66 protein-coding genes (2 of these 66 cut by a window edge) are annotated in these 57,671 nt (G+C 32.0%); 65 read left to right on the top strand and 1 reads right to left on the bottom strand.

The window, feature by feature from the left end:
- The 56 genes from rplL to iadA all read left to right on the top strand — a co-directional run.
- Positions 1 to 50, top strand: partial view of a 50S ribosomal protein L7/L12 gene (rplL, locus tag ACJDTP_RS07245; RefSeq protein WP_011967505.1) — the 3' end only. It extends 316 nt beyond the left edge of the window; only the last 50 of its 366 coding nucleotides appear in the window; the start codon falls outside the window, past its left edge; its stop codon occupies positions 48 to 50.
- Between the two features lie 330 nt (positions 51 to 380).
- The gene (rpoB, locus tag ACJDTP_RS07240; RefSeq protein ID WP_077837290.1) at positions 381 to 4,091 is read left to right on the top strand and encodes a DNA-directed RNA polymerase subunit beta; all 3,711 of its coding nucleotides are present in this window, start codon (positions 381 to 383) and stop codon (positions 4,089 to 4,091) included.
- Between the two features lie 21 nt (positions 4,092 to 4,112).
- Complete coding sequence (gene rpoC, locus ACJDTP_RS07235) at positions 4,113 to 7,649, top strand: DNA-directed RNA polymerase subunit beta' (RefSeq protein ID WP_077837289.1); 3,537 nt, start codon at positions 4,113 to 4,115, stop codon at positions 7,647 to 7,649.
- Positions 7,650 to 7,905: 256 nt separating this feature from the next.
- Positions 7,906 to 8,283 (top strand): 30S ribosomal protein S12, encoded by a 378-nt coding sequence (gene rpsL, locus ACJDTP_RS07230; RefSeq protein ID WP_011967508.1) that lies wholly within the window; start codon positions 7,906 to 7,908, stop codon positions 8,281 to 8,283.
- A gap of 149 nt (positions 8,284 to 8,432) precedes the next feature.
- The gene (gene rpsG, locus ACJDTP_RS07225; protein WP_017210137.1) at positions 8,433 to 8,903 is read left to right on the top strand and encodes a 30S ribosomal protein S7; all 471 of its coding nucleotides are present in this window, start codon (positions 8,433 to 8,435) and stop codon (positions 8,901 to 8,903) included.
- Between the two features lie 83 nt (positions 8,904 to 8,986).
- Positions 8,987 to 11,053, top strand: a complete 2,067-nt coding sequence (gene fusA / locus ACJDTP_RS07220) for an elongation factor G (protein WP_077837288.1) — start codon at positions 8,987 to 8,989, stop codon at positions 11,051 to 11,053.
- Positions 11,054 to 11,240: 187 nt separating this feature from the next.
- Positions 11,241 to 12,434, top strand: coding sequence for an elongation factor Tu (gene tuf / locus ACJDTP_RS07215; RefSeq protein WP_011967499.1), 1,194 nt, complete (start codon positions 11,241 to 11,243; stop codon positions 12,432 to 12,434).
- A 456-nt stretch (positions 12,435 to 12,890) separates the two neighbouring features.
- Positions 12,891 to 13,199, top strand: coding sequence for a 30S ribosomal protein S10 (rpsJ, locus tag ACJDTP_RS07210; RefSeq protein WP_002582605.1), 309 nt, complete (start codon positions 12,891 to 12,893; stop codon positions 13,197 to 13,199).
- Between the two features lie 72 nt (positions 13,200 to 13,271).
- The gene (gene rplC, locus ACJDTP_RS07205) at positions 13,272 to 13,901 is read left to right on the top strand and encodes a 50S ribosomal protein L3 (RefSeq protein WP_077842562.1); all 630 of its coding nucleotides are present in this window, start codon (positions 13,272 to 13,274) and stop codon (positions 13,899 to 13,901) included.
- Between the two features lie 26 nt (positions 13,902 to 13,927).
- A complete protein-coding gene (gene rplD / locus ACJDTP_RS07200; protein WP_011967512.1) occupies positions 13,928 to 14,548 on the top strand; it encodes a 50S ribosomal protein L4 in 621 nt (206 codons plus the stop codon).
- On the top strand, positions 14,548 to 14,844 hold the full coding sequence (gene rplW / locus ACJDTP_RS07195; RefSeq protein ID WP_011967513.1) for a 50S ribosomal protein L23: 297 nt from the start codon (positions 14,548 to 14,550) through the stop codon (positions 14,842 to 14,844). The genes rplD and rplW overlap by 1 nt, the downstream gene beginning before the upstream one ends.
- A gap of 64 nt (positions 14,845 to 14,908) precedes the next feature.
- Positions 14,909 to 15,742 (top strand): 50S ribosomal protein L2, encoded by an 834-nt coding sequence (gene rplB / locus ACJDTP_RS07190; protein ID WP_017209698.1) that lies wholly within the window; start codon positions 14,909 to 14,911, stop codon positions 15,740 to 15,742.
- A 65-nt stretch (positions 15,743 to 15,807) separates the two neighbouring features.
- The gene (gene rpsS / locus ACJDTP_RS07185) at positions 15,808 to 16,080 is read left to right on the top strand and encodes a 30S ribosomal protein S19 (protein ID WP_023974821.1); all 273 of its coding nucleotides are present in this window, start codon (positions 15,808 to 15,810) and stop codon (positions 16,078 to 16,080) included.
- A 20-nt stretch (positions 16,081 to 16,100) separates the two neighbouring features.
- Positions 16,101 to 16,436, top strand: a complete 336-nt coding sequence (rplV, locus tag ACJDTP_RS07180; protein ID WP_009167817.1) for a 50S ribosomal protein L22 — start codon at positions 16,101 to 16,103, stop codon at positions 16,434 to 16,436.
- Between the two features lie 24 nt (positions 16,437 to 16,460).
- Positions 16,461 to 17,126, top strand: a complete 666-nt coding sequence (gene rpsC / locus ACJDTP_RS07175; protein WP_011967516.1) for a 30S ribosomal protein S3 — start codon at positions 16,461 to 16,463, stop codon at positions 17,124 to 17,126.
- A gap of 17 nt (positions 17,127 to 17,143) precedes the next feature.
- On the top strand, positions 17,144 to 17,578 hold the full coding sequence (rplP, locus tag ACJDTP_RS07170; RefSeq protein WP_008426579.1) for a 50S ribosomal protein L16: 435 nt from the start codon (positions 17,144 to 17,146) through the stop codon (positions 17,576 to 17,578).
- Entirely contained in the window at positions 17,578 to 17,790 is a 213-nt protein-coding gene (gene rpmC, locus ACJDTP_RS07165; protein ID WP_009167820.1) for a 50S ribosomal protein L29, read from the top strand. The genes rplP and rpmC overlap by 1 nt, the downstream gene beginning before the upstream one ends.
- A gap of 23 nt (positions 17,791 to 17,813) precedes the next feature.
- Positions 17,814 to 18,068, top strand: a complete 255-nt coding sequence (gene rpsQ, locus ACJDTP_RS07160; protein ID WP_011967517.1) for a 30S ribosomal protein S17 — start codon at positions 17,814 to 17,816, stop codon at positions 18,066 to 18,068.
- Positions 18,069 to 18,096: 28 nt separating this feature from the next.
- Positions 18,097 to 18,465: a 50S ribosomal protein L14 gene (rplN, locus tag ACJDTP_RS07155; RefSeq protein ID WP_011967518.1), complete on the top strand. Its 369-nt coding sequence runs from the start codon at positions 18,097 to 18,099 to the stop codon at positions 18,463 to 18,465.
- A 15-nt stretch (positions 18,466 to 18,480) separates the two neighbouring features.
- Positions 18,481 to 18,795, top strand: a complete 315-nt coding sequence (gene rplX, locus ACJDTP_RS07150; RefSeq protein ID WP_011967519.1) for a 50S ribosomal protein L24 — start codon at positions 18,481 to 18,483, stop codon at positions 18,793 to 18,795.
- A gap of 22 nt (positions 18,796 to 18,817) precedes the next feature.
- Positions 18,818 to 19,357 (top strand): 50S ribosomal protein L5, encoded by a 540-nt coding sequence (gene rplE / locus ACJDTP_RS07145; protein ID WP_011967520.1) that lies wholly within the window; start codon positions 18,818 to 18,820, stop codon positions 19,355 to 19,357.
- Between the two features lie 16 nt (positions 19,358 to 19,373).
- A complete protein-coding gene (locus ACJDTP_RS07140) occupies positions 19,374 to 19,559 on the top strand; it encodes a type Z 30S ribosomal protein S14 (RefSeq protein WP_009167825.1) in 186 nt (61 codons plus the stop codon).
- 32 nt (positions 19,560 to 19,591) lie between these two features.
- Positions 19,592 to 19,990 (top strand): 30S ribosomal protein S8, encoded by a 399-nt coding sequence (rpsH, locus tag ACJDTP_RS07135; protein ID WP_008426597.1) that lies wholly within the window; start codon positions 19,592 to 19,594, stop codon positions 19,988 to 19,990.
- Positions 19,991 to 20,058: 68 nt separating this feature from the next.
- Positions 20,059 to 20,601 (top strand): 50S ribosomal protein L6, encoded by a 543-nt coding sequence (gene rplF, locus ACJDTP_RS07130; RefSeq protein WP_011967521.1) that lies wholly within the window; start codon positions 20,059 to 20,061, stop codon positions 20,599 to 20,601.
- Between the two features lie 18 nt (positions 20,602 to 20,619).
- Positions 20,620 to 20,979: a 50S ribosomal protein L18 gene (rplR, locus tag ACJDTP_RS07125; RefSeq protein ID WP_011967522.1), complete on the top strand. Its 360-nt coding sequence runs from the start codon at positions 20,620 to 20,622 to the stop codon at positions 20,977 to 20,979.
- Between the two features lie 20 nt (positions 20,980 to 20,999).
- Positions 21,000 to 21,497, top strand: a complete 498-nt coding sequence (rpsE, locus tag ACJDTP_RS07120) for a 30S ribosomal protein S5 (protein WP_011967523.1) — start codon at positions 21,000 to 21,002, stop codon at positions 21,495 to 21,497.
- Between the two features lie 12 nt (positions 21,498 to 21,509).
- Entirely contained in the window at positions 21,510 to 21,689 is a 180-nt protein-coding gene (gene rpmD / locus ACJDTP_RS07115; RefSeq protein WP_011967524.1) for a 50S ribosomal protein L30, read from the top strand.
- 21 nt (positions 21,690 to 21,710) lie between these two features.
- Positions 21,711 to 22,151 (top strand): 50S ribosomal protein L15, encoded by a 441-nt coding sequence (gene rplO / locus ACJDTP_RS07110; protein ID WP_011967525.1) that lies wholly within the window; start codon positions 21,711 to 21,713, stop codon positions 22,149 to 22,151.
- Position 22,152: 1 nt separating this feature from the next.
- Positions 22,153 to 23,451 (top strand): preprotein translocase subunit SecY, encoded by a 1,299-nt coding sequence (gene secY / locus ACJDTP_RS07105; protein ID WP_077842560.1) that lies wholly within the window; start codon positions 22,153 to 22,155, stop codon positions 23,449 to 23,451.
- 25 nt (positions 23,452 to 23,476) lie between these two features.
- Positions 23,477 to 24,127, top strand: a complete 651-nt coding sequence (locus ACJDTP_RS07100; protein WP_011967527.1) for an adenylate kinase — start codon at positions 23,477 to 23,479, stop codon at positions 24,125 to 24,127.
- Positions 24,127 to 24,876 (top strand): type I methionyl aminopeptidase, encoded by a 750-nt coding sequence (map, locus tag ACJDTP_RS07095; RefSeq protein WP_023974816.1) that lies wholly within the window; start codon positions 24,127 to 24,129, stop codon positions 24,874 to 24,876. The genes ACJDTP_RS07100 and map overlap by 1 nt, the downstream gene beginning before the upstream one ends.
- Before the next feature lie 87 nt (positions 24,877 to 24,963).
- On the top strand, positions 24,964 to 25,245 hold the full coding sequence (locus ACJDTP_RS07090) for a KOW domain-containing RNA-binding protein (protein WP_011967529.1): 282 nt from the start codon (positions 24,964 to 24,966) through the stop codon (positions 25,243 to 25,245).
- A gap of 7 nt (positions 25,246 to 25,252) precedes the next feature.
- Positions 25,253 to 25,471, top strand: a complete 219-nt coding sequence (gene infA / locus ACJDTP_RS07085) for a translation initiation factor IF-1 (RefSeq protein WP_002582630.1) — start codon at positions 25,253 to 25,255, stop codon at positions 25,469 to 25,471.
- A gap of 54 nt (positions 25,472 to 25,525) precedes the next feature.
- Positions 25,526 to 25,639, top strand: coding sequence for a 50S ribosomal protein L36 (rpmJ, locus tag ACJDTP_RS07080; protein ID WP_003156543.1), 114 nt, complete (start codon positions 25,526 to 25,528; stop codon positions 25,637 to 25,639).
- 223 nt (positions 25,640 to 25,862) lie between these two features.
- Complete coding sequence (gene rpsM / locus ACJDTP_RS07075) at positions 25,863 to 26,231, top strand: 30S ribosomal protein S13 (RefSeq protein WP_011967530.1); 369 nt, start codon at positions 25,863 to 25,865, stop codon at positions 26,229 to 26,231.
- A gap of 15 nt (positions 26,232 to 26,246) precedes the next feature.
- Positions 26,247 to 26,642, top strand: coding sequence for a 30S ribosomal protein S11 (rpsK, locus tag ACJDTP_RS07070; RefSeq protein WP_011967531.1), 396 nt, complete (start codon positions 26,247 to 26,249; stop codon positions 26,640 to 26,642).
- A 30-nt stretch (positions 26,643 to 26,672) separates the two neighbouring features.
- Entirely contained in the window at positions 26,673 to 27,293 is a 621-nt protein-coding gene (rpsD, locus tag ACJDTP_RS07065) for a 30S ribosomal protein S4 (RefSeq protein WP_011967532.1), read from the top strand.
- A 102-nt stretch (positions 27,294 to 27,395) separates the two neighbouring features.
- A complete protein-coding gene (locus ACJDTP_RS07060; RefSeq protein ID WP_041893472.1) occupies positions 27,396 to 28,343 on the top strand; it encodes a DNA-directed RNA polymerase subunit alpha in 948 nt (315 codons plus the stop codon).
- A 12-nt stretch (positions 28,344 to 28,355) separates the two neighbouring features.
- Entirely contained in the window at positions 28,356 to 28,697 is a 342-nt protein-coding gene (gene rplQ / locus ACJDTP_RS07055) for a 50S ribosomal protein L17 (protein WP_041893475.1), read from the top strand.
- A gap of 233 nt (positions 28,698 to 28,930) precedes the next feature.
- A complete protein-coding gene (locus ACJDTP_RS07050; RefSeq protein WP_077842559.1) occupies positions 28,931 to 29,782 on the top strand; it encodes an energy-coupling factor transporter ATPase in 852 nt (283 codons plus the stop codon).
- Entirely contained in the window at positions 29,767 to 30,636 is an 870-nt protein-coding gene (locus ACJDTP_RS07045) for an energy-coupling factor transporter ATPase (RefSeq protein ID WP_078116890.1), read from the top strand. The genes ACJDTP_RS07050 and ACJDTP_RS07045 overlap by 16 nt, the downstream gene beginning before the upstream one ends.
- An 8-nt stretch (positions 30,637 to 30,644) precedes the next feature.
- Entirely contained in the window at positions 30,645 to 31,451 is an 807-nt protein-coding gene (locus ACJDTP_RS07040) for an energy-coupling factor transporter transmembrane component T family protein (RefSeq protein ID WP_017209692.1), read from the top strand.
- A 16-nt stretch (positions 31,452 to 31,467) separates the two neighbouring features.
- Positions 31,468 to 32,202 carry a tRNA pseudouridine(38-40) synthase TruA gene (truA, locus tag ACJDTP_RS07035; protein ID WP_077842557.1) on the top strand — a complete coding sequence of 245 codons (735 nt, stop codon included), beginning with the start codon at positions 31,468 to 31,470 and terminating at the stop codon, positions 32,200 to 32,202.
- Between the two features lie 160 nt (positions 32,203 to 32,362).
- Complete coding sequence (gene rplM / locus ACJDTP_RS07030) at positions 32,363 to 32,797, top strand: 50S ribosomal protein L13 (protein ID WP_011967539.1); 435 nt, start codon at positions 32,363 to 32,365, stop codon at positions 32,795 to 32,797.
- A 26-nt stretch (positions 32,798 to 32,823) separates the two neighbouring features.
- Positions 32,824 to 33,216, top strand: a complete 393-nt coding sequence (rpsI, locus tag ACJDTP_RS07025; protein ID WP_008426638.1) for a 30S ribosomal protein S9 — start codon at positions 32,824 to 32,826, stop codon at positions 33,214 to 33,216.
- A 520-nt stretch (positions 33,217 to 33,736) separates the two neighbouring features.
- Positions 33,737 to 34,399, top strand: coding sequence for an N-acetylmuramoyl-L-alanine amidase CwlD (cwlD, locus tag ACJDTP_RS07020; protein ID WP_077842556.1), 663 nt, complete (start codon positions 33,737 to 33,739; stop codon positions 34,397 to 34,399).
- 578 nt (positions 34,400 to 34,977) lie between these two features.
- Positions 34,978 to 35,820 (top strand): fumarate hydratase, encoded by an 843-nt coding sequence (locus ACJDTP_RS07015; RefSeq protein WP_023974811.1) that lies wholly within the window; start codon positions 34,978 to 34,980, stop codon positions 35,818 to 35,820.
- A 308-nt stretch (positions 35,821 to 36,128) separates the two neighbouring features.
- Positions 36,129 to 36,686, top strand: coding sequence for a Fe-S-containing hydro-lyase (locus ACJDTP_RS07010; protein ID WP_077842554.1), 558 nt, complete (start codon positions 36,129 to 36,131; stop codon positions 36,684 to 36,686).
- A gap of 40 nt (positions 36,687 to 36,726) precedes the next feature.
- Positions 36,727 to 37,488, top strand: a complete 762-nt coding sequence (locus ACJDTP_RS07005; protein ID WP_270566979.1) for a tetratricopeptide repeat protein — start codon at positions 36,727 to 36,729, stop codon at positions 37,486 to 37,488.
- 69 nt (positions 37,489 to 37,557) lie between these two features.
- Complete coding sequence (locus tag ACJDTP_RS07000) at positions 37,558 to 38,250, top strand: response regulator transcription factor (RefSeq protein WP_023974808.1); 693 nt, start codon at positions 37,558 to 37,560, stop codon at positions 38,248 to 38,250.
- Positions 38,222 to 39,577 (top strand): sensor histidine kinase, encoded by a 1,356-nt coding sequence (locus ACJDTP_RS06995; protein ID WP_078116894.1) that lies wholly within the window; start codon positions 38,222 to 38,224, stop codon positions 39,575 to 39,577. Before ACJDTP_RS07000 ends, ACJDTP_RS06995 begins: the two co-directional genes overlap by 29 nt.
- A gap of 196 nt (positions 39,578 to 39,773) precedes the next feature.
- A complete protein-coding gene (locus ACJDTP_RS06990; RefSeq protein ID WP_406760846.1) occupies positions 39,774 to 42,005 on the top strand; it encodes a ribonucleoside-diphosphate reductase subunit alpha in 2,232 nt (743 codons plus the stop codon).
- Between the two features lie 253 nt (positions 42,006 to 42,258).
- Positions 42,259 to 43,293: a ribonucleotide-diphosphate reductase subunit beta gene (locus tag ACJDTP_RS06985; protein WP_077842550.1), complete on the top strand. Its 1,035-nt coding sequence runs from the start codon at positions 42,259 to 42,261 to the stop codon at positions 43,291 to 43,293.
- A 231-nt stretch (positions 43,294 to 43,524) separates the two neighbouring features.
- Positions 43,525 to 45,144, top strand: a complete 1,620-nt coding sequence (ptsP, locus tag ACJDTP_RS06980; RefSeq protein ID WP_017209683.1) for a phosphoenolpyruvate--protein phosphotransferase — start codon at positions 43,525 to 43,527, stop codon at positions 45,142 to 45,144.
- A 151-nt stretch (positions 45,145 to 45,295) separates the two neighbouring features.
- A complete protein-coding gene (locus ACJDTP_RS06975) occupies positions 45,296 to 46,561 on the top strand; it encodes a tetratricopeptide repeat protein (protein WP_406760845.1) in 1,266 nt (421 codons plus the stop codon).
- Positions 46,562 to 46,722: 161 nt separating this feature from the next.
- On the top strand, positions 46,723 to 47,898 hold the full coding sequence (gene iadA, locus ACJDTP_RS06970; protein ID WP_406760844.1) for a beta-aspartyl-peptidase: 1,176 nt from the start codon (positions 46,723 to 46,725) through the stop codon (positions 47,896 to 47,898).
- Between the two features lie 70 nt (positions 47,899 to 47,968).
- Here iadA and ACJDTP_RS06965 read toward each other — a convergent pair whose 3' ends face one another.
- Positions 47,969 to 48,574 (bottom strand): cell wall hydrolase, encoded by a 606-nt coding sequence (locus ACJDTP_RS06965; protein ID WP_077842547.1) that lies wholly within the window; start codon positions 48,572 to 48,574, stop codon positions 47,969 to 47,971.
- Positions 48,575 to 48,833: 259 nt separating this feature from the next.
- Between ACJDTP_RS06965 and cdaA the strand changes: the two genes are divergently transcribed.
- The 9 genes from cdaA to ACJDTP_RS06920 all read left to right on the top strand — a co-directional run.
- Positions 48,834 to 49,664, top strand: a complete 831-nt coding sequence (cdaA, locus tag ACJDTP_RS06960; protein ID WP_406760850.1) for a diadenylate cyclase CdaA — start codon at positions 48,834 to 48,836, stop codon at positions 49,662 to 49,664.
- Positions 49,637 to 50,857, top strand: coding sequence for a CdaR family protein (locus ACJDTP_RS06955; RefSeq protein ID WP_406760843.1), 1,221 nt, complete (start codon positions 49,637 to 49,639; stop codon positions 50,855 to 50,857). The genes cdaA and ACJDTP_RS06955 overlap by 28 nt, the downstream gene beginning before the upstream one ends.
- Positions 50,858 to 51,028: 171 nt before the next feature.
- Entirely contained in the window at positions 51,029 to 52,630 is a 1,602-nt protein-coding gene (locus ACJDTP_RS06950) for an NAD(P)/FAD-dependent oxidoreductase (RefSeq protein ID WP_077842545.1), read from the top strand.
- A gap of 263 nt (positions 52,631 to 52,893) precedes the next feature.
- Positions 52,894 to 53,811: a phosphate butyryltransferase gene (gene ptb, locus ACJDTP_RS06945; RefSeq protein ID WP_270562869.1), complete on the top strand. Its 918-nt coding sequence runs from the start codon at positions 52,894 to 52,896 to the stop codon at positions 53,809 to 53,811.
- A gap of 144 nt (positions 53,812 to 53,955) precedes the next feature.
- Positions 53,956 to 55,023 (top strand): butyrate kinase, encoded by a 1,068-nt coding sequence (gene buk, locus ACJDTP_RS06940; protein WP_406760842.1) that lies wholly within the window; start codon positions 53,956 to 53,958, stop codon positions 55,021 to 55,023.
- A 144-nt stretch (positions 55,024 to 55,167) separates the two neighbouring features.
- Entirely contained in the window at positions 55,168 to 55,641 is a 474-nt protein-coding gene (locus tag ACJDTP_RS06935) for an HD domain-containing protein (protein WP_078116899.1), read from the top strand.
- Positions 55,642 to 55,657: 16 nt separating this feature from the next.
- Positions 55,658 to 56,467, top strand: coding sequence for a dihydropteroate synthase (gene folP / locus ACJDTP_RS06930; RefSeq protein WP_077842563.1), 810 nt, complete (start codon positions 55,658 to 55,660; stop codon positions 56,465 to 56,467).
- 12 nt (positions 56,468 to 56,479) lie between these two features.
- Positions 56,480 to 57,304, top strand: coding sequence for a 2-amino-4-hydroxy-6-hydroxymethyldihydropteridine diphosphokinase (gene folK / locus ACJDTP_RS06925; RefSeq protein ID WP_406760841.1), 825 nt, complete (start codon positions 56,480 to 56,482; stop codon positions 57,302 to 57,304).
- 38 nt (positions 57,305 to 57,342) lie between these two features.
- On the top strand, positions 57,343 to 57,671 hold the beginning of the coding sequence (locus ACJDTP_RS06920) for an AIM24 family protein (RefSeq protein ID WP_406760840.1). It continues 508 nt past the right edge of the window; the window shows 329 of its 837 coding nt (coding positions 1-329); its start codon is at positions 57,343 to 57,345; its stop codon lies off the right edge, out of view.

The raw sequence follows: 57,671 nt of genomic DNA, 5'->3' as shown, positions 1-57,671 counted from the left end.
ATATGAAAGCTAAATTAGCTGAAGTAGGAGCTACTGCAGAAGTTAAGTAGTTTGTTTTAAAGAAAAAGGTGCTTTATAGCACCTTTTTTAAACTAAATTTATAAAGCTATATAAAATGCTTGTTAGGTAAATAGGTATTTTATATAGCTTTATAACTGAAAAGGATTCTTTAATAATATTTATTGACAAGAAAAATATCCTATGATATTATAATGTAATGTATTATTCTCTATGGAATACTATATATTTATAGTGGAAATAAGGAGTATAATCTGGTGAATAATGGTTATACTATAGAAAGACGCTGTCCGAAAGCAAAGTCCTTAGGGAAAGTATGCTTTTGGCTATTTTAGTTTATTTTATACAAGGGGTGAAAATTCATGGTACATCCTGTCCAAGTTGGAAAAAGAACAAGAATGAGTTTCGGTAAGGTTAATGATGTTACTGAAATGCCGAATTTAATTGAAGTTCAATTAGATTCATATGAATGGTTTTTAAGAGAAGGGCTGCATGAAGTTTTTGATGATATTAATCCTATCACAAACTTCACGGGGAATTTAGTACTTGAGTTCGTAGACTATAAACTTGATATGGAAAATATCAAGTATTCTGTCGAAGAATGTAAGGAAAGAGACGCGACTTATGCTGCACCATTAAAAGTTTCAATCAGATTGCAAAATAATGAAACTGGTGAAATTAAAGAACAAGAAGTATTTATGGGTGACTTCCCATTAATGACAGAGCAAGGTACCTTTGTAATTAATGGTGCTGAAAGAGTTATAGTTAGTCAATTAGTAAGATCACCGGGTGTATATTATAACTACTCTATAGATAAGAGTGGTAAAAAGTTATATTCATCAACTGTTATCCCTAATAGAGGAGCATGGTTGGAATACGAAACAGATTCTAATGATGTAATTTATGTAAGAATTGATAAAACTAGAAAATTATCAATTAGTATATTAGCAAGAGCTATGGGGTTAGGCAGTGATCAGGAGTTGTTAGATTTCTTCGGCGAAGAAGAAAGATTTAGAGCTTCAATAGAAAAAGACAATACTAAAACTAAAGAGGAAGCACTACTTGAAATATATAAAAGATTGAGACCTGGTGAACCACCAACAGTAGATAGTGCTATATCTTTAATAGATACATTATTCTTTGACGCAAAAAGATATGATTTATCTAGAGTAGGAAGATACAAATTTAATAAAAAACTTGCATTAAATCTAAGAATAGCTAACCAAGTAGCAGCCGCTGATATTGTTAATCCACAAACTGGAGAAATAATGGTGGAGAAGGGTCAAAAAATAAGTAGATTAGTAGCTGAAGAAATTCAGAATGCAGGTGTTAAATCTGTTGATGTATTAATAGAAGATAAAGTTATTAGAGTAATTAGTAATAACTTTGTAGATTTGAAGAAACAAGTTTCTTTTGATATTTCAGACCTAGGGATAAAAGAATTAGTTCATTATCCTACTTTGAAAGAAATATTAGATAATTTTTCTGATGAAGCAAGTATTAAAGAGGAAATCAAGAAGAATATTAGTAAACTTATTCCTAAACATATTATAAGAGATGATATATTTGCAACTATAAGCTATGAGCTAGGATTAACTTATGGAATAGGTTATGTTGATGATATAGATCATTTAGGTAATAGAAGATTGAGATCTGTAGGGGAATTATTGCAGAACCAATTTAGAATTGGTCTATCTAGAATGGAAAGAGTAGTAAAGGAAAGAATGACTATTCAAGATCAAGAAGCTATAACTCCTCAAATGTTAATTAATATAAGACCAGTAGCAGCAGCTATTAAAGAATTCTTTGGTAGTTCGCAATTATCGCAATTCATGGATCAAACAAATCCATTATCAGAACTTACACATAAAAGAAGATTGTCAGCATTGGGACCAGGTGGTCTTTCGAGAGAAAGAGCCGGTTTCGAAGTAAGAGATGTTCACCATTCACATTATGGTAGGATGTGTCCTATTGAAACACCAGAAGGTCCAAATATAGGGCTTATAAATTCTTTGGCAACTTTCGCAAAAGTTAATGAGTATGGCTTTATTGAAACTCCGTATAGAATTGTAGACAAAGAGAACGCAAGAGCTACAGATGAAATAAGATACTTTACGGCTGATGAAGAAGATCAATGTTTAATTGCGGAAGCAAAAGAGCCTATGGATGAAGATGGAAACTTTACAAATAAAAAAGTTAGAGTAAGGCATTTAGAAGATATATTAGTTGTTCCAGCAACTGAAGTTGATTTGATAGATGTATCTGCAAGACAAATTGTTTCTGTAGCTACAGCAATGATACCGTTCCTTGAAAATGATGATGCTTCGAGAGCACTTATGGGATCTAACATGCAACGTCAAGCAGTTCCGTTATTAAGTCCACAAGCACCAATAGTTGGAACAGGAATAGAATATAAAGCTGCTGTTGATTCGGGAGTATTGCCTAAAGCAAAAAATGCTGGAGTAGTTTCATATGTATCAGGTAGTGAAATTAGAATTAAGAGAGATTCAGATGGCGGTACAGATATATATAAATTATTGAAGTTTAAGAGAAGTAACTCTGGAACTTGTATAAATCAAAGGCCTATAGTAGATACGGGAGAAATAGTATACAAGAATCAAGTTATTGCAGATGGTCCATCTACAGATTTAGGAGAAATAGCGTTAGGTAAGAACATCAGAATGGGATTTATAACTTGGGAAGGTTATAATTACGAAGATGCTATGCTAATTTCAGAAGAATTAGTAAGAGAAGATATATTTACATCTATGCATATAGAAGAATATGAATGTGAAGCTAGGGACACTAAGTTAGGGCCAGAAGAAATTACAAGAGACATACCAAATGTAAGTGATGATGCACTTAAAGATGTAGATGATAGAGGAATTATAAGAATTGGTGCAGAAGTAAGATCAGGAGACATATTGGTTGGAAAAGTAACTCCTAAAGGTGAAACTGAGCTTACAGCAGAAGAAAGATTGCTAAGAGCAATATTTGGTGAAAAGGCAAGAGAAGTAAGAGATACTTCATTAAGAGTGCCTCACGGAGAAGCTGGAATAATAGTTGATATAAAAGTATTTACAAGAGAAAATGGAGATGAATTGAATCCTGGAGTAAATGAACTTGTAAGATGCTATATTGCACAAAAAAGAAAAATTTCAGTTGGAGATAAAATGGCAGGACGTCATGGTAATAAGGGGGTTATCTCTAGAATATTACCAGAAGAAGATATGCCATTCTTGCCAGACGGTAGACCTCTTCAAATATGCTTAAACCCATTAGGAGTACCTTCGCGTATGAACATAGGGCAAGTACTTGAAGTTCACTTAGGATGGGCAGCTAGTCATTTAGGATGGCATATAGCTACACCTGTATTTGATGGCGCAACTCAGCCTGAAATCACAGAGTGCATGGTAAAGGCAGGATTTAGAGAAGATGCTAAAACCATATTATATGATGGTAGAACTGGAGAGCCATTTGATAATCCGGTTACTGTTGGAATAATGTATATTTTGAAACTTCACCATTTAGTAGATGATAAGATTCATGCTAGATCTACAGGACCATATTCATTGGTTACTCAACAACCATTGGGAGGTAAAGCTCAATTTGGTGGTCAAAGATTTGGTGAAATGGAAGTTTGGGCATTAGAAGCATATGGAGCAGCACATACACTTCAGGAAATATTAACTGTTAAGTCAGATGATGTTGTAGGTAGAGTTAAAACATATGAAGCTATAGTAAAAGGCGAAAATATACCTGAACCAGGGGTTCCAGAATCATTCAAAGTTCTTATTAAGGAACTACAAGCATTATGCTTAGATATTAAGGTATTAAATGATGCACATGAAGAAGTAACTTTAAAGGAATTTGTTGATGAAGATATGGCAAATCTAGAAGTTAATATAGAAGGCACTGAAGAGATTATGGTGCCAGAACCAGATGTATTAGATGATGACAGTTATGATCAAAATAATGATGAAGACATGGATGAAATTGATTATGATGAAAGTGTCGATATAGCTGATCTTGAGACTGAATTAGAACTAGATGATTTTAATGATGAACACTAATTTTGAAGGGAGGATTTACCCTTGTTTGAATTAAATAATTTTGATGCAATACAAATTGGTTTAGCATCTCCAGAGCAAATAAGACAGTGGTCAAGAGGAGAAGTTAAAAAACCAGAAACTATTAACTATAGGACTTTAAAACCAGAGAGAGATGGTTTATTCTGTGAAAGAATTTTTGGACCAATGAAAGATTGGGAATGTCACTGTGGAAAGTATAAGAGAGTTAGATATAAAGGGATAGTTTGTGATAGATGTGGAGTTGAAGTCACAAAAGCTAAAGTAAGAAGAGAAAGAATGGGGCATATAGAATTAGCTGCCCCAGTATCTCATATTTGGTATTTTAAGGGGATTCCATCAAGAATGGGATTGATTTTAGATATGTCGCCAAGAGCTTTGGAAAAAGTTCTGTATTTTGCATCTTATATAGTGATAGATCCTAAGGAAACACCATTATTAAAGAAACAACTTCTTAATGAAAAGGAATATAGAGAAGCTGTAGATAAATATGGTGATGAAAGCTTTGTAGCAGGTATGGGAGCAGAGGCAATTCAAGATTTGCTAAATGAAATTGACTTAGAAACTTCTTCAAAAGAACTTAAAGAAGAATTAAAACAAAGTTCAGGACAAAAGAAAGTTAGAATAATTAGAAGACTAGAAGTTGTAGAGTCATTTAGAAAATCAGGTAATGATCCACAGTGGATGGTTATAAATGTTATACCAGTAATTCCACCGGATTTAAGACCTATGGTTCAATTAGATGGAGGAAGATTTGCAACATCTGATTTAAATGATTTATATAGAAGAGTAATAAACAGAAATAACAGATTAAAGAAGTTATTAGATTTAGGTGCTCCAGATATAATTGTAAGAAATGAAAAAAGAATGCTTCAAGAAGCAGTAGATGCTCTTATTGACAATGGTAGAAGAGGCAGACCGGTAACTGGACCAGGAAATAGACCTTTAAAATCTCTTTCGGATATGTTAAAAGGTAAACAAGGTAGATTTAGACAAAACTTACTTGGTAAGAGAGTTGACTACTCAGGTAGATCAGTTATTGTTGTTGGTCCAGAACTTAAAATGTATCAATGCGGACTTCCTAAGGAAATGGCAATAGAATTATTTAAACCATTTGTTATGAAAAAGCTTGTACAAGATGGAATAGCTCATAATATAAAGAGTGCCAAGAGAATGGTTGAGAGAGTATTACCACAAGTATGGGATGTATTGGAAGAAGTCATTGCGGATCATCCAGTATTACTTAACCGTGCACCTACTCTGCATAGACTTGGTATTCAAGCGTTCCAACCTGTATTAGTAGAAGGTAGAGCAATAAAACTTCATCCATTAGCATGTACAGCTTATAATGCTGACTTCGATGGAGACCAAATGGCTGTCCATCTTCCATTATCAGTAGAGGCTCAAGCTGAAGCTAGATTTTTAATGTTAGCTGCAACAAATATTTTAAAACCATCAGATGGTAAGCCGGTTTGTGTACCTACACAAGATATGATTCTTGGATCATACTATTTAACAATGGATAAAAATGGAGCTAAAGGCGATGGAATGACATTCTCAAGCAAAGATGAAGCTATAATGGCATATGAAGTTAAAGAAATTGACATACATGCTCAAATAAATGTTAGAATGTTTAGAGAAGTCGATGGGGAAATAAAATCTAGGATTATTAAAACTACTGTTGGAAAAATTATATTTAATGAATCAATTCCACAAAATCTTGGATTAGTAAATAGAGAAAATGAAGAAGAATCATTTAATCTTGAAGTTGATTTCTTAATTACTAAGAAATCGCTAGGAAAGATTATCGATCAATGTTATATGAAACATGGTCCAGTAAAGACATCAATAATGCTTGATAATATTAAGGCGTTAGGATACCATTATTCATCAATTGGAGCTGTAACAGTTGCTTCTTCAGATATAATAGTTCCTAAAGTAAAATATGATTTACTTAAGGAAGCAGATGAAACAGTAGAAAAAATTGAAAAGATGTATAAGAGAGGCTTCATATCCGATGAGGAAAGATATGAAAGAGTTATAGAAAAATGGACTCAGACGACTGAAGATGTAGCTAATGCATTAATGGATAGTCTTGATAAATTTAATCCGATATACATGATGGCTGATTCAGGAGCCAGAGGATCGAAATCTCAGATCAAGCAGCTAGCTGGTATGAGAGGTCTTATGGCTAGTCCATCAGGTAAGATTATAGAGTTACCTATAAGGGCATCATTTAAAGAAGGATTAGATGTAATAGAATATTTCTTGTCAACACATGGAGCTAGAAAGGGTAATGCAGATACAGCCTTAAAGACTGCGGATTCTGGATATTTAACTAGAAGACTTGTTGATGTTTCACAAGATGTTATCGTAAGAGAAGAAGATTGTGGTACAGATGAAGGAATATTTGTAAGTGAAATTAAAGAAGGTAACGAAGTTATCGAGGAATTAAGAGAAAGATTAATTGGTAGATATACAGCAGAAGATATTGTTGATCCAGAAACTGGGGATGTATTACATCCAAAGAATGAATATATGGATCCATATGCCGCTGACAAGATAGTTTCTGCAGGAATTAAGAAAGTGAAGATTAGATCCGTATTCACTTGTAAGTGTAAAGTTGGTGTATGTGCTAGGTGTTATGGTATGAATATGGCGACAGCTAAAAAGATTGATATTGGAGAAGCTGTTGGAATAATAGCGGCTCAGTCAATTGGAGAACCAGGAACACAGCTTACAATGAGAACATTCCATACTGGTGGAGTTGCAGGAGCAGATATTACTCAAGGTTTACCTAGAGTTGAGGAGCTATTTGAGGCTAGAAAACCGAAGGGGCTTGCAATAGTAAGTGAAATTGCTGGTACTGCGAGAATAGAAGAAACTAAAAAGAAAAGAACAGTAATAGTTATGGGTGCCGATGGAGAAGAACGTAGCTACGATATACCTTTTGGATCAAGATTGAGAGTTAATGAAAGTGATTATGTTGAAGCTGGAGATGAAATCACAGAAGGTTCAGTAAATCCTCATGATATAATGAGCATAAAAGGAATAGATGGAGCGAGAAGATACTTACTTTCAGAGGTTCAAAAAGTTTATAGACTACAAGGTGTTGATATTAATGATAAACACTTAGAAGTTGTTGTTAGACAAATGACTAGAAAGATAAAAATTGTTGATTCAGGTGACACGGATCTATTACCAGGAACTATGATTGATATGTTTGATTTCTATGAAGAAAATGCTAGAGTAAGAGAATTTGGTGGAGAAGAAGCAAAAGGAGAACAAACTCTACTAGGTATAACTAAAGCAGCATTAGCAACTGATAGTTTCCTATCAGCAGCTTCGTTCCAAGAAACGACAAGAGTTCTAACAGAAGCAGCAATTAAAGGAAAAGTTGATCCTTTAGTTGGATTAAAAGAAAATGTAATAATTGGTAAGCTTATTCCAGCTGGTACTGGAATGATGAGATATAGATCTTTAAAGGTGGAAACAGATAGTGAATTAGTTGAAGAAACTATTGGAGAAACTGTTGAAGAATAAGCATGTATTATATTGACATGTGCAAAATTAAATGATAAAATACAATTTGTGTGATTTTAAATGTGAAATCACACAAATTAATGTCAATATATCATTTTATAAAAGTAAATTTATAGCTTAATACATAGGATATTGATTTATTGTGTAAAATTTAGGTATATTTGATAAGTTGTATGATATACTAACTCATATAACTTGATAAATTAGTGTTTATCTTAATTTTAAAATAGATAAATAAATTTCAGGAGGTGAAAAAATGCCAACTATTAGCCAATTAGTAAGAAAAGGCAGAAAAACAGCAGTAGTTAAATCAACTGCACCAGCACTTAAAGAGTGTCCTCAAAAAAGAGGTGTATGTACAGTAGTTAAAACAACAACTCCTAAAAAACCTAACTCAGCGTTAAGAAAAATTGCCAGAGTTAGATTAACAAATGGATTTGAAGTAACTGCATATATTGGTGGAGTAGGTCACAACTTACAAGAACATAGTGTTGTTCTTATAAGAGGTGGAAGAGTTAAAGACCTTCCTGGTGTTAGATACCATATCGTAAGAGGTGCACTAGACTGCGCTGGAGTAGCTAACAGATTACAAGGAAGATCAAAGTACGGTGCTAAGAGACCTAAGAAAAAATAGGAATTTTAACAAAGAATAGTGCTTATCTTCAACAGAAATTATAGATTTTATTTTGAGTTTATATAGATGTAAAAGATGTAGCACTTTACGGTATGAAAAATACCGAGTACCGATGAACTTAAATTTAAAATGTTAAGGAGGGAAGAAAAGTGCCAAGAAAAGGACATATCGCAAAAAGAGACGTATTACCAGATCCAGTATACAATTCAAAGGTTGTTACTAAATTTATAAATAGTATAATGGAAGATGGTAAGAAGGGTGTAGCCCAAAAGATATGCTATGAAGCATTTGAATTAATAGCAAAAAGAAGTGGAAAAGAAGCTTTAGAAGTATTTGAAGAAGCTATGAACAATGTAATGCCATTACTAGAAGTTAAAGCTAGAAGAATAGGTGGTGCTACTTATCAAGTTCCAATCGAAGTTAGACCAGAAAGAAGACAGACATTAGGAATAAGATGGATGTTAATAGCAGCTAGAAAAAGAGGCGAAAAGCTAATGAGTGAAAGAGTTGCTGGTGAATTATTAGATGCATCTAATAATACAGGAGCAGCTGTTAAGAAGAGAGAAGATACTCATAAAATGGCAGAAGCTAATAAGGCATTTGCTCATTACAGATACTAATATCTATAAAACTGTTTTGGCTTATGCTAAGGCAGTTTTGTCAAATTAAATTATATTTTACTCATTGAGAGGAGGACAAATAAATGGCTAGAAAATATCCTTTAGATAAATTCCGTAACTTCGGTATAATGGCTCATATAGATGCTGGTAAGACAACAACTACTGAACGTATATTGTTCTATACAGGCGTGAGTCACAAAATAGGGGAAGTTCATGATGGTGAAGCTACAATGGACTGGATGGTTCAAGAACAAGAAAGAGGTATAACAATTACTTCTGCAGCAACTTCATGTTTCTGGAAAGAACATGAACTTAATATTATAGATACTCCTGGTCACGTAGACTTCACAGTTGAAGTTGAAAGATCATTAAGAGTACTTGATGGAGCTGTTACAGTTCTTGATGCAAAGAGCGGTGTTGAACCACAAACTGAAACTGTTTGGAGACAGGCAGATAAGTATGGCGTGCCAAGAATGATTTATGTAAATAAAATGGATGCAACAGGTGCTGATTTCTTTAGATGTATTCAAACAGTTAAAGATAGATTAAAAGCAAATGCAGTTCCGATTCAAATTCCAATAGGTAGCGAACAAGACTTTAAAGGAATGGTTGATCTTATAAAGAATGTTGCTTTTATATTCTATGATGATCTTGGAAAAGATATGAGAGAAGAAGCTATACCAGCTGAATATGCTGATCAAGCTGAAGAATACAGAGCAGCAATGATAGAAGCTATTGCTGAAACAGATGAAGAATTAATGGAAAAATATTTAGAAGGCGAAGAGCTTACAGTTGAAGAATTAAAGACTGCCTTAAGAAAAGCTACAATTGCTAATGAAATATATCCTTGTATTTGTGGTTCTTCATACAAAAACAAAGGTGTTCAAGAAATGATTGATGGAGTTGTAGATTATTTACCATCACCATTAGATGTTCCAGCAATTAAAGGAACAACATTAGATGGAGAAGATGATCATAGAAATTCTTCAGACTCTGAACCATTATCAGCTTTAGCATTTAAAATAGCAACTGATCCATTTGTTGGTAAGTTAGCATTTACAAGAATATATTCTGGTGTAATGCAAAGTGGTTCTTATGTTCTTAACTCAACAAAAGGTAAGAAGGAAAGAATTGGTAGACTTGTTAAGATGCATTCAAATTCAAGATCAGAAGTTGAATCGTTAGAAGCAGGAGAAATTGGTGCTGTAATTGGTTTAAAGAACACTACAACAGGTGATACTTTATGTGCAGAAAATAGTCCAATAATTCTTGAAGCAATGGAATTCCCAGAACCAGTTATAAGAGTAGCTATTGAGCCAAAGACAAAAGATGCTCAAGAAAAGATGGGATTGGCATTAGCTAAACTAGCAGAAGAAGATCCTACTTTCAAGACTTGGACTGATACAGAAACAGGCCAAACAATTATTGCAGGTATGGGAGAACTTCACTTAGAAATAATTGTTGATAGACTTCAAAGAGAATTTAAAGTTGAATGTAATGTTGGAGCACCTCAGGTTGCTTATAAGGAAACAATTAGATCAGCTGTTAAAGCAGAAGCTAAATATGCTAAACAATCAGGTGGTAAAGGACAATACGGTCATGCTGTAATTGAAATGGAACCAACCGAAGGTGAATATGTATTTGAAAATGCTATCGTGGGAGGAGCTATTCCTAAGGAATATATTCCAGCAATCGATGCAGGTATTCAAGAGGCATCTAAAAATGGTATAATTGCAGGTTATAATGTTATTAACTTTAAAGTTAAGTTAGTACACGGTTCATACCATGAAGTTGACTCATCTGAAATGGCATTTAAAATAGCAGGTTCTATGGCATTCAAGAATGCAATGTCTAAAGCAAGCCCTGTACTTCTTGAACCAATGATGAAAGTTGAAGTAACAGTTCCAGAAGAATACATGGGAGATGTTATCGGAGATATCAATTCAAGAAGAGGTATAATGGAAGGTATGGAAGCTCTTAATGGAGCGCAAGTTATCAGAGCGTTTGTTCCATTATCAGAAATGTTTGGATATGCTACTACTTTAAGATCTAGAACTCAAGGTAGAGGAGTTTACTCAATGGTATTTGATCACTATGATGAAGTTCCAAAGAATATTCAAGAACAAATTGCAGGTAGCAGAGCTAAATAAAGAGTAATATAAAGTTTTTATCATATTGTATATTAAATTATTTTATGGAACATATAATGTGTTTTAATAATTTTTATATAATATGGTAAAAAACTTGAATAATAAATATAGATATTAAAATATCTATAAGTTATAATATTTACGAAAAGATTCTTTAAATTATGTCTATCAAGGGAGGAAAATTATAATGGCAAAAGCAAAGTATGAAAGAAGTAAGCCACACGTTAATATTGGAACAATAGGTCACGTAGACCATGGTAAGACAACATTAACAGCAGCAATCACAACAGTATTAGCAAATAAAGGATTTGCAGAAGCATTTAACTATGCAGATATTGATAAGGCTCCAGAAGAAAAAGAAAGAGGAATCACAATCAATACAGCACACGTTGAGTACCAAACAGAAAACAGACATTATGCGCACGTTGACTGTCCAGGGCATGCTGACTATGTTAAGAACATGATCACAGGAGCAGCACAAATGGATGGAGCTATCTTAGTTGTATCAGCAGCAGATGGTCCAATGCCACAAACAAGAGAACATATACTACTAGGATCAAGAGTTGGTATCCAATATATCGTAGTATTCTTAAATAAAGCAGATATGGTAGACGATCCAGAATTATTAGAATTAGTAGAAATGGAAGTTAGAGAATTATTAAGCGAATATGACTTCCCAGGAGATGATATTCCAGTAATAACAGGATCAGCATTAAAAGCATTAGAAAATCCAACAGATGAAGAAGCAATTAAGCCAATCATGGATTTAATGGAAGCAGTAGATAGCTATATCCCAACTCCAGAAAGAGCAACAGATAAGCCATTCTTAATGCCAATCGAAGATGTATTCACAATTACAGGAAGAGGAACAGTTGCAACAGGAAGAGTTGAAGCTGGAGTACTTCATGTAGGAGATGAAGTAGAAATCGTTGGATTAACAGAAGAAAAGAAGAAAGTTGTAGTAACTGGAATCGAAATGTTCAGAAAGTTATTGGATGAAGCGCAAGCAGGAGATAACATTGGAGCATTATTAAGAGGAGTTCAAAGAACTGATATTGAAAGAGGTCAAGTTTTATCAAAACCAAATTCAGTACATCCTCATACTAAATTTGTAGGTCAAGTATACGTACTTAAGAAAGAAGAAGGCGGAAGACATACTCCATTCTTCGATGGATACAGACCACAATTCTACTTCAGAACAACAGACGTTACAGGATCAATCAAATTACCAGACGGAATGGAAATGGTAATGCCTGGAGATCACATTGATATGAATGTTGAATTAATCACTCCAATCGCAATGGATGAAGGATTAAGATTCGCTATCAGAGAAGGCGGAAGAACTGTAGGTTCTGGAGTTGTTACTAAAATAGTAGAATAAGATACATTTATATTTGACAGTAAAAGCAAGGTATAATTTCCTTGCTTTTATTTTATGAATTGTATAATTTAGTTAGTATTTCATAATGAAATCAGATTGTTATCACAAATATTTATTTATTATCCGAAAATAAATTATGACAAAATGATATAAAAGTTTTAGTAAAGATAATTAAAAAATCACCAAATATCAGGAATTAAAAAAAAATAGGAAAATGTAAAAAAAAGCTTGAAAAGACAATATAACAATAGTATAATTAAGAAGTTGCATAGCATACAGCGAGGATTCAAGAGGTTGCCGGACTTCCGGGTAATTCTTGATGAGTAAGTTTGGATCTAGAATCCGACGACAGGGATTCTGTATTAAGTTTGGATATCACGAAACACCTGGAACAGTTTACAGAATAGCCGCTGTTGTGCGTTAGAAGTAAAACGTACATAAAAGGAGGGAAATGAAATGTCAAAGCAAAAAATAAGAATTAGATTAAAGGCTTTTGATCATACAATTTTAGATCAATCAGCTGAAAAAATTGTTGAAACTGCAAAAACATCAGGAGCTAAGGTTGTAGGGCCAGTTCCACTACCAACTGAAAAAGATGTTGTTACAATATTAAGAGCGGTTCACAAGTACAAAGATTCAAGAGAACAATTTGAGATAAGAACTCATAAGAGATTAATCGATATTGTTAATCCATCACCTAAAACTGTTGATGCATTAATGAGATTAAATCTTCCAGCGGGTGTTGATATAGAAATCAAGCTTTAGTACTGGAAATAATATAAAACGGCTAGTTATGATTGTTAACAGTCCGCTAATTAGTTTGGGAGGTGTAAATACATGAAAAAAGCTATAATTGGAAGAAAAGTTGGAATGACACAAGTTTTTGATGAAAAAGGAAAAGTGATTCCTGTAACTGTAGTAGAAGCTGGCCCATGTGTTGTTGTTCAAAAGAAAACATTAGAAAATGATGGTTATGAAGCAATACAAGTTGGTTTCGATGAAATAAGAGAAAAATTAGCTAACAAGCCAAGAAAAGGTCACTTTGCTAAGGCTGGAGCTACTTTAAGAAGAACTCTTAAAGAATTTAGACTTGACGATATAAGTCAATACGAAGTTGGAAATGAAATAAAAGCTGATGTATTTGGAGCAGGAGATAAAGTTGATGTATCTGCAGTATCTAAGGGAAAGGGTTTTCAAGGATCAATTAAAAGATGGAATCAACAAAGAGGACCTATGACTCATGGTTCTAAGTTCCATAGAGCACCAGGTTCAATGGGAGCTTCATCAGATCCGTCTAGAACATTCAAAAACAAGAGAATGCCAGGACATATGGGATCTGTAAATACAACAGTACTTAATTTAGAAGTTGTTAAAGTAATAGCTGAAAAGAATTTAATACTAATTAAGGGTGGAATCCCAGGACCTAATAAAGGTACAGTAGTAATTAAAGATACAGTTAGAGCTTAATTTCTTTGAAGAAAGGAGGAAATAAAATGCCTACAGTAGGAGTATTTAATAAAGAAGGAAATAAAGTTGCAGATATGGAATTAAATGAAAATGTATTTGCAGCAGAAATTAATGAATATGCATTGCACCAAGTAGTAGTTGCATTATTAGCTAACAAAAGACAAGGAACTCAATCAACTAAAACTAGATCTGAAGTTAGAGGAGGCGGAATCAAGCCTTGGAGACAAAAGGGTACTGGAAGAGCAAGACAAGGTTCTATCAGATCACCACAATGGATCAAAGGTGGAATTGTATTCGCACCAAAGCCAAGAGACTACAGAGTTTCAGTTCCAAAGAGTATGAGAAAGGTTGCTATGAAATCTGCTTTAACTAGCAAGGTTCAAGATAATCAAATGATAGTTCTTGATTCGTTAAATTTTGAAGCACCAAAAACTAAGAGCATGATAGAAATGCTAAAGGCTTTAGAAGCTAATAAAGCATTAATTATAACAGCTGAATCAAATGAAGTTGTTTATAAGTCAGCAAGAAACATTCAAGGAATAAGTGTTATTCCTGCAAACAACATCAATGTATATGATTTATTAAAATATGAAAAATTAATCATAACTAAAGATGCTGTATCAAAAATTGAGGAGGTGTACGCATAATGAAATTAACAAGCCATGATATAATAAGAAAGCCAATCATAACTGAAAAAAGTATGGCGTCTATGGCCGAAAAAAGGTACACTTTCATAGTTCATGTTGATGCTAATAAATCTCAAATAAAGAGAGCTGTGGAAGAAGTTTTCAATGTTAAAGTTGAATCTGTTAACACTATAAACGGCTTAGGTAAAACTAAGAGAATGGGCGTACATGTAGGTAAGAGATCAGATTACAAGAAAGCTATAGTTACATTAACTGAAGAAAGCAATGGAATTGAATTCTTCGAGGGAATGCAATAATAGTAGAATAAAGCCATTATTGGTGATCAACACCAGAGAAGCTTGAAGAAGGAGGGAATTTTAAATGGCAGTTAAAAAGTTTAACCCTATTACACCAGCAAGAAGACAAATGACTATGCCAACTTTTGAAGAAATAACTTCACAAGAACCAGAAAAGTCACTTCTTGTTGCATTAAAGAGTAAAGCGGGTAGAAATGCTCAAGGTAAAATTACTGTTAGACATCGTGGCGGCGGTGTTAAGAGAAAATATAGAATAATAGACTTTAAAAGAAATAAAGATGAAATCCCAGCAAAGGTTGCAACTATAGAATATGATCCAAACAGATCAGCATATATTGCTCTTGTTATATATAGCGATGGAGAAAAGAGATATATTCTTGCGCCTGCAGGATTAAAAGTTGGAGATGTAATAGAGTCTGGAGTTAATGCTGATATCAAACCTGGTAATGCACTTCCATTAAAGAACATACCAGTAGGTACAGTTATTCACAATATAGAGTTACAAAGAGGTAAAGGTGGTCAATTAGTTAGAGCAGCAGGTGGATCAGCTCAATTAATGGCTAAAGAAGGAGATTATGCAACTCTTAGATTACCATCAGGTGAAATGAGATATGTAAGAATCGAATGTAGAGCTACAATAGGAACACTTTCTAATGCAACAAACGATATTGTTAATATCGGTAAAGCTGGTAGAAAGAGACATATGGGATGGAGACCAACAGTTAGAGGATCTGTAATGAACCCTAATGATCACCCTCATGGTGGTGGTGAAGGTAAGTCTCCAGTTGGTAGACCAAGTCCAGTTACTCCATGGGGTAAACCAGCACTTGGATACAAAACTAGAAAGACTAAGAAATATTCAGATAAATTTATTATCAAAGATAGAAGAGCTAAGTAGTTTGAGGAGAATAGTAAGTTCTCTTCACAACTTAGACCTTAGTGTTTATGAAGGGAGGCATATTAGTGAGTAGATCAACAAAGAAAGCACCTTTTGTTCATGAGGGACTTTTTAAGAAAATAGAAGAAATGAATGGTAATGGAGAAAAAAAGGTTGTTAAGACTTGGTCAAGAAGTTCAACAATTTTTCCACAATTCATAGGTCATACAATTGCTGTTCATGATGGAAGAAAGCATGTACCAGTATATATATCAGAAGATATGGTTGGCCATAAATTAGGTGAGTTTGTATTAACTAGAACTTATAAAGGTCATGACGATAAAACATCAAAAAGATAGCCTGGAAAGGAGGATCATAAATGGAAGCTAGAGCTATAGCAAAATATATTAGAATGTCTCCAACAAAGGTAGGAGTAATTCTTGATTTAATAAGAGGAAAACAAGTTAACGAAGCTTTTGCTATTTTACAATATACTCCAAGAGAAGCAGCGGTAGTTATAAATAAAGTTTTAAAATCAGCTGTTGCTAATGCAGAAAACAATTTGGAATTGAATGCTGATAACTTATATGTTTCAGAGTGTTTCGTTGGTCAAGGATCAACATTAAAGAGATTCCAACCTCATGCTCAAGGTAGAGCATTTAAAATATTAAAGAAAACAAGCAATATAACAGTAGTTGTTAAAGAAAGAGCTTAATAAGATAAAAGGAGGGAAAAGCAAGTGGGTCAAAAAGTAAATCCTCATGGCCTTAGAGTAGGTGTTATCAAGGGATGGGACGCAAAATGGTATGCTAACAAGAAAAACTTTGCTGATAATCTTATAGAAGATAACAAGATCAGAAAATTTGTGAAAAAGGAACTTTTTTCTGCAGGTATTTCTAAAATTGAAATTGAAAGAGCTGCTAAAAGAGTAAAATTAAACATATATACAGCAAAGCCTGGTGTTATAATAGGTAAAGGTGGATCTGGAATTGAGGCTTTAAAAAATAAATTAACTCAATTCGTTGAAAATAAGAATGTTTTAATAAACATAGTTGAAGTTAAAAGTGCAGAAGCTGATGCACAATTAATGGCTGAAAATATTGCTGCACAATTAGAAAAAAGAATTTCATTCAGAAGAGCTATGAAGCAAACAATGCAAAGAGCTATGAAACACGGAATAAAAGGTGTAAAAACTGCTTGTTCTGGTAGATTAGGTGGAGCAGAAATAGCAAGAACTGAACATTATCATGAAGGAACAATTCCACTACAAACATTAAGAGCTGATATCGATTATGGATTTGCTGAAGCAGATACAACATATGGAAAAATCGGAGTTAAGGTTTGGGTTTATAATGGAGAAGTTCTTCCAACTAAGAAAGTAGAAAAGGAAGAGGCTAACGCATAGGAAAGGAGGAATAGATCATGTTAATGCCTAAAAGGGTAAAACATCGTAAGGTGCAACGTGGTAGAATGAAAGGTAAAGCTACAAGAGGTAATTTCTTAGCTTATGGTGATTACGGAATCCAAGCGCTAACTTGTGGATGGATAACAAGTAACCAAATTGAATCTGCCAGAATTGCTATCAATAGATACATTAAAAGAGGTGGAAAACTTTGGATAAAGATTTTCCCAGATAAACCAGTTACAGAAAAGCCAGCTGAAACAAGAATGGGTTCAGGTAAAGGATCACCAGAATACTGGGTTGCAGTAGTTAAACCAGGTAGAGTACTATTTGAATTATCAGGAGTACCAGAAGAAACTGCAAGAGAAGCAATGAGACTTGCTTCACATAAACTTCCTGTAAAAACAAAATTTGTTTCAAAAAGAGATTTTGAGGAAATGGGTGGTGAAGAATAATGAAGGCTAGAGAATTAAAAGAATTGAAATCAAGCAATCCTCAAGATTTAACAGTTAAATTGGGCGATCTTAAAGCGGAGTTATTTAATTTAAGATTTCAATTAGCTACAGGACAATTAGAAAATCCAATGAGAATAAGAGAAGTTAAGAAATCTATAGCCCAAATAAAAACCATCTTAAGAGAAGAAGAATTAAAAGCATTGGAACAATAAAAGTTGGAAGGAGGTAAGCCCTAATGGAAAGATCATTAAGAAAGAAAAGAATTGGTAGGGTTGTTTCTGATAAAATGGAAAAAACTATTGTAGTTGCAGTTGAAACTAAGGTTAGACACCCATTATACGGTAAGACAGTTAATAGAACTACAAAGTTTAAAGTACATGATGAGAATAATGAAGCTAAAATTAATGATAGAGTATCAATAATGGAAACTAGACCTTTATCTAAAGATAAGAGATGGAGACTTGTTGAAATAGTTGAAAAGGCTAAATAAGCTTTAAAACTGAAAGGAGGGTAATTTAATGATACAACAACAAACCTTATTAAAGGTTGCAGATAATTCAGGTGCAAAGGAAATTATGTGTATCAGAGTATTAGGTGGATCTAAAAGAAAGTTTGGTAATATCGGCGATGTTATAGTTGCTAGCGTTAAAAGTGCAACACCAGGTGGAGTTGTTAAAAAAGGTGATGTTGTAAAGGCAGTTGTAGTTAGATCAGTAAAAGGTGTAAGAAGAGCTGATGGTTCATATATTAAATTTGACGAAAACGCAGCAGTTATAATCAAAGATGATAAGCAACCAAGAGGAACTCGTATCTTTGGACCTGTTGCTAGGGAGCTAAGAGATAAAGAATTCACTAAAATTTTATCATTAGCACCAGAAGTTCTATAAGAGGAGGTGGCCAACTTGAAGATACATGTAAGAAAGAATGATACAGTTATTGTTATATCTGGAAAAGATAAAGGCAAAACTGGTGAAGTGTTAAAAGCGTATCCAAAGACAGGAAAAGTTCTTGTTCAAGGAGTTAATATAGTTAAAAAACATCAAAAAGCTAATAAGGGTCAAGTTGAAAGCGCTATAATTGAAAAAGAAGCAGCAATCAACAGCTCAAAAGTTATGTTATATTGTAACAAATGTAAGAATGCGACTAGAATTAGTAACAAAGTTTTAGATGATGGTACTAAGGTTAGAGTATGTAAAAAATGCGGAGAAACATTCTAGATTTTGAAAGGAGGTAACTAATATGACAAGACTTCAAGAAAAATATCAAAAAGAAGTAGTTCCAGCTATGATTGAAAAGTTCGGATATAAAAACATAATGGAAGTACCAAAGCTAGAAAAGATAGTAATCAACATGGGAGTTGGAGAAGCTAAGGAAAATCAAAAAGTGCTAGAATCAGCAGTTAATGATTTGACTTTAATAGCAGGTCAAAAGCCTGTATTAACAAGAGCTAAAAAGTCTGTAGCTAACTTTAAAATTAGAGAAAATATGCCATTAGGATGTAAAGTTACTCTAAGAAAAGCTAACATGTTTGAATTTGCTGATAAACTAATGAGCATAGCACTACCAAGAGTAAGAGATTTCAGAGGAGTTTCTAGCAAAGCTTTCGATGGTAGAGGAAATTATTCATTAGGAATTAAAGAACAATTAATATTCCCAGAAATAGAATATGATAAGATAGATAAAGTTAGAGGAATGGATATAATCTTCGTTACTACAGCTAACACTGACGAAGAAGCTAGGGAATTATTAAGATTCCTTGGAATGCCATTCGCTCAATAATAAGGAGGGAAACACATTGGCACGTAAGGCTATTATTGAAAAGTGGAGCAAAACTCCTAAATACAAGACAAGAGCTTATACAAGATGTAGAATATGTGGAAGACCACATGCTGTATTAAAAAAATATGGAGTATGCCGTATTTGTTTTAGAGAACTTGCTTATAAGGGCGAAATTCCAGGTTGTAGAAAAGCAAGTTGGTAAGATATACGATGTAACGAAAGGAGGCACATTAAATGGTTATGACAGATCCTATAGCAGATTTATTAACTCGTGTAAGAAATGCTAATGCTGTAAGACATGAAGTGGTAGAAGTACCTTCTTCAAACGTAAAGAAGGAAATTGCAAATATATTATTACAAGAGGGTTATATAAAAGAAATAAATGAATATAACGATGGAGTTGTTCCAATGTTAAGATTATCTCTTAAGTATGGAGCTAATAAAGAAAGAGTTATAACTGGTATTAAGAGAATTTCTAAACCAGGATTAAGAGTTTATTGCAAGAAAGACGAGGTACCAAAAGTTCTTAATGGATTAGGTATCGCTGTTGTTTCAACTTCAAATGGAATAATGGTAGATAGAGAAGCTAGAAAGAACGGATTAGGTGGAGAAGTAATCTGCTACGTTTGGTAATATCTCAGATAAATTAAACTATATAAAATTGTAAAATGCAATTTTAAAATAATACAGGAGGTGCAATTATGTCAAGAGTAGGTAGATTACCAATAGCTATTCCTGCTGATGTAACTGTTACTGTAACACCAGACAATTTAGTTACAGTTAAGGGACCAAAAGGTGAATTAGTTAAAACTATGCATAAAGATATTAGCATAGCTGTTGAAAACAATGAAGTAATTGTTACTAGACATAGTGAACAAAAAGATCACAGAGCTCTTCACGGTTTAACAAGAGCATTAATTAATAATATGGTAATTGGAGTAAAACAAGGGTACCAAAAAACTTTAGATTTAGTTGGTGTTGGTTATAGAGCTCAATTACAAGGCAAAAAGCTTGTAATGAACCTTGGATATTCACATCCAGTTGAAATTGAACCTATTGACGGAATCACATTTGAAACTCCAGCTGCAACTAGAGTAATAGTTAGTGGAATCGACAAAGAAAAAGTTGGATTTGCTGCAGCGGATATAAGAAAATGGAGAGTACCAGAACCATATAAGGGTAAAGGTATTAAGTATGAAAATGAAGTGATCAGACGTAAAGAAGGTAAGACTGGTAAGAAATAATAGAAAGGAGTGAGTTTTATGTTCAAAAAGGTAGACAAAAAGGCGAGCAGAGAAAAACGTCACCTTAGAGTTCGTAAAAAAGTTTTTGGAACTGCGGAAAGACCAAGACTTTCAGTATTTAAGAGTGAAAAGAATATATATGCACAAGTTATTGATGATATAAATGGTGTTACATTAGTAGCTGCTTCAAGTTTAGAAAAAGATTTTGCTGCAAAAGGCGGAAACAAAGAAGGTGCTAAACTTGTAGGTGAATTAGTAGCTAAAAAAGCTATAGAAAAAGGAATTGACGTAGTGGTATTTGATAGAGGCGGATACATATATCACGGAAGAATTCAAGAATTAGCACAAGCAGCTAGAGAAGCTGGCTTGAAATTCTAATTAAACAAGGAGGGAAATAAATGAGAATCGATCCTAGTACACTAGACCTTAAAGAAAAGGTTGTTTTCATAAACAGAGTTACTAAGGTTGTTAAGGGTGGTAGAAACTTCAGATTCAGCGCTCTAGTTGTTGTCGGAGACGAGAACGGACACGTTGGCGTTGGAATGGGTAAGTCAATCGAAATCCCAGAAGCAATAAAAAAAGGAATAGAAGATGCTAAGAAGAACTTAGTAAGCGTTGCAATGGTAGGAACAACAATTCCTCACCAAGTTAATGGTAAGTTCGGAACTGCAAATGTTCTAATTATGCCAGCTAAAGAAGGTACAGGAGTTATTGCTGGAGGTCCAGCAAGAGCAGTACTTGAATTAGCAGGATTAAAGGATGTTAGAGCTAAATCATTAGGTTCAAATAATCCTAATAACATGGTAAATGCAACAATAAACGGATTAGCTAGCTTAAGAACAGTAGAAGATATAGCTAAATTAAGAGGCAAATCTGTTGAAGAAATATTAGGTTAAGGAGATATTGCAATGGCTAAATTAAGAATTACATTAGTTAAGAGCTTAATAGGTAGAAAAAAAGACCATATCGCTACTGCAAATGCTCTTGGACTAACAAAGATAAGAAAAACAGTAGAACCTGAGGCAACACCTCAAGTTCAAGGTATGATAAAAAAGATTGAATATCTATTAAAAGTAGAAGAAGTATAAAAACAAGGAGGTGCACTGAATATGAAACTTCACGAATTAAAACCAGCAGCAGGTAGCAAGAAAGCACCTAAAAGAATTGGTAGAGGTACTGGTTCTGGATTAGGAAGAAATGCTGGTAAAGGTGAAAAGGGTCAAAATGCAAGATCAGGTGGTGGCGTAAGACCTGGTTTTGAAGGCGGTCAAATGCCTTTATATAGAAGACTTCCTAAGAGAGGTTTTACAAACATTTTTGCAAAGAAGATTGTTAGCATAAATCTTGACAGATTAAATATCTTTGAAAATGGTACTGAAGTTACTCCAGAATTATTACTTGAAAGAAGAGTTGTAAGTAAAGTTTTGGATGGAGTAAAGATTCTTGGAAACGGAACATTAGAAAAAAGCTTAACGGTTAAAGGATGTAAGTTCTCTAAGTCTGCTATAGAAAAGATTGAAGCAGCTGGGGGAAAAGTTGAGGTGATGTAAAGTGCTTCAAACTTTAAGCAATGCATTCAAAGTTCCTGAACTTAGAAAAAAGATTTTATGGACAGTATTATTAGTTGCAGTTTTCAGGATGGGAAGTCATATTCCTCTTCCTGGAATTAACTCTGATTTTTTAAAAAATCTATCTCAGTCTGGTGGACTATTAGGATTTTATGATATGCTTTCTGGAGGAGCTTTTAGCAGATCCAGTATATTAGCATTAGGAGTTATGCCATACATTAATGCATCAATAATAATTCAATTATTAACTGTTGCTATCCCACAATTGGAACAACTATCAAAAGAAGGAGATACTGGCAGAAAAAAGATACAAAATGCAACACGTTATGTATCTCTTGGAATAGCTTTTATCTTAGCTTATGGAATTTTTGCAACAATTTCAAGTAGTGGAGCTACAGTTGGATTAACTGCAATCCAAAAAACTATTGTTGTTTTTGCACTAGTGGTTGGAACAACATTTTGTATGTGGTTGGGTGATCAACTTACAGTTAAGGGCATTGGAAATGGTACTTCAATACTAATATTCGTTAATATAATTTCGAGAGTTCCAGCAACAATTGCTTCAATGATGACACTTCAGCAAGCAGGAAGTGCAAGTATTGTGGAAATTGTACTATTTGGAGTATTTACTGTATTTCTACTTGCTACTATACTATATTTTTCTTTATCAGAAAGAAGGATACCTGTGCAGTATGCTGGTAAATTTGCATCAGGCAATAGTAATATGGTTAAATCACAATCAACACATATACCATTAAGTATAATTGGATCGGCAGTTCTTGCTATTATATTTTCTATGTCTGTAATGGATTTTCCAAAAACTATTGCTACATTATTTGGTGGAGCAGGTGAAAGTCAAAAAGAGTGGGCAAAATGGATATTAAATAATCCTACATCTATCTTTAATCAGAAGAGTTGGATGTATATGGTACTATATGCAGTACTGACAATATTCTTTAATTGGTTTTATACTCAGATTACATTTAAACCAGATGAAATGTCTGAGAATTTGCATAAATCGGCAGGATTTGTGCCTGGAGTAAGGCCAGGTGAAGAAACCACAACATATTTTGAAAGAGTTTTAAACAGACTATCTTTTATTGGAGGTATATTAGCAGCGGTATTAGCTGTAACTCCAGTTATGATACAAAATTATACACAATTTCAAAATATAGCTTTTTCAGGAACTGGATTATTAATTGTTATAAATGTTGCGTTAGATTTTACTAGAAAAGTAGAATCACAAATGGTAGTTAGGCACTATAAAGGATTTCTTAAATAGATTAGAATAAATGGAGATGAAGCCAGTGAAGATAGTATTACTAGGTCCTCCTGGAGCTGGAAAGGGAACACAGGCTAAATCAATTAGCAATAAATATTCAATACCACATATTTCTACAGGTGATATTTTCAGAAAGAATATTTCTGAAAACACTCCCTTAGGAATAGAAGCAAAGGGTTATATTGATAACGGACAATTAGTTCCTGATGAAGTAACAATTAATATGGTTAAGGATAGACTGCAACAGGACGATTGTAAGGTCGGATATTTATTAGATGGTTTTCCTAGAACTGTGGCTCAAGCTGATGCTCTTAACAACTTTCTTGTAGATAAGAATGAACAATTAGATACCGCATTGCTTATAAAGGTACCTAATGAATTTATTCTAGAAAGAATGACTGGTAGAAGAGTATGTCCATCATGCGGAGCAAGTTATCATGTTAAATTTAATCCTCCAACAAATGAAGGAAAATGTGATTTGTGTGGAAGTGAAGTTATACAGAGAAAAGATGATACAGTTGAGACTGTAAAGGAAAGACTTGATGTATATCAGAAGGAAACACAACCGCTAATTGAATTTTACGGTGAAAAAGGCTTGCTTTCAGAAGTAGATGGCACAAAAGCTATTAATGAAGTTTTCAGAGGAATATGTGAATTGTTGGGGAACAACAAATAATGATTACTGTAAAGAATCATGATGAAATAGCCATAATGAGAAAAGCAGGTAGAATAGTAGGAGAAACATTGCTATTGCTTGAAAAAGAGGTAAAACCCGGAGTAACAACTGCAAATTTGGATAGAATAGCAGAAGAATTTATAACTAAGCATGGAGCAAAACCTTCATTTAAAGGCTTATATGGTTTTCCTTCGTCACTATGTATTTCAGTAAATGAGCAAGTAATACATGGATTCCCAGGAGAATATGTTCTTAAAGAAGGCGATATAGTTAGTATTGACTGTGGGGCGTTTTTTGATGGATTCCATGGAGATGCTGCAAGAACTTTCTCTGTAGGGGAAGTTTCAGTGGAAGCTCAAAGATTAATTGATATAACAAGAGAAAGTTTTTTCCAAGGTATAAAGTTTGCAAAACAAGGAAATAAATTAACTGATATATCACATGAGATACAAAGCTACGTAGAAGCAGCAGGTTTCTCAGTTGTAAGAGATTTTGTAGGTCATGGGATTGGGCGAAAAGTTCACGAGGATCCTAATGTACCTAATTTCGGAAAGTCTGGTAGAGGTCCGAAATTACTGGAGGGTATGGTGTTAGCAATAGAACCTATGGTTAACGCTGGTACTTATAAGGTTAAGACATTAAAAGATGGATGGACAGTTGTAACAGCGGATTCTTCTTTATCGGCACATTATGAAAATACAGTTGCAATTTTATCAGATGGACCTGAAATATTAACACTGATTAAGTAGAATAAAGAGTGTTGCTTAGTTATAAATTTGCATAATACCGTTGTGGTAGTGTTAATTTATACTAAGGTAATCATAGAGGTGAAAAATTTGCAAAACAATGACTTGATTGGAAAAGTAGTACTTTCAAAAGCAGGAAGAGATAAAGATCACTTATATGTTGTTGTTAGGCAGATAGATGATGATTATGTATTACTAGCTAATGGAGATACAAAATTAATTGAGATGCCTAAGAAGAAAAAAATTAAACACTTAAGTATTTTAGAAGATGTAGATGATGAATTATTATCATTAATAAACTCATGCGATAAGAGTACTAATTTAAAGATTAAGAGATTCCTAAAGCTTAGAGGCATTGTTAAGGAGGGTTGATTACCTTATGTCAAAAGATGATGTTATAGAAATGCAAGGTACGGTATTAGAATCTTTACCAAACGCTATGTTTCAAGTTGAACTTGAAAGTGGCCATAAGATTCTAGCACACATATCAGGTAAATTAAGAATGAACTTCATAAGAATTTTACCAGGAGATAAAGTTACAGTAGAACTTTCTCCTTATGATTTAACCAGAGGTAGAATTACATGGAGAGCAAAATAAAGTAGATATAACTTACATTGATCTACTACAAAAGTAATATGAGGAGGGTTAGCTATGAAAGTAAGACCATCAGTTAAGCCTATTTGTGAAAAGTGCAAAGTAATCAGAAGAAAAGGAAAAGTAATGGTAATCTGTGAAAATCCTAAGCACAAGCAAAAGCAAGGCTAATGATCAAGTTTACAATATTATTTACATTAAAATAAATGTAAATAATATTGACATTTCAGCAAAAGTCAAATATGATTATATAGTCGTTTAATTAATCAAAAATAAATTTTAGGGCGGCTGGCAATAGAATCGTCTATTGACCTAAAATTTTATTATAAATTATAAATCATAAATTATAAAATCAACTTTTATACATTTCAATTATCAGGAGGTGTAAATTTTAATGGCAAGAATATCAGGTATTGATCTACCAAGAGAAAAAAGAGTTGAAATAGGTTTAACATATATATATGGAATAGGATTATCAACTTCACAAAAAATCTTAGCTGTAACAGGAATTAATCCAGATACAAGAGTTAAGGATTTATCAGAAGAAGAAGTTAATGAAATCAGAACTTATATCAACAAGAATTTAATGGTTGAAGGTGACTTAAGAAGAGATGTCGCTTTAAATATCAAGAGATTAGTAGAAATAGGATCATATAGAGGAATTAGACATAGAAGAGGTCTTCCAGTAAGAGGACAAAAAACTAAGACTAATGCAAGAACTAGAAAAGGTCCTAAGAAGACAATAGCAAATAAGAAGAAATAGTAAGGAGGGAAGATAATGGCAGCTAAAACAGTTAAGAAAACTAGAAGAAGAAAAGAAAGAAAAAATGTTGAGCATGGTGCTGCACACATTAAGTCAACTTTTAATAATTCAATAGTTACTTTAACAGATGCAGTAGGAAATGCTTTATCATGGTCAAGTGCAGGAGCACTAGGTTTCAGAGGATCAAGAAAGAGTACACCATTTGCAGCTCAAATGGCAGCAGAAACTGCAGCTAAAGTAGCAATGGAACACGGCTTAAAAAGTATAGAGGTTTATGTTAAAGGACCTGGTTCAGGAAGAGAAGCAGCTATAAGATCCTTACAAGCAGCAGGACTAGAAGTAACTTTGATTAAAGATGTTACTCCAATACCACATAATGGTTGTAGACCACCAAAGAGAAGAAGAGTCTAATATAAATGTAGTAATAGGAGGTGTAATTTAATGGCAAGATATACTGGCGCTACATGTAGATTATGTAGAAGAGAAGGTATGAAACTTTTCCTTAAAGGTGATAGATGTTTTACAGATAAGTGTGCTTTCGTTAGAAGAAGCTATGCACCAGGACAACATGGAGCTAACAAAAAGAAAGTATCAAACTATGGTGTTCAATTAAGAGAAAAGCAAAAAGCAAGAAGAATTTATGGCATATTAGAAGGCCAATTTAGAACATATTATGAAAAAGCTGAGCATATTAAAGGTATAACAGGTGAAAACTTACTTAAATTACTAGAAATGAGACTTGATAACATAGTTTATAGATTAGGTTATGGTTCATCAAGAAATGAGGCAAGACAATTAGTGACTCACGGACATTTCTTAGTAAATGGTAAAAAGGTTGACATTTGTTCATATCATGTTTCAGTTAACGATGTAATTACTGTATGCGAAAAGAGCAGATCAAGTGAAAAGTTTAAAACTTTTGTTGAAAATCCAAAAACTTTACCAAAATGGTTAGAAGCTAATGTTGATAACTATGAAGGAAAAGTAGTTGCAGAGCCATCAAGAGAAGATATAGATGTGCCTGTTAACGAAACACTTATTGTTGAGTTATACAGTAAATAATATATTTATATTTGTTAGAGAAATTTATCACAATATATGCAAATATAGAATCAGTTGCCCTCATAATAAGGTTGCCATTTTTAAAATAAGGAGGGTTTGTCAATGTTAGAAATCGAAAAGCCAATAATAGAATGTATAGAAGCTAATGAAGATGGTACTTATGGTAAGTACGTTGTTGAACCACTTGAAAGAGGATACGGTATTACATTAGGAAATGCCCTAAGAAGAATATTATTATCATCTCTTCCAGGAGTTGCAACAACCTCTGTCAAAATTGATGGTGTGCTTCATGAGTTTTCTACTGTTCAAGGAGTTAAAGAAGATGTTACTGAATTAATTCTTAATATCAAATCATTAGCTCTAAGAATGAATGGTGAAGGTCCAAAAGTTATTTATATTGATGCTAAAGGACCAGGAGAAGTTACTGGAGCAGATATAAAGACTGATGGTGATGTTGAAGTTGTTAATAAGAATTTACATATTGCAACTTTAGATAACGATGGAAGACTTTATATGGAATTGACAGTTAATAAGGGAAGAGGATATGTTACTCAAAATAAAAATAAGAGTGATGAATTGCCTATTTCAGCTATAGCAGTTGATTCTATTTATACACCAGTAAAAAGAGTTAATTTTACTGTTGATAATACAAGAGTTGGTCAAATTACTGATTATGATAAATTAACTTTAGAAATTTGGACTAATGGTACTATAAAAATAGATGAAGCTATTAGTTTATCAGCAAAGATACTTATTGAACATTTTAAATTATTCATGTCATTAACAGATAATACTAATGATGTTGAAATAATGATAGAAAAAGAAGACGATAAGAAAGAAAAAGTCCTAGAAATGACTGTAGAAGAACTTGATTTATCAGTTAGATCATATAACTGTTTAAAGAGAGCTGGAATTAATACAGTACAAGAACTTGCCACAAAGTCGATGGATGATATGATGAAGGTAAGGAATTTAGGAAAGAAATCTTTAGAAGAAGTTGAAAGAAAGCTTAAGGAATTAGGTTTAGCACTAAAACTAAGCGAGGAGTAAGGAGGTAAATCCATGGCAGGTTATCGTAAACTAGGTCTTCCTACAGACCAAAGAAAAGCTATGCTAAGAAATCTTGTTACTAGTCTATTAAAACATGGTAAAATCGAAACAACTGAAACAAGAGCTAAAGAAACTAGATCATTAGCAGAAAAAATGATTACTCTTGGAAAAAGAGGAGATCTTCATGCTAGAAGACAAGTATTATCTTATGTTCAAGAAGAATTAGTTGTTAAGAATTTATTTGATAATGTAGCTCCAAAGTATGCTGAGAGAAACGGCGGATATACAAGAATAATTAAAAAAGGTCCTAGAAGAGGGGACGGAGCTGAGATAGTAATACTTGAATTAGTATAATACTAATGGGGGATTAAGTTTAAACTTAATCCCCATTTTGACATAGAAAATAAAATTTTAACTTAATTTATTATAGAGATGTTTTCTTACTCAAGATATATATTTTTTTGTTGAATATGCTGGATTTTGAGATATAATGAAAATAATAATTTAATATCAAAGACAACTATGTTGTTAATGAAAAACATTTGTATAATATATTAAAACTATAAAACATCATGGGGAGGTACACTATGAGTGATGCGATGATAAAGTGTGCAAAAGTATCTTTTAAATATGTAAAGGATACAGAAGGAGTTAAGCAAGAAAAATATGCAATAAAAGATGTAGATTTGGAGGTAAAAAGGGGGGAGTTTTTAGTAGTTTTAGGACATAATGGATCAGGTAAATCAACAATAGCTAAGCATATGAATGCATTGGTCGTACCATCAGAGGGAACAGTGATTGTAGATGGCTTGGATACTAGTAAAATGGAGAATGTATGGGAGATTAGATCTAGAGCAGGAATGGTGTTTCAAAATCCTGATAACCAATTAGTTGCTACTATAGTAGAAGAAGATGTAGCTTTTGGACCAGAGAATTTAGGAATAGAACCATTAGAAATAAGAAAAAGAGTCGATGAAAGTCTAGAGAAAGTTGGAATGAGCAAATATAAAAGGCATGCACCACATCTTTTATCTGGTGGACAAAAGCAAAGAATTGCTATAGCAGGAATACTTGCAATACAACCTGAATGTATAATTTTTGATGAGCCGACAGCAATGTTGGATCCATCAGGTAGAAGGGAAGTTCTAAAAACCATAAATGAATTAAATAAAATTCATGGTATTACTATTGTATTGATAACACACTACATGGATGAGGCAGCTCAAGCTGATAGAATTGTAGTAATGGATGGTGGAAGTGTAAAAATGGAGGGGACTCCTAGAGAAATTTTTCCTCAGGTAGAGCGAATGAAAAAGATAGGTTTAGACGTTCCACAGGTTACTGAATTAGCTTATGAGCTAAAAAAGGCAGGAATAGATATAAACGAAAAAATATTAAATGTGGATGAGATGGTGAATGAATTATGTCAATTAAAGTAGAAAATTTAACACACATATATATGCCTAAGAGTCCATTTGAAAAGACTGCATTGGACAATGTGTCTTTAGAAATAAAAGATGGAGAATTTGTAGCACTAATTGGGCATACTGGCTCTGGTAAATCTACTTTAATACAACATTTTAATGGTTTACTAGAAGCAACTAGTGGAGAAATAATTGTTGATGGAACAAATATTACTGATAAAAAAGCAAAGCTTACGGATATAAGAAAAAAGGTTGGCTTGGTATTTCAGTATCCGGAATATCAAATTTTTGAGGAAACTATAGCCAAGGATATTGAATTTGGGCCTAGAAATTTAGGTCTTTCAGATAGTGAAATTAATGAGAGAGTAATTAGGGCCATGGAAATGGTTGGTCTGGACTATGAGACTTATAAAGATAGGTCGCCATTTGACTTAAGTGGCGGTCAGAAGAGAAGAGTAGCAATTGCAGGGGTTATAGCAATGCAACCTACAACACTAATATTGGATGAGCCTACGGCAGGGTTAGATCCAAAGGGTAGAGATGATATATTAGATCAGATAAGAAAGCTACATGAGGATTATAATATGACTATAATTATAGTTAGTCATAGTATGGAGGATGTTGCAAAGATTGCAGAAAGAATTATTGTGATGAATGGTGGAAAAGTAGCACTACAAGGAACTCCAGCAGAAGTATTTAAAGAAGTTGATGTGCTAGAGAAGATAGGACTTGGCGTCCCTCAGGTAACATATCTAATAAGAGAACTAAGAAAAAAAGGATTTGACATTCCAGATAATATATTTACGATAGAGGAAGCAAAAAAGCAACTTTTGTCTACTTTGAGGATAAATAAAGTGAAAGGGGAATAGACAAAATTATGTTGAAGAATATTACAATAGGACAATATTTACCTGGAGAGTCATTTGTTCATAAGTTAGATCCTAGAACAAAGATACTTATATCAATACTTTTTATTGCGTGTTTATTTATCATAAATAAATTTATAGGTTATACTTTTGTGGTTGTTTTTTTACTAGCTATAATATTGATCGCAAAGGTGCCATTTAGGTTTATTTTTAATGGATTGAAGCCAATTTTTCTATTGATAGTATTAACAGCTGCTCTAAACATATTTATGGTTAGGGGCGCTGAAGGGACAGAAGTTTTTAGCATTGGATTTTTAAAGGCATATCCAGAGGGGTTAAGTATTGCAGCATTTATGGCAATAAGACTAATTCTATTAATAGTAGGAACATCACTGTTAACATTAACAACATCTCCAATTGAGTTAACTGATGGAATCGAAAAATTATTAAGGCCAATTGGAAAAGAAATGGCTCATGAACTTGCTATGATGATGACAATAGCCTTACGATTTATACCTACTTTAATAGATGAAACGGATAAAATAATGAAAGCTCAGAAGGCTAGAGGTGCTGATTTTGAGTCAGGTGGAATAATAAAAAAGGCTAAGAGTTTAGTACCATTATTAGTGCCTTTATTTATCAGTTCATTTAGAAGAGCAGATGAATTAGCAATGGCAATGGAAGCAAGAGGCTATAGAGGTGGTGCTGGGCGAACTAGAATGAAAATACTTGAGTTTTCGTATAGGGATCTGGTTGCTTTTATTGTATTTTGTATTTTAGTTTTATGGTGCATAGCGGTAAGATTCATTATGCTATAGGAGTAAGATAACTTAAATGAGAAATATAAAATTAATTATTGAGTTTGATGGAAGTAACTTTTGCGGGTGGCAAAGGCAACCCAAAGGCAGAACTGTTCAAAAAGTAATAGAAACAGCAATATTTAAGGCTACTGGAGAGGAAATTATGATTAATGGAAGTTCCAGGACTGATGCAGGTGTTCATGCAAGGGAAATGGTTGCAAACTTTCTGACTAATTCTTCAATACCTGGAGATAAGTTTAGAGAAGCTATTAATACAAGACTGCCAGAAGATGTATCTATAATTAAATCAGAAGAAGTAAGTGAAGATTTTCATGCAAGATATTCATCAAAGGGAAAGACATACTCTTACACAATTGTAAATAGATATGAAAGGTTATCTTTAGGTCATCAATATCTGTATCATTATAAGTATAAATTGGATATAAATGAGATGAGAAGAGCATGTGAATATTTTATAGGGAGACATGACTTTAGGGCGTTTATGTCTCCTGGAAGCTCAATAAAAACTACAACAAGAACTATTCAGGATCTCTATATAGAGCAAAATGGAGATGAAATAAAAATATTTATTACGGCTGATGGATTTTTGTATAATATGGTGAGAATAATAGTAGGTACGTTAATAAAGATTGGAAATGGAAAACTAGAAGCGGAAAATATAAAAGATATAATAGAAGAAGGAAATAGAAAAAAAGCAGGAATGTGCGTACCGCCAAACGGATTAATATTAGAAAAAGTTTTCTATTAAATCATAAAAATGTGTTGACACGCCCGTGTGCGTGTATTATAATAGGTTTGTTTGTTAAAACATTTATGTATATAAGATCCACTAGCCCCGGGTCTTGACATAAAAAATCTTACTTAAAATAATGAGTAAAGAATTAATGTAAGTTCAGGGAGGGAAACAGATGAAATCATACATTGCTAAAGCAAGTGAAATTGAAAGAAAATGGTATGTAGTTGATGCTGCTGGTAAGCCACTAGGTAGAGTTGCTAGCCAAGTTGCTTCAATTTTAAGAGGTAAAAATAAACCAACATTTACACCTAATGTTGACTGCGGAGATTTTGTTATTGTAATTAATGCAGAAAAGGTAGTTTTAACTGGTAAGAAATTAGATCAAAAATTAATGAGAAAGCATAGTCTTTACCCAGGCGGATTAAAAGAAACTCCTTATAGAGTAGTATTAGATAAAAAGCCTGAATTTGCTTTTGAAGAAGCAGTAAGAAGAATGCTTCCAAACGGTGTTTTAGGAAGACAAATGTTAAAGAAATTAAATGTATATAGGGGTGCAGAACATAATCATGCAGCTCAAAAACCAGAAGTACTAGAATTAAGATACTAATACGATCTCGGGAGGAGGAAAAAGAAATGGCAAAAGTTCAATACATGGGAACTGGAAGAAGAAAGAAATCAGTTGCAAGAGTAAGACTTGTACCAGGAAGTGGTAAGGTTCTTGTAAATAAAAGAGAAATAGAAAACTTTTTTGGTTTAGAAACATTAAGAGTTATCGTAAACCAACCATTAGTTTTAACTGGAACTAAGGATAGATTTGACGTTTTAGTAAATGTTCACGGTGGTGGATTTACAGGTCAAGCAGGAGCTATTAGACATGGTATAGCTAGAGCATTAGTTAAATCTGATGAAGCTTTAAAGCCAGAATTAAAGAAGGCTGGATTCTTAACAAGAGACCCAAGAATGAAAGAAAGAAAGAAATACGGTCTTAAAGCAGCAAGAAGAGCTCCACAATTCTCAAAGAGATAATATTTGGAGATCAAAAATCCCACAAACGCGGTGTTTGTGGGATTTTTATTTTATATAGAAATATGTAATCTTTAATGAACAAATACAAATAATAGTTATTACATGCCTAATAATGCGGTTCTCGTGCTATTCCTTAATATAGTTATAAACTCTTCCATTATATATATGTTGAAACTAAATCTATATATTTTGCCTTAACTGAATTCTTTAGCTATTAGAATTCTAAATGTAACTTCATTATTAGAATACATATATATGTATTTTAATAAGTCCTAAATAATATAATTTATTCTTTATAAAATTATTAACATTTCTATATATGGTAATTGAAGGTAGATTCCAATTGATTAAATATTTCAGATATTATATTAAAAAATTGTAGTGAGATATCTATTGAGTGTTCCATAAAATATCTCTAATAAAAAAATAAAAATTTACTAATATAAATGAATTTGAATAATTAAGAGTGTATAGCAAACAATACACTATGTAAGTCTAAATGATTTGGAGGAATAATTTTATGAGAATGAAAAAATGGATAGCATTGTTCTGCATATTTTGCTTAATGTCTGGAATCCCAGTAAGAACAAATTCCGAAGAAAATAAAGATAAAAGGATAATATTAATAGATCCTGGTCATGGAGGAATTGATGGTGGGGCAAAATCAAAGAGTGGAACTATAGAGAAGGATATAAATTTATCTATATCTTTAAAGTTAAAAAAGGAGTTGGAGGATGCTGGATATGCTGTGTATATGACAAGAGAGGGAGATTCTCAATTGGATGCGAAGAAAGTTAAAGATCTCAATGCCAGATGTCAAATGAAGAAGGATGTTAAATGTGATGCATTTATATCTATACATCAGAATATGTTTCCACAGTCCAGTTGCTTTGGGTCTCAAGTTTGGTATTCATCGAATGAGATCAGCAAGTCTTTAGCAGAAAATATTCAAGCGTCACTTAAAGAAACAATAAATGATAATAATAAGAGAGTTCCCAAGGCAGCAAAGGAACAATATAGAATACTTAGAGATGGATATGAGGGTGCATGTGTTCTCGTAGAATGTGGCTTTTTATCTAATTATGAGGAAGAGCAAAAACTAAAAAGTGATGAACATCAGGACAAAATAGCAAAAGGAATAACAGCTGGTATCAATAAATATTTTGAAAGTAAAGATAGCTAGTTATTTAAATTCATAAAAATAGGACCAACTTTTATGCTGTTTTTTGGATAGTCATAAGAGTGATATAATTTGTCTACTAATAAAAAAAGATTATACAATAGCAAACAGGTTAAAAGAACAATTAAAAAGTAAATTAGTATAGTTAGGAATTTATCTAAATTTTTAGGGTTCATAAATTAACCTCTCAAATATATAAAATAATTATATATGTTGCAATTGAATTCCTGCATTTTTAAAATTCAATACTTGGCTTACAAGTATTTTAAATGTAAGCCAGTTATTGCAACATATATATATAATTATAGTAGTAATGAACTATAATTATGAGCGATAAATTTAAAAATAGAGAAAGTATTTAGTAATATTAAACAGAAAAATACTAAAAATGATTATATAGAATGCTCCGTTTATGATTATGATGTACAGTATATACTGCAATTGCTTGCATGGAGGTCTGAGAATTATTGGATTAAATAAAATTTATTTGGGGTTGTAAATAGTAAGAAATACTTTTAAACTTATATGTAGTAATAAGTATAAATGTATAGTTTATAAGCGATAATAAAGGAGCTGTAAGAATGAGAGAAATAAATGTTGAACTTATAACAGAAGCTATTAAAAATTTATCAATTGAAGCTAATTATTTCTTAGGATCAGATATTAATGATGCATTATTAAATGCTAAGAAAGAAGAACCATGGAAATTAGCATCCGATGTTTTAGATAAGATATTAATAAATTCAGAAATTGCAAGAAATGAAAAAATGCCTATGTGCCAAGATACTGGAATGGCATGTGTATTTATTGAAATAGGACAAGATGTCCATTTAGTTGGTGGAAGGATTGAAGATGCGATTAATGAAGGTGTACGTAGGGGATATGAGGAAGGATTTCTAAGAAAATCGGTAGTAAAAGATCCGATAAGAAGGGTTAATACAAAGGATAACACTCCAGCTATAATATATTATGACATAGTGGATGGCGATAAGGTTAAGATCATATTAGCGCCAAAGGGATTTGGTTCCGAAAATATGAGCAAAATAGGTATGCTAAAGCCATCAGATGGACTGGATGGAGTGAAGAAGTTCATAATAGATACAGTTAAAGCGGCAGGACCTAACCCATGCCCTCCTATGGTAATAGGTGTTGGAATTGGAGGGACTTTTGATAAGGCAGCATACTTAGCTAAGAAAGCATTATTAAGACCCATCAATATAAGGAATGAAGATGAATTTTACAAGGAATTAGAATTGGAATTATTACAAGAAGTAAATAAATTAGGAATTGGCCCACAAGGTTTCGGAGGTAAAACAACTGCATTAGGATTAAATATAGAGACTTATTCAACGCATATTGCGGGGTTACCTGTTGCGGTAAATATAAATTGTCATGCTACTAGACATAAAGAGGTAATACTATAAAAACTATAATTTAAATAAGATATATATAAGTTCTAAATAACATAGCTAATTCTTTATGAATTATCTAACTTTCATTATTTGACTATTTATAGATAAGCAATTCAAGAATTTTACTTATACATTGGATTAGTTCTTCAATTTACTTGAGTTAGTATAATGAATATGCCAAATTTATAATTTGGTTATCTATATAAGATTAAGCTGTGATGAATTAAACTTTTTAGAGTTATATATTTTATTGGAAGTCTAATCAGTAAGAATGTATTAGAAATAAAAATTGAAATTATATGTATGATTGGAGAAAAGGTATGGAAATTAAATTAGAGACACCTCTTAATGAAGAAAAGATACGACAATTAAAAGCAGGAGATAGTATTTTGTTAAGTGGGATAATATATTCTGCTAGAGATGCCGCACATAAAAGATTAATAGAATTACTTGATGAAGGGAAGGAACTGCCTTTTAATATAAAAGATCAGGTTATATACTATGTTGGACCATCACCAGCTAAGCCAGGTACTGTTATAGGATCTGCTGGTCCAACAACTAGCTACAGAATGGATGCTTATGCACCTAAATTAATGGACATTGGACTAAAAGGAATGATAGGTAAAGGTGCAAGAAACGATGAAGTAATTAGTTCAATCAAAAGGAATGAGGCAGTATACTTTGGAGCAATTGGAGGGGCGGCTGCATTAATAGGAAAAAGTATTACTAAGTCTGAAATAATCGCTTATGAAGATTTAGGCGCTGAAGCTATAAGAAAAATGGAGGTTAAGGATATGCCTCTAGTTGTTATTATAGATGCTCAAGGAAATAACTTGTATGAAATTGGTCAAAGAGAATATTTAGATTCGGTAAAATAAAATGAAGTTATATATTAAGCCGTATTAAAAGGAGAAATATATGAGCAGAATTAAGTTACCAGGAAAAGAGAAAAATAAAAGAATACTATTATTTGTGCTAGTGCTAATAGCATTGGGGATAATAGCTCATGAATTTATAGAAAATAGAAATAGCAAGGATAAGAAATATAAAGAAGAAAAAGAAATAATAATGCCTGAGGGAACGCAACAATCAGATAATAATGTAGCCAATAAAGAACTAGAAAGTATAGATATGAAGGATGATTCTAAAAAGGCTGTTAATGATAAAACAAATGAAAAGTCTAGTTATTCGGAAAGGGAAAATGAATTATACGATGAAGCATATAATTTATTTTTTTCACATAAGTACACTGAGTCAATTAGCAAAGCAGATTTGCTTATAAATGAATTTCCAAGTAATGCAATGGGATATAATATAAGAGGAATTGCGAAGTCTTATAATGGAGATTTTAATAGTGGTATAGATGATATAGATAAGGCATTAAGTATTGATAATAACTATGGATATGCAAGGTTTAATAAAGCACTTACATATGAATTATATGGAAGAATGGATGACGCACTTGAATGGTATAATAAGGCTTTAGATGTTGAAGATTATGAATGGAGTTATTATGGTATAGCATCTATTTATGGAAGAAGAGGAGATATAAAAAATACAATGCTATATTTGAATAAAGCAATACAAATGGATGAATCAATAAAGGATATAGCAAAAGAAGAGCATGATTTTGATCCAGTTAAAAATTCAGAAGAATTTCAAAAAGCAGTGTATAATTAATTTAATATTAGAAGATAAGTTCATTATAAAACAATATTATGTAAGACGTGGACTTTAGGAGGAATTTGTATGTTCAATGTATTAGTAGTTGATGACGAAAAGGAAATACGAGATGCAATTGAAATATATTTAAGAGGCGAAAATTTAAAAGTATTTAAGGCTGAGGATGGATTGGAAGCTTTAGATATTCTTGAAAAAGAAAAGATACATTTAATTATACTAGATATAATGATGCCTAGATTTGATGGGATACGTACTTGTTTAAAGATAAGAGAAAGTCAAAACTTACCTATAATAATGTTATCTGCAAAGGGCGAAGATTCAGATAAAATATTAGGATTAAATGTAGGGGCGGATGATTATATAACTAAACCATTTAACCACTTAGAATTGGTAGCAAGAGTTAAATCTCAATTAAGAAGATATGAGAAACCGCTAAATGTGGAAGAGGGTAAGGATATAATTAAAGTTAAAGATTTGGTAATAGATACTGTTGCAAAAAAGATTACTTTGCGAGGAGAAGATGTTAAGGTAACAGCTACAGAATACAAAATATTATATTTGCTAGCATCAAACTTAGGAAAAGTATTTTCTATTAAAGAGATATACGAAAACGTGTGGGAAGAAATATTTTACAAAAGTGAAAATACAGTAACCGTACATATTAGGAGAATAAGAGAAAAAATTGAAATAAACACAAAAGAGCCTGAATATATCAAGGTGGTGTGGGGGATTGGATACAAGATTGAAAAGGAAGATTAACCTATATTTTAGTAGCATTTATTTAGTTGATATAATAATTGTAGCATTGATAACATTATTTTTACTTTCAATATTGGGTGATTATATACAAATTAATAGGTCACAACACAGTTTAGCAGTTAATAGAATTAAAAGTGATTTAAGAGGACTAATTTTCTTAGCTGTTATATATGTGGCGTTTATTACAAAGATTATTTTCATATTGAAAAAGAATCAAAATTCACCTAGAATACAATCTGATTTTGTTAATAATGTGATTTTTGTAATTAAAAATGGGTTTCATTATAAAGAAACAAGGAGCAAATTAATAATATCGATTGCATTAGCATTGATATTATTAATTGCATATTTATATTTTCTTGCTACTGGAGGATATGAAAATAATATATTTGTGAAGTTCTTCCAAACGTATCCATTTAAAGGAAGTGTATTTGTTATTATAATATTATTTTTCACTATGATGTATGCATTAAAGAAGACTCTAGACATAATAGTGGTAAATGATGCACTTAGAAGAGTTAGTGAAGGAAATTTGCAAGATGATATTAAATTGGATGGATCGCCTGCGATAAAAGAGCTTGCAAAAAATATTAACTTAATAAAAGCGGGATATAAGGAAATATTAGAAAATGGTGTTCACAATGAGAAACTGAAAACAGAATTAATATCGAATGTATCGCATGACTTAAAGACGCCTTTAACATCAATTATAAATTATGTTAACATACTAAAGAATAGTGATATAACAGAGGAAGAAAGAGAAGAATACTTATTAATATTAGAGAGAAAGTCGCTAAAATTAAAAGTATTAATTGAAGATTTATTTGAAATGTCAAAAATCAATAGTGGGAAAATTAAATTAAATAGAGAGTTAATAGACATACTATCATTAATACATCAAGGGATAGGTGAATATAGTACTTTATATGAGGAAAAAAATATTTCCTTTAAAGTAACAAGTGAAGAAGATGCTGTATATATGGAACTTGATGGAAAGATGATGTCAAGAGCCTTAGAAAATATAATAATTAATTCACTAAAGTATTCAATGAGCAATACTAGGGTTTATATTAATGTAAAAATAGATGGTGATTTTGTTAATGTCGGCGTGAAAAATATTGCTAATTACGAAATGGATTTTAATGAAGACGAAATGTTTGAAAGATTTGCAAGAGGAGATAAGTCTAGAAATTCTAAAGTAGAAGGTTCTGGATTAGGTCTAGCAATCACAAAGAGTATAGTTGAACTTCATGGTGGAGAAGTTAAAATAAAAAAAGAAGGAGATATGTTTAAAATTTATCTTATGCTTCCAATAAATAAGGGATAAAAAATATTAATAAATAAATTTTATCAATTAGGTAGTTAATCTATAGAAAACTAAAGATTAGCTACTTTTTTCATATATATCTATAAATTTTAAGGTTTTACAATTATGATGCTAACAATTATAATATACGATATGTTGTATAGAAAAATTAAATTACATACAAAAAACACAATATGTAGTAGGGAGAGATAATTGAATGTCGCTTTTGAGTGAATTATGCAAAGATGCTATTAATGCAATTAAAGATAATGAGGGACTTTATACAGAAGATAAACTATTAGATGCTTTAAATCCAATTATAAGAAAAGATATGAATAAAAGAGAAATAAGAAATTCATTGATACAAGTAGCGCTGGAATTAACTACAGATATGGAGCCTAATTGGCAATATGTAGCAGCTAGAGCGTATACATATGAACTTTATGATAGAGTTAGAAGTTCTAGAAATTTAGAGGAGGATAAGAATTTATACCAGAATTATTACGAATTTATTGAATCTCTAACTGAAAGAGGTCTTTATGGAGAATATATTTTGAAGAATTACTCAAGAGATGATATTTTAGAACTGGAGAAGGATATAAAGCCGGAAAGGGATTTTCTATTTAATTATAGTGGAATCAATCTTTTAGCAAGCAGATACTTAGTTCAAGATTATAATAGAAGCCCTATAGAGCTTCCTCAACAAATGTTTATGGGAATAGCTATGCATCTTGCAATTCCAGAGAAAGAAGAAAATAGAGTATATTGGGCAAAGAGATTTTATGATGTACTTAGTTCGTTAAAAGCCACTATGGCAACTCCAACAATCTCTAATGCACGAAAGCCATTTTATCAATTAAGTTCATGCTTTATAGATTCAGTGGAAGATAGTTTAGAGGGAATCTATAAATCGCTTGATAATTTTGCTAAAGTATCTAAATTTGGCGGTGGAATGGGCATATATATGGGAAAAATTAGAGCATTAGGTTCACCAATAAGAGGCTTTAAGGGAGCATCTGGAGGGGTAATACCATGGGTTAAATTATTTAATGATACAGCAATAGCTGTAGATCAGCTAGGTGTTAGAAATGGCTCAGTGGCAATATGGCTAGATGCATGGCATAAGGATATTCCTGAGTTTCTTCAAATAAGAACTAATAATGGGGATGATAGAAAAAAGGCACATGATGTATTTCCAGGCATATGCTACCCCGATTTATTTTGGAGGCTTGCTGAAAATGATATAGATGCTAATTGGTATATGATGTGTCCACATGAGATTAAGACCATTAAAGGATATGCATTAGAAGACTTTTATGGAGAGCAATGGGAAAAAAAGTATTATGAATGTGTAAGTGATGAGCGAATAGAGAAAAGAGTAATGTCAGTAAAAGATTTAGTGAGATTAATCATAAAGAGTGCGGTTGAAACAGGAGCACCATTCGCATTTTATAGAGATATGACAAATAAAATGAATCCGAATAAGCATAAAGGAATGATATATTCATCAAATTTATGTACTGAAATCATGCAGAATATGAGTCCGATGAAGATACAAAAGAGTCAAATTATTAGTGATAAAGATGAATATGCTGTGGTTGAGAAAATAATACCAGGAGATTTTGTTGTATGTAATCTTTCATCAGTAGTACTTGGAAATATAGATGTATGTAATGATGAAGAGGTGGAATATGTTGTTGAAACTCAGATTAGAGCAATGGATAATGTAATTGACTTAAACTATTATTCAGTTCCTTTTGCTGAGATTACGAACAAAAAGTATAGGGCGATAGGTCTTGGGACTAGTGGGTATCATCATATGCTTGTTAACAATAAGATACATTGGACGGAAGAAGAACATAAAAGTTTTGTGGATAAAGTTTATGAGAAGATAAACTACTATGCTATAAAAGCCAGTATGAACATATCAAAAGAAAAAGGATGCTATGAATTGTTTAAGGGATCTGATTGGGATACTGGAGAGTATTTTAAACTAAGAAACTACAATAGCTCTAAATGGAATGAACTAAAGGAGCTAGTTCATGAATTTGGAACTAGAAATGGATATTTAATTGCAGTAGCACCAAATGGTTCGACGGCAACAATTGCAGGAACAACAGAAGGAATTGATCCTATTATGGCAAGATTCTATTTAGAAGAGAAAAAGGGAAGTATAATTCCTAAGACTGCACCAAATCTCTCAGAAGATAATTATTGGTATTATAATTCGGCTTATAATATAGAACAAATGTGGTGTGTTAAAATGAACGGAATACGTCAGAGGCATATAGATCAAGGTCAATCCTTTAATCTTTATATAACGAGTAGCTATACAATGAGGCAAATAATGAACTTATATATAGAGGCATGTAAATGTGGCGTTAAATCTATATATTATGTCAGATCAAAATCATTAGAAGTGACAGAATGTGAAACTTGTTCAGCGTAAGAGTACTTTGTAATCTATGGATAAATAGTTGGCAGTAGGGTTTATACATAGTGAGATTGATAAACGAGAACTCAAATTTTATATTTGGGTTCTCAAGCTAATTAAGTTCTTTGATATTACTTGGTTATTTGAACTTATGAAAAATAAAATATATGAATAATTATGATTTGTTAAGATATAAAATGTTTAGAATTAATTGCTATATAACTAACATACGTTAGCTATATAGTACTTAGAGAATAGGAGTGCAGATATGACTATAAATAAAAAACCTCTTTTTAATGAATTGGGAGATAGAGAAATCAGTAAAAAGAGAATTATAAACGGGAATACTACAAACTTAAATGATTTTAATAATATGAAATATAGCTGGGTCTCAGACTGGTATAGGCAAGGAATGAATAATTTCTGGATACCGGAGGAAGTAAATCTTTCACAAGATTTAAAGGATTATCAAAACCTATTAGAAGAAGAAAGAATTGCATATGATAAGATATTGTCATTTTTAATATTTCTAGATTCTATACAAACAGCAAACTTAAGTAATATAAATAATTATATTACAGCAAGTGAGATAAATCTTTGTTTAACAATTCAAAGTTTTCAAGAAGCAGTACATTCGCAAAGCTATAGCTACATGCTTGATAGCATATGTTCTCCTGAAAAAAGGAATGAAATATTATATCAATGGAAAGATGATGAGATACTCTTAAAAAGAAATAAATTCATAGGAGACTTATACAATGAATTTATAGAGAATCCAACGGAATACAATTTATTAAGAACACTTATGGCTAATTACATATTAGAAGGTATATATTTTTATTCTGGATTTATGTTCTTCTATAACCTGGAGAGAAATGGTAAGATGCCAGGATCAGCACAAGAAATTAGGTATATAAATAGGGATGAAAATACTCATCTTTGGCTTTTTAGAAATATTATAAAAGAGCTACAAAATGAAAATCCAGAGTTATTTACTGAAGAGGTAAAAAATGAATTAAGAAATATGATGAAGATTGGTGTAGAACAAGAAATTTTATGGGGACATTATGTTATAGGAGATAAGATACAAGGAATAAATAAGCAACTAATTGAAAATTATATTAAATATTTAGGAAATAAAAGGTTGAAAGAAATAAATTTATCTCCATTATTCAAAGAACAAGATAAGAACCCAGCTTCATGGGTAGATGCTCTATCAAATGCAAATTCTGTTAAAACTGATTTCTTTGAAGCAAGGTCTACAGCGTATGCAAAAGTGACAACTTTAATTGATGATTTATAAATAGATTTATAAAATATAGAAAATAATAGGAAATAAGTAGTAATAGATAAATGAGGGAATACTTTTTTTAGTAAAAATCATAAAAAACGATTAAATTTAAGTTAATTTTTTTGTGAATTATGTTATAATAGAAAAGGTTTATACTTAAAATAAAACTTGCAAATACACGAATTAATGTAAGAAATACTTACTTAATAAATGAAATTTACAATCAAGGAGGAGTTCCATATTATGAAAAAAGGTATTGCTGCTTCTAAAGGATATGCAATAGGAAAAGTATTTTTACAAGAGCATGAGGAAATCATTATAAATGACAGTAAAATTGCAGATATAGATGCAGAAAAAGCAAAAATGCAAAAAGCATTAGATGATTCTAAAGTACAATTAGAAGCTATTAAGGATAAGGCAGAAAAAGAAATGGGTGCAGAGAAGGCAGCTGTATTTGAAGCACACATTACATTATTAGATGACCCAGAATTTACTGGAGCAATGATGATGGAAATTGAAAACAATAGTATAAATGGATTAAAGGCTATTGAGAGTGTTGCTAATACTTTTGTTGCTATATTTGAATCTATGGATAATGAATATATGAGAGAAAGAGCTGCTGATATTAAAGATGTATCTAAGAGAATATTATCAAATTTTGCAGGTAAGGGCGGAGATTCTTTTGCAATTACTGAAGAAAACACAGTAGTTGTAGCTCACGATTTAACTCCATCTGATACAGCAGGATTAGATAGAACTAAGGTTGTTGGATTTATAACTAATATAGGTGGAAGAACTTCACATGCAGCTATAATGGCTAGAACTTTAGAAATTCCAGCAGTACTTGGATTAGGTGATATAACTACAGCTGTTAAAACAGGAGATGCAGTTATAGTTGATGGAATAACAGGAGATGTTATTATAAATCCATCAGAAGAAGTTTTAGCAGAATATAGAGAGAAAAAAGCAAAATTCCAAGCAGAACAAGAAGAATTAAAGAAATTAATAGATGTTAAAACAACTACTAAATCAGGTAGAAGAATAGAAGTTTGCGGAAACATTGGTAAACCAGAGGATGTACTAGGTGTTTTAGCAAATGGTGGAGACGGTGTAGGATTATTCAGAACAGAGTTCTTATATATGGATAGAGATAGTGCTCCAACAGAAGATGAACAATATGAATCATATAAATTCGTTCTTGAAAAAATGGAAGGTAAACAAGTTGTTATAAGAACTTTAGATATCGGAGGAGATAAAACGCTTCCATATTTACCATTGCCAGAAGAAATGAATCCATTCTTAGGATATAGAGCAATAAGACTTTGTTTAGACAGAAAAGACATATTTAAAGTTCAGTTAAGAGCATTACTTAGAGCTTCTATATATGGAAATCTTGCAGTTATGTTCCCAATGATTTCTGGGCTAGAAGAATTTGAGCAAGCAAAAGAAGTTGTTGAAGAATGTAAAGCAGAATTAAAGGCTGAAGGAAAAGAATATTCAGAAAAGATCCAATGGGGTATAATGGTTGAAATTCCAGCAGCAGCAGTTTATGCAGATGAATTAGCTAAGCATGTTGATTTCTTCTCAATAGGAACTAATGACTTAATTCAATACACATTAGCAGCTGATAGAATGAGCGAAAAAGTTTCATATCTTTATAATCCAATGCATCCAGCAGTATTAAGATTAATAAAGATGACTATTGATGGAGCTCATAAACACGGTAAGTGGGTTGGAATGTGTGGAGAAATGGCTGGAGATGAAGCAGCTATCCCAACATTAGTTGAATATGGATTAGATGAATTCTCAATGAGTGCTACATCAATCTTAAATGCTAAAAAAATAATGTTAGAACAAGAATAATATATAATATATCGTTTATGTAATTAAGGCTATCTCAAAATTAATTGAGGTAGCTTTAATTTTTATATTTAATTATTATAATTGAGTGCGATATAATAGATATTATGAACTAGTAAAACATATTGCATTAAGAATTACAAAGGGGAATTTTATGAATAAGAAGGTTAAAAGGGCTCATGATAAAGCTATGAGTTACTATGAGATGGGACAAATAGATAAAGCTTTAGAAATATGTGAAGATATATTATTAGAAGGGTTGGATAACCCAAATGTATTAAACTTTAAAGGGCTTTTATTATATCAAAAGGGTAATTTAGACGAAGCAGTTACAGCATGGAAAATGAATAGTGATTTAAATAATGATAGTAGTGCAAAAAGTTACATAAATGATTCAATTTTAGATAGAAAGAGATTAGAGTTATATAGGCAGGGTGAACAGGCATTAAAGCAGTTAAAGATCGATAAAGCATTAAATATATTTATGAGATGTGCAGAAAGTGATTTTAATTCTATTAAGGTGAATACTGGAATTGCTATGTGCTATCAGAAGAAAGGTGATTTCTACAGAGCAAGAGAATATGCAGAGAAAGCACTAAATGTCGATAAAAATGCAATTACAGCGAAAAATATTGAGAAGGAATTGAAAGACAGTGGAACATTTATAGAAGAAAGAAGCTCATCAAAGGGTTTAATTGGAATAATAATTATGGTTATAGTGGCTGCTATTGTAGTGGGTGGATATACAGTTATATCAAAATATAAAAGTTTAAATAATACCGTTGAAGAAACAACGAAAGATGAAAGTGATATTAATAAAGAAGCTGATACATATGAGGTAAAGGATAATACAGAATCTGCTCCAGAGACATTAAAAGAAGAAGTAAAAGATGAACATAATAATATTAACTTTAATAAGGATAAGATGATAGCATTAATAAATAACAATGATTTAGATGGTATATATGAACAAATAAAGGATATTAAACAGGAATCTATAAATAGTGATGATCAAGAAGTATATAAGCAAGCTGTTGATTTAATAAAAGATCAAGGGGTTTCAAGCTTTTATGAAAATGGATTAAAGAGTTTTAATGAAAATAAATATTCAGATGCTAAAGTTTTTTTAGATAAAGCGTATGCATACTGTGAAGGGAATAGTTTAAAAGAACATATATTATTTTATAGAGCAAGTAGCTCTTCAAAGCTATCTGACAACTCTGCAGCTATAAAGCAATATGAGGAATATTATAGTCAGTATCCTAATGGTGTATATGTAGAGGAAACGCTATATGATCTAGCATTATTAAACAGTCCTATAAATAAGGATAAGAGTAAGCAGTATGCAAATATACTAATAAATAATTATCCAGATTCAATGTATGCTAATAATAATATAAAAAATATAATTAATGAATAAGAAATAAGTTTCAAATTAGAAATTACTTATTCTTCTTAATTTAAAAGCAAATTACTGTCATATTAATATATCTATTAGGAAAAGATAATCACATAATCGGCATTTTATTATTAGATGTGATGATTTAGAGTATTTATTTAAAATAAAGGATAGGTGAGAATATGATTTCAATAATTAAAGGATGTAACGTGTATGCACCTAAGCACCTTGGAATAAAAGATGTTGTGATAGCCGGGGGCAAAATAGAAGGGATATATGAAAATCTTAATATTAAAATTGCTCCGATAGATGTTGAGGTTATTGATGGAAGAAATAAATTACTTTTTCCAGGGTTTATAGACGGTCATGTTCACATTATAGGTGCTGGAGGCGAAGGTGGATATAATACAAGAACTCCTGAAATGCCATTATCTAGCTTGGTTAAGGCGGGAATAACCACGGTTGTAGGATGTATAGGAACAGATGGAACATGCAGAAGCATGAAATCATTGATAGCAAAGGCGAAAGCACTAAAACAAGATGGCATGTCTGCATACTGTTTTACTGGTTCATATGAGTTGCCTGTTAAGACTGTAACAGACTCAATTAAAAGCGATTTAATGTTGATTGAAGAAATAATTGGAATAGGGGAAATAGCTATTTCAGATCATAGAAGTTCTCAGCAAACCTTTGAAGTATTTGCAAATGCAGTAGCAGAAAGTAGAGTTGGAGGTCTTCTATCAAATAAGTGTGGAATTGTTAACATACATTTAGGTGAAGGAAACAGGAAATTAAATTATTTATTTGAATTGCTAGATAAGACGGAAATTCCTGAGACTCAGTTACTACCGACTCATATCAATAGAAACGGTAAGCTATTTAAGGAAGGCTTAGAGTATGTTAGAAAAGGTGGCTTCATTGACTTAACAACCAGCTGCGACCTAGAGAATTTAGGAGAAGGCGAACTTAGAGCTGGTGAAGGATTAAAAAAATACTTAGATGAAAAATTACCTATAGACCATATAACTTTCACTTCAGATGGAAATGGAAGTATGGAGAAATTCGATAAAGATGGAAAGCTAGAAGGATATGAAATTTGCTCAGTTTCAACATTATACAGGGAAATTAAATATGCAATTAATGAACAAAATGTGCCAATTGCAGACGCTATTAAAGTAGTAACATCAAATGTTGCATCAATCATGAAATTTAACAATAAAGGCACAATTGAGTCAGGAAAAGATGCAGATTTAGTGATAGTTGACGAAAAATCTTTAGATATAGAGATGGTTTTTGCAAATGGAAAGAAAATGATGGAGAATGGAGAAGTAATTGTAAAAGGATTTTTTGAAAAGTAATTGTAATAAGAGATGGGTTATATCATTTTTATTTGATATAACCCATTATTTTTAAATTAATATATAGAGGCTACACTTTTACTTTGAAAAAAGTGTGATGCCCTATAATTTTTTCGTTCACTTTTTGTGTTTCTTTCATCCAATGACATGTTGCGGTAGCCGGATTATAGAAAAATAAGGCATCATTTGTTGGATCAGCGCCCCTAATCGCATCGTATACTGCATTATAGCAATCTTGATCTGGATTAGCAGTTATTTTACCATTCTTAACGCATGAAAAGGCATTTTTTTGGAATATAACTTCTCTAATAGTATTTGGAAAATGAGGATCAATAGTACGATTTAATACTACAGAAGCTACAGCAACCTTTCCAGCATATGGTTCACCACCACTTTCAGCAGATACAAGTTTTGCCATTAGATCTATATCTTCACCCGTTATATATAATTGTTGAGTATCATGTTTGAAAACTTCTAAAACTTCGTTGTTTTTCTCATCAGACTGAGAATTGTTTATATTAGCACTTAAGTAGTTTACTTTCATTTTTGGATTTTCATAAGTAGTCTTAATTTCACTATGAGATCCAGCTAAATTAGACGCAAATGCTGGATTCATATTAATAACGGAAAGATATAGTATTAACGCAGTTACAAAAATACTATATGTCTTTTTCATAAAAAACCTCCTTCGGTATAATGCAACAAATAATATTATTGCCAAAGAAAGTAATTATATACACTATTTATTCGTATAATCATTTATAGGATTTTATAACGATATAAACTATAATTAATTAATAGTAATAAAAAATTACTATAAAAATAATTAAAAAGTAAGAAAATAATAATTCTCTTTATATCTAATAACATAGTATTTGTTGTATAATTTTATTGTGAGAGAAAAAGAGGTGAGAAATTTGCAAGAACTTTTAACAATGTTAATAAAAAGCTTTTCTAATATATCTATATGGTCCATACTAGATATACTAGTAGTATCCTATATATTTTATAAAGGATATATGCTAATAAAGGAAACAAGGGCAGAACAATTATTAAAGGGAATAGTATTAATTATAGCACTTATTCCAATCAGTTATTTATTAAAACTAGATATGTTATATTTTATATTAAATAAGACATTAACCATCGGGGTATTATCTGTAGTTATAATTTTTCAACCAGAGATTAGAAGGGCTTTAGAACATTTGGGAAGAAGTGCTTTCGATGATCATTATCTTAATAATAGAGAAGATTTTAATACTATTATTAATGAAATTACAATTGCTGTGCAAAACTTAGCAGAAAGCAAAACAGGAGCTCTAATTGTAATGGAGCAAAGTACCGGTTTGAATGAATTAATTGGTGCAGGAACAGTATTAGATGCCAAAATCACCTCGAATCTTTTGGAAAATATATTTGTTGTTAATACTCCTCTACATGATGGAGCAACAATAATAAGAAATAATAGAATTTTAGCATCTGGATGCGTTTTGCCGCTTACTAGTAATAATTCTATAAATAAGAAATTAGGAACAAGGCATAGGGCAGCGATAGGTTTATCAGAAGTCTCTGATGCACTAGTTATAATCGTATCTGAAGAAACAGGTGTAGTATCGCTAGCGATCAACGGAAAAATTACAAGGGGATATGATAAGGATAGATTAAAGCTTATACTAACTAAGGTAGTAGAAAATAGAAACCAAAAAAGAGTTAAAACGGCGGGAGAGAAGGTGAGGTCATGGATAAAAGTGAAAACGGAACGTTAATTGTTAAAATTATTTGTTTACTGTTATCAGTGGTTCTGTGGCTATATATCTCGAATGTTGAGAACCCACTCAGGACTTATGAATTAAAAGGAATACCAGTAGAATTAACTAATGAGGATTCCCTAGCAGATTCAAAATTCGCAATTGTAAATAAACAGCCATTTACGGTGGATTTAAAATTAGAGGGGCCATCAAGTGAAATATTAAAGGTGAAAAAAGAAGATTTTAAGATTGTAGCTGATATGTCGGCTTATGCACTTAAAGTAGGAGAAAATACCATACCAGTCCAAATAATGAGTTATCCTGAAAATATAACTATAAAGAATAATGGGATGTTGGGTATAAAAGTTAATCTAGAGGAATTGACCCAAAAGGAACTTACGATAAGCTCAAAAGTAAAAGTAATGTATAAAGAAAATATTTATGAAAAAGAGCAAAGCATAAATCCAAAGACCGTAACAATAACAGGGGGTAAAAGTTCTGTAGATAAGGTTACTGAAGCTATTTTGACTGGCGAAGAAAAGGATGTAGATAAAAATAAGCAAGGTGATTATAATATACAATTTATAGACTCATTTGGAAATGCAGTTAGCAATATTGAATCTAATATAAAAACTGCAAAGCTATCAATTACTGTTACGAATGGGAAGACCGTGCCAGTTAATTTAAAGACTACAGGAAATGTACCTCAAGGGTTTGTTTTAGATGGATATGAGTTAAGTAAAAATAATGTAACTGTATTAGGTGATAGTCAGATTTTAAATAAGTTGGAATCAATAGATACAGAGGCTGTGGATATGTCATCATTGCAGCCTGATAGTGAAGTCGATGTCAAACTTAACTTACAAGAAGGTATTTCGATAGGTGATGGAGATGGATCAATTAAGGCTAAATTTAAATTAAAGAAGGAAGAGAATACAACTAAAAATATAGAATGCAATGTTCAGTACAAGAATTTAAGTGATGTATTTTTGGTTACAAATCAAAGTTTAGTATCTAATGTAAAATTATCAGGTACACAAGAAGCATTAGATAAGATAAGTTCACAAAATATAAGTGTCATACTAGATTTAGCTAATGTAAAAGAAGAAGGGACTTTTGATTATACACCTCAGGCAACACTTGTTAATGCCAATAATGTAACAGTATCAGATGTTGGAAATGTTAGTGTAACAATAAAGAAGAAGGGATAATAATAAAATCACAGTATTAATTAATTTGTTAATACTGTGATTTTTTATGATATAATTTCTTTGAATTAGTTTGGAGTAAGGTAGGATGGGAAATAATAAATAAGATATGAAATTTGATTGAATAGATATATAATTATAGATTGTTTGTTGAAAGGATATGGTGAGAAGTCTGTGGCTATAAGAATAAATAATATAAATTTAAGTTTAGATGATGATTTAAATATTTTAGAGAAAAAAATATGTAAAAAGCTAAATATATCAAAGGAAGATATTAGTAGGTTAGATATAATTAAGAGAAGTATAGATGCAAGAAAAAAGAATGATATAAAAATAAGCTTTAGTGTCAATGTATTTTGTAAAAAAGAGAAAATGTTACTATCAAGAATACATGATAAGGATATAAGTTTTGAAGAAATTAGAGAAATTGAGTCAATAAAAAGTGGTACTGAAGAAATTAAAGCGAGACCAGTAGTTGTAGGATTTGGACCAGCAGGAATTTTTGCAGCATTAACATTAGCAAGGTATGGATATAGACCAATTGTGTATGAACGTGGGGAAGATGTAGATAAAAGAACTGAGACTGTGGAAAAGTTTTGGAAGGATGGATGTCTTAATTTAGAATCAAATGTTCAATTTGGGGAAGGAGGAGCAGGCGCATTTTCTGATGGAAAATTAACTACAAGAATTAAAGATCACAGGTGTTCATTTGTCCTTGATGAACTAATAAAGGCAGGGGCACCGGCAGAAATTAAATATGAGAGCAAAGCCCATGTTGGAACAGATCTTTTAAAAGGTGTGGTTAAGAATATCAGAGAAGAAATAAAGAGGCTTGGAGGCGAGGTTAATTTTAATTCTAAGTTAGAGAAAATAACATATAAAGATGGAAAGTTAGAGAGCATAGTAGTTAATGGAAAGAATATTACATGTGAGGCTTTAGTGCTAGCTATAGGACATAGTTCAAGAGATACATATGAGATGTTATATAGAGAAAATGTATCAATGGATGCAAAGGCATTTGCAATAGGGGTAAGGATTGAACATCCACAAGAATTAATAAATGTTAACCAATATGGCAACAATCATAATCATCCTAAATTACATGCTGCAGATTACAGACTTACATATCAAAGCGAAAAGCTAAAAAGAGGTGTATATTCATTTTGTATGTGCCCTGGTGGAGTAGTGGTTGCAGCAGCATCAGAAGAAGGAAGACTTGTGTCTAATGGTATGAGTTATCATGCAAGAGATTTAGATAATGCGAATTCAGCACTAGTGGTAACTGTCTCCCCAGAAGATTTTGAAGGAAGTTCACCGCTTAGAGGAATGGAATTTCAAAGGCACTACGAAAGTTTAGCGTTTAAGCTAGGTGGTGGAAATTATAAAGCACCTGTTCAATTAGTAGGAGACTTCATGAAGGATAGAGTGTCAACTAAGTTAGGTGAGGTAATCCCAAGTTATACTGCAGGGTATGAATTCAGGGAATTAAAAGAATGTCTACCTGATTATGTTGTAGAAGCTCTTAAAGAAGGAATTATAAATTTTGATAAAAAGATAAAAGGGTATGCAAGAGAAGATGCAATTTTAACGGGAATTGAGACAAGAACATCAGCGCCAGTTAGATTGAATAGAAATACTTCGCTTGAAAGTATAAATGTATGCGGACTTTATCCAACTGGAGAAGGGGCAGGATTTGCAGGTGGCATAATATCAGCGGCTGTTGACGGGATAAAGGTTGCCGAACACATAATTGAAAAATTCGATTTACCAAAATAAGATCATAAATAACATGAATGGAATTAGTATAATCTTTTCAGAAGATGAGGAAGATATATTATATTACGTTCATGTTGTGAAATATTATAAAAATAAATATATAAAATTAATAAGATAATAAAAATAATATTCTGAAAATTCAACATTTCCAATATTTTTTTGTTACAATAGGGTATAAAGAAATATTCATAGCATTGATTGATATAAATTTAACAAACAATTAAATTAATTATAAATAAAAGTTAAAAATTATTAAAGTAGAGGTGCAAAAAATGAGTAAAAACTTTGATGAGTTATTATCAAGATTAAAGGAAGTTCCAACAAAAAAAGTGGCTGTAGCTGTAGCACAAGATGAACCAGTATTAGAAGCTATAAAAGAAGCTACAGAAAATAACATCGCACAAGCAATATTGGTTGGTGATAAACAACAGATTCATGAAATCGCAAAGAAAATAAACTTGGATTTATCTGATTATGAAATAATGGATATTAAAGATCCAAAGAAAGCAACATTAGAAGCGGTAAAATTAGTTTCAAGTGGTCATGCAGATATGTTAATGAAGGGGCTAGTTGATACTGCAACATTCCTAAGAAGCGTATTAAACAAAGAGGTTGGTCTTAGAACAGGAAAATTAATGTCCCATGTAGCTGTGTTTGATGTGGAAGGTTGGGATAGACTATTATTTTTAACTGATGCAGCATTTAATACATACCCAGAATTTAAGGATAAAGTTGGAATGATAAATAATGCAGTTGTAGTTGCTCATGCATGTGGAATAGATGTTCCAAGAGTAGCACCTATATGCCCAGTTGAAGTTGTAAATACAAGTATGCAATCAACAGTTGATGCAGCATTGTTAGCTAAAATGAGTGACAGGGGGCAAATTAAAGGATGCATAATTGATGGACCTTTTGCCTTAGATAATGCAATATCAGAAGAAGCAGCTCATCATAAAGGTGTTACAGGATCAGTAGCAGGTAAAGCTGATATATTATTATTACCAAATATAGAAGCAGCAAATGTAATGTATAAGACATTAACATATTTCTCAAAATCAAGAAATGGTGGACTTTTAGTAGGTACATCAGCACCAGTAATTTTAACTTCAAGAGCAGATTCATTCGAAACTAAAGTTAATTCAATTGCTCTTGCAGCATTAGTTGCAGCAAGAAATAAGTAATAAATCGATCCATAATAATTAATGCATAATTAATGGAGAGATTTATATGGAATTTGCAATGCACTTTTAGATTCTATAATAATTTCTTCCGAAAATTATGCATTATGACTGTATAGAATGCATTAAATTTAAGGGGGATTCAGAATGTCATATAAGCTATTAATAATCAATCCAGGTTCAACATCAACAAAGATTGGTGTTTACGAAGGAGAAAAGGAACTATTTGAAGAAACTTTAAGACACACAAATGAAGAAATAAAGAGATATGATACAATATATGATCAATTCGAATTTAGAAAAGAAGTTATATTAAATGTTCTTAAAGAAAAGAATTTGGATATAAAGACTTTAAGTGCTATTGTTGGTAGAGGTGGAATGCTTAGACCAGTTGAAGGTGGAACATATGCAGTAAATGATGCAATGGTTGAAGATTTAAAAGTTGGAGTTCAAGGACCTCATGCTTCTAACCTTGGCGGAATAATTGCTAAGTCAATTGGAGATGAATTAAATATTCCATCATTTATAGTAGATCCAGTTGTTACAGACGAGTTAGCAGATGTAGCAAGACTATCTGGAGTACCAGAATTACCAAGAAAAAGTAAATTCCACGCTTTAAATCAAAAGGCAGTAGCTAAAAGATATGGAAAAGAAAGTGGACAAGGATATGAAAACCTAAATCTTGTAGTTGTACATATGGGTGGAGGCGTTTCAGTTGGTGCTCACAATCATGGGAAAGTTGTCGATGTAAATAATGCATTAGATGGAGATGGCCCATTCTCACCAGAAAGAGCTGGATCAGTTCCAATTGGTGATTTAGTTAAAATGTGTTTTAGTGGAAAATATAGTGAAGCAGAAGTATATGGCAAGGTTGTAGGAAAAGGTGGATTTGTTGGTTATCTAAACACAAATGATGTAAAAGGTGTTATTGATAAGATGGAAGAAGGAGATAAAGAATGTGAATCAATATATAAAGCATTTGTTTATCAAATTTCGAAAGCAATTGGAGAAATGTCAGTTGTATTAGAAGGTAAAGTTGATCAAATTATTTTTACCGGAGGAATTGCATACTCACCAACACTTGTTCCAGACCTTAAAGCAAAAGTTGAATGGATAGCCCCAGTTACAGTTTATCCTGGAGAAGATGAATTACTTGCTCTAGCTCAAGGTGCTATAAGAGTACTTGATGGAGAAGAACAAGCTAAGGTTTACTAGACGTAAAGATACACCTAGAGATATTTTCTAGGTGTATTTTTTTACATAAAATTCGCATATGTATATCGCTAAACTGTGACCAAATGATATAATAAAATAATCGTAATGATATTTAGTAAAGAATAAGTTTAATTGGGGTATGATATGGATAGATTTAATTGTATTTTGAATGACACAGAATATATATATTATCTAAAAAGAAATAAAAAGTTTGAAAAAGATAGAAAATTTTGCAAGCATAATTTAAAACACTTTTTAGATGTAGCACGAATAGCACAATTGATAAATCTCGAAGAAGGTTTAGGATTTAACAAAGAAATTATATATACTACTGCAATTCTCCACGACATAGGAAAGTCGCTTCAGTATGAAAATGGAACACCTCATGAAATAGCATCATGGGAGATTTCAAAAGAAATTTTACATAATTACAGATATAATGAGGAAGAAATTGAAATCATAAAACAAGGAATACTAGGTCATAGAGATAAAAAAAGTGAAAACTTTGCGCAGCTCATGTATAGAGCAGATAAACTCTCACGACTGTGCATTAGCTGCAAGTCTATTGATGAATGTAATTGGGGAGATGAAAAGAAAAATTTTAAAATATATTATTAAAAGGAGCTATAAATCAATGAAAATAGGAAGTAAGGAATTTAATATAGGGGAGAGAACATATATTATGGGAATATTAAATTTTACTCCAGATTCTTTCTCAGATGGAGGAAAATTTAATGACATCGATATTGCTATAAAACATGTGAAGGAAATGATAGATAATGGAGCTGACATAATAGATGTAGGAGGGGAATCTACAAGACCTGGATATGAGATAGTAAGTGAAGAAGAAGAAATTTCAAGAGTTGTACCTATAATAAAGGCTATAAAAGAAAATTTCGATATATCAGTATCAATAGATACATATAAAGCTAAAGTTGCAGAGCAGGCAATAAAAGCTGGTGCGAACCTTATTAATGATATATGGGGATTTAAAAAAGATAAAGATATGGCAAAAGTTGCGGCAAAATATAATGTACCTTGTTGTCTAATGCATAATAGAGATAATACAGAGTATAAAAATTTAATGGAAGATATATTAAATGATCTGAAGGAATGTATTAATATTGCTAAGGATGCTGGAGTAAAAGACGAAAATATAATATTAGATCCAGGCATAGGTTTTGGAAAGACTTATGAACAAAATTTAGAAACTATGAATAACTTAGAAAGAATCAAAGACTTGGGATATCCGATATTGCTTGGTACATCTAGGAAGTCTATGATAGGATTAGCTCTTAATTTACCTGTAGAGGAAAGAATAGAGGGGACAGTTGCAACAACAGTTATTGGAATAATGAAAGATGCTTGTGATTTTGTAAGAGTTCATGATGTGCTTGAAAATTCAAGAGCAGCAAAGATGACTGATATAATCGTAAGAAGATAGGATGGATGAGTTTTGGATAAGATGTATATAAGGGAGCTAGAGTTATTTGGTTTTCATGGAGTTTTCGAAGAGGAAAAAAGATTAGGTCAAAAGTTCATTTTATCTTTTGAGTTAGATATAGATCTAAAATTAGCAGGAAAAACTGGAGATTTAACTAAAACAGTTCATTATGGTGAATTGTGTGAAAAAATTGAAGACGAATTTAAAAGAAAGAACTATGATCTTATAGAAACAGCAACTTTAAATTTAGCTGATTTTATTCTTAATGAATATAAGATAATAGAAGGTGTTAAGGTGTTCTTAAAAAAGCCTTGGGCACCTATAAAGAAACATTTAGATACTGTAGAAATAATGATTGAAAGAAGAAGGCACAAAGCATATATAAGTTTAGGATCCAATATCGGGAATAAGGAACAATATTTAGAGGACGCAATAAATAAAATATCTGCAGAAAAAAATATTGAAATAATAAGAGAGTCATCGTTTATTAAAACAAAACCATGGGGATACTTAGAACAGGAAGATTTTTTAAATGGTGTTGTGGAAATAGAAACCATATTAGAAGCAGAAGAACTTATGGATTTATTACTTGGAATTGAAACAGATCTAGATAGAAAGAGGACTATAAAGTGGGGACCTAGAACTATTGATCTGGATATTATTATGTATGATTCAGTGGTTTCTTCAAATGAAAAGGTGATTCTCCCACACCCAAGAATGCATGAGAGAGAATTTGTATTAAAACCATTAAGTGAAATAGCACCATATCTTATGCATCCTGTGCTCAATAAGAGAGTATTTACTCTTTTAGAGGAGCTAGAGAAAAAAGAAAATTAAAAATATGAAACAGCTTATTATAAGGTAGGGGTAATTTTATGAGAAGTTCACTAAAGTTTACTAACAAATTAAATATGTTATCTGAAATGGAATGTGAATCAAAGTTTCAAATATTGGAATATGAGAATTTAGATGGAGCGACTGATGTTCAAACTGCTTTGGGACTTAATATAATGAAAAAGAGTGGGATAAAATTAAAACAAGTGAGAATATTGCTAGAAGATAGTTCGGTAACACTTGAACCAGGCTCTTTGAGCTATATGAAAGGGAAGATTCAAATAACAAATAAATCAGGTGGGTTGTTGGGACTTGGCAAAAAGATAATATCAAGTAAACTAATAGGGGAAAGTATATTTAGGCCTACTTA

It is taken from the genome of Candidatus Clostridium helianthi, from assembly GCF_045310795.1.
GTDB classification, from domain to species: Bacteria; Bacillota; Clostridia; order Clostridiales; family Clostridiaceae; genus Clostridium; species Clostridium helianthi.
Note: the sequence above shows the minus strand (reverse complement) of the source record. Positions and strands in the feature narration are given on the sequence as shown.

Excerpts from the sequence above, each read along its gene's own strand:
- rplE (WP_011967520.1), top strand. The coding sequence starts at position 18,818 with ATGACAAGACTTCAAGAAAAATATCAAAAAGAAGTAGTTCCAGCTATG.
- tuf (WP_011967499.1), top strand. The coding sequence starts at position 11,241 with ATGGCAAAAGCAAAGTATGAAAGAAGTAAGCCACACGTTAATATTGGA.
- rpsK (WP_011967531.1), top strand. The coding sequence starts at position 26,247 with ATGGCAGCTAAAACAGTTAAGAAAACTAGAAGAAGAAAAGAAAGAAAA.
- rplR (WP_011967522.1), top strand. The coding sequence starts at position 20,620 with ATGTTCAAAAAGGTAGACAAAAAGGCGAGCAGAGAAAAACGTCACCTT.
- ACJDTP_RS07000 (WP_023974808.1), top strand. The coding sequence starts at position 37,558 with ATGTTCAATGTATTAGTAGTTGATGACGAAAAGGAAATACGAGATGCA.
- rplM (WP_011967539.1), top strand. The coding sequence starts at position 32,363 with ATGAAATCATACATTGCTAAAGCAAGTGAAATTGAAAGAAAATGGTAT.
- rplP (WP_008426579.1), top strand. The coding sequence starts at position 17,144 with ATGTTAATGCCTAAAAGGGTAAAACATCGTAAGGTGCAACGTGGTAGA.
- ACJDTP_RS06990 (WP_406760846.1), top strand. The coding sequence starts at position 39,774 with ATGTCGCTTTTGAGTGAATTATGCAAAGATGCTATTAATGCAATTAAA.
- rpsE (WP_011967523.1), top strand. The coding sequence starts at position 21,000 with ATGAGAATCGATCCTAGTACACTAGACCTTAAAGAAAAGGTTGTTTTC.
- rpmD (WP_011967524.1), top strand. The coding sequence starts at position 21,510 with ATGGCTAAATTAAGAATTACATTAGTTAAGAGCTTAATAGGTAGAAAA.
- map (WP_023974816.1), top strand. The coding sequence starts at position 24,127 with ATGATTACTGTAAAGAATCATGATGAAATAGCCATAATGAGAAAAGCA.
- rpsH (WP_008426597.1), top strand. The coding sequence starts at position 19,592 with ATGGTTATGACAGATCCTATAGCAGATTTATTAACTCGTGTAAGAAAT.
- rplQ (WP_041893475.1), top strand. The coding sequence starts at position 28,356 with ATGGCAGGTTATCGTAAACTAGGTCTTCCTACAGACCAAAGAAAAGCT.
- ACJDTP_RS07040 (WP_017209692.1), top strand. The coding sequence starts at position 30,645 with ATGTTGAAGAATATTACAATAGGACAATATTTACCTGGAGAGTCATTT.
- rpsI (WP_008426638.1), top strand. The coding sequence starts at position 32,824 with ATGGCAAAAGTTCAATACATGGGAACTGGAAGAAGAAAGAAATCAGTT.
- rpoB (WP_077837290.1), top strand. The coding sequence starts at position 381 with ATGGTACATCCTGTCCAAGTTGGAAAAAGAACAAGAATGAGTTTCGGT.
- ACJDTP_RS07060 (WP_041893472.1), top strand. The coding sequence starts at position 27,396 with ATGTTAGAAATCGAAAAGCCAATAATAGAATGTATAGAAGCTAATGAA.
- rplW (WP_011967513.1), top strand. The coding sequence starts at position 14,548 with ATGAAATTAACAAGCCATGATATAATAAGAAAGCCAATCATAACTGAA.
- ACJDTP_RS06985 (WP_077842550.1), top strand. The coding sequence starts at position 42,259 with ATGACTATAAATAAAAAACCTCTTTTTAATGAATTGGGAGATAGAGAA.
- folP (WP_077842563.1), top strand. The coding sequence starts at position 55,658 with ATGAAAATAGGAAGTAAGGAATTTAATATAGGGGAGAGAACATATATT.
- ACJDTP_RS07005 (WP_270566979.1), top strand. The coding sequence starts at position 36,727 with ATGAGCAGAATTAAGTTACCAGGAAAAGAGAAAAATAAAAGAATACTA.
- ACJDTP_RS07010 (WP_077842554.1), top strand. The coding sequence starts at position 36,129 with ATGGAAATTAAATTAGAGACACCTCTTAATGAAGAAAAGATACGACAA.
- rplF (WP_011967521.1), top strand. The coding sequence starts at position 20,059 with ATGTCAAGAGTAGGTAGATTACCAATAGCTATTCCTGCTGATGTAACT.
- truA (WP_077842557.1), top strand. The coding sequence starts at position 31,468 with ATGAGAAATATAAAATTAATTATTGAGTTTGATGGAAGTAACTTTTGC.
- fusA (WP_077837288.1), top strand. The coding sequence starts at position 8,987 with ATGGCTAGAAAATATCCTTTAGATAAATTCCGTAACTTCGGTATAATG.
- ACJDTP_RS07015 (WP_023974811.1), top strand. The coding sequence starts at position 34,978 with ATGAGAGAAATAAATGTTGAACTTATAACAGAAGCTATTAAAAATTTA.
- ACJDTP_RS06965 (WP_077842547.1), bottom strand. The coding sequence starts at position 48,574 with ATGAAAAAGACATATAGTATTTTTGTAACTGCGTTAATACTATATCTT.
- rpsQ (WP_011967517.1), top strand. The coding sequence starts at position 17,814 with ATGGAAAGATCATTAAGAAAGAAAAGAATTGGTAGGGTTGTTTCTGAT.
- rpsM (WP_011967530.1), top strand. The coding sequence starts at position 25,863 with ATGGCAAGAATATCAGGTATTGATCTACCAAGAGAAAAAAGAGTTGAA.
- iadA (WP_406760844.1), top strand. The coding sequence starts at position 46,723 with ATGATTTCAATAATTAAAGGATGTAACGTGTATGCACCTAAGCACCTT.
- rpsD (WP_011967532.1), top strand. The coding sequence starts at position 26,673 with ATGGCAAGATATACTGGCGCTACATGTAGATTATGTAGAAGAGAAGGT.
- rplD (WP_011967512.1), top strand. The coding sequence starts at position 13,928 with ATGCCTACAGTAGGAGTATTTAATAAAGAAGGAAATAAAGTTGCAGAT.
- rpmJ (WP_003156543.1), top strand. The coding sequence starts at position 25,526 with ATGAAAGTAAGACCATCAGTTAAGCCTATTTGTGAAAAGTGCAAAGTA.
- rpsL (WP_011967508.1), top strand. The coding sequence starts at position 7,906 with ATGCCAACTATTAGCCAATTAGTAAGAAAAGGCAGAAAAACAGCAGTA.
- rplV (WP_009167817.1), top strand. The coding sequence starts at position 16,101 with ATGGAAGCTAGAGCTATAGCAAAATATATTAGAATGTCTCCAACAAAG.
- rplC (WP_077842562.1), top strand. The coding sequence starts at position 13,272 with ATGAAAAAAGCTATAATTGGAAGAAAAGTTGGAATGACACAAGTTTTT.
- rpsJ (WP_002582605.1), top strand. The coding sequence starts at position 12,891 with ATGTCAAAGCAAAAAATAAGAATTAGATTAAAGGCTTTTGATCATACA.
- cdaA (WP_406760850.1), top strand. The coding sequence starts at position 48,834 with ATGTTAATAAAAAGCTTTTCTAATATATCTATATGGTCCATACTAGAT.
- ACJDTP_RS07045 (WP_078116890.1), top strand. The coding sequence starts at position 29,767 with ATGTCAATTAAAGTAGAAAATTTAACACACATATATATGCCTAAGAGT.
- rplN (WP_011967518.1), top strand. The coding sequence starts at position 18,097 with ATGATACAACAACAAACCTTATTAAAGGTTGCAGATAATTCAGGTGCA.
- infA (WP_002582630.1), top strand. The coding sequence starts at position 25,253 with ATGTCAAAAGATGATGTTATAGAAATGCAAGGTACGGTATTAGAATCT.
- cwlD (WP_077842556.1), top strand. The coding sequence starts at position 33,737 with ATGAGAATGAAAAAATGGATAGCATTGTTCTGCATATTTTGCTTAATG.
- rplO (WP_011967525.1), top strand. The coding sequence starts at position 21,711 with ATGAAACTTCACGAATTAAAACCAGCAGCAGGTAGCAAGAAAGCACCT.
- ACJDTP_RS06955 (WP_406760843.1), top strand. The coding sequence starts at position 49,637 with ATGGATAAAAGTGAAAACGGAACGTTAATTGTTAAAATTATTTGTTTA.
- ptsP (WP_017209683.1), top strand. The coding sequence starts at position 43,525 with ATGAAAAAAGGTATTGCTGCTTCTAAAGGATATGCAATAGGAAAAGTA.
- rplB (WP_017209698.1), top strand. The coding sequence starts at position 14,909 with ATGGCAGTTAAAAAGTTTAACCCTATTACACCAGCAAGAAGACAAATG.
- ACJDTP_RS06935 (WP_078116899.1), top strand. The coding sequence starts at position 55,168 with ATGGATAGATTTAATTGTATTTTGAATGACACAGAATATATATATTAT.
- ACJDTP_RS07050 (WP_077842559.1), top strand. The coding sequence starts at position 28,931 with ATGAGTGATGCGATGATAAAGTGTGCAAAAGTATCTTTTAAATATGTA.
- rpmC (WP_009167820.1), top strand. The coding sequence starts at position 17,578 with ATGAAGGCTAGAGAATTAAAAGAATTGAAATCAAGCAATCCTCAAGAT.
- buk (WP_406760842.1), top strand. The coding sequence starts at position 53,956 with ATGTCATATAAGCTATTAATAATCAATCCAGGTTCAACATCAACAAAG.
- ACJDTP_RS06975 (WP_406760845.1), top strand. The coding sequence starts at position 45,296 with ATGAATAAGAAGGTTAAAAGGGCTCATGATAAAGCTATGAGTTACTAT.